Source organism: Stenotrophomonas sp. TWI273 (assembly GCF_039674765.1).
Classification (GTDB): domain Bacteria; phylum Pseudomonadota; class Gammaproteobacteria; order Xanthomonadales; family Xanthomonadaceae; genus Stenotrophomonas.
In genome coordinates, this window is record NZ_JBDJOA010000013.1 from 1 (window position 1) to 56780 (window position 56780).

Below are 56780 nucleotides of genomic sequence, written 5' to 3' on the forward strand. Positions count from 1 at the left end.
TTGGTCGGCTGCTCAGGTGGGCTCGGGCGGAGAGCAGCCGACCAACGGTCGGCTCTACCATCGGGCGGAGAGCAGCCGACCAACGGTCGGCTCTACCACCGGGGCGGAGAGCAGCCGACCAACGGTCGGCTCTACCATCGGGCGGAGAGCAGCCGACCAACGGTCGGCTCTACCACCGGGTCGCCCAAGGGGGGGCGCGGTGTTTTATCCGTGCGGGGATTGCAACTGGGCGTCCAGCTGCGCCAGACGCTCCGGCGTGCCTACGTCGGTCCATCGGCCGCGATGGTGCTGGCCGGTCACACGGCCCTGCGCCATCGCGTGGCGCAGGAGGGGGACGAGGCTGAACTGCGGCGGTGTCGCGCCGGCCCCGGTGGTGTCGCCGATCACCGCCCGCCAGCCGTCGAGGATCGCCGGGCGGTACACGCCGATACCGGCATAGGTGAGCCGCGCGCTGTCGCCGTCATCGCTGACGCGACCATCGGCGTGCAGGATGAAATCACCGCGCGGGTGCTGCGCGGGATTGTCGACCAGCACCAGATGCGCATCGCCGGCAGGCGTGCGCGGCAACGTGGCGACCTCCATATCCGTCCACACATCGCCGTTGATCACCAGGAACGGTGCCTCGCCGAGAATCGGCAGGGCATTGAGGATGCCGCCACCGGTTTCCAGCGGCACGGCGCCCTCATCGATGAAGTGCAGGCGCAGCCCCCAGCGCGCACCGTCGCCCAGCGCGGGTGCGAACTGGTCACCCAGCCAGGCGGTGTTGATCACCACCTCATCGATGCCGGCGGCAGCGAGCCGTTCCAAGTGCCACACGATCAGCGGCTTGCCACCGGCCACCAGCAGTGGCTTGGGCGTGTGCAGGGTCAGCGGGCGCATGCGCTCGCCCTTGCCGGCCGAGAAGATCATGGCCTTCATGGGCGCGCCTGCACCGGTTCGGCGATGCGGGCCAGGGCCGGTTTGATGCGCAGCTCGAACAGGTCGTGCAGTGGGGCCAGCTCGGGATGGCGCGGCAGCACTTCATCCAGATAGCGGATGAAACGGGGTGCATCCTCGAAGTAGTGACCCTTGCCGTCGCGGTCGCGCAGGCGCACGAACAGGCCGAGAATCTTGAGGTGGCGCTGCACGCCCATCCAGTCGGCGTCGCGCAGGAACTGCGGCCACGGCCGCACCGGCAGGCCGGCGGCCAGGGCGAGCGCGTGATAGCGCGCCAACCACGCGTCCACGCGTTCGATCGGCCAGCTCAGGAACGCATCCTTGAACAGGCTGACCGGGTCGTAGGCGATCGGCCCGCGCACCAGATCCTGGAAATCCAGCACGGCCGGCCCGCCGTCGATCGGCATCAGGTTGCGCGGCATGAAATCGCGGTGGGTCAGCACCTGCGGCTGCTGCAGGGCGTTGTCCATCAGCAGGCGGTGCATGCGCTGCAGGTGCTCGATCTCGCCGCAGTCCAGTGCCAGGCCGAGGTGACGTTGCAGGAACCATTCGTCGAACAGCCCGGCATCACGCTGCAGCAGCGCCTCGCCGAAGCTGCCCATGCCCTCGGGCACCGGGATGGACTGCAGCCGGATCAGTTGCGCGAAGGCGGCATCGAACCAGGCATCGGCGTTGTCGGTGTCGATATGGCGGGCCAGCGTCGGGCCGCCCAGGTCTTCCAGCAGCAGGAAGCCGTTGTCTTCATCGCGTGCCAGTACCTGCGGCACGCGCACGCCGTTGGGCTCGAGCAGGTCGTGCATGCGCAGCCACGGGCGCACATCCTCCAGCCCGGGCGGGGAATCCATCACGATGTGGCTGCCGCGCGCGCTGGTGGCGCGCCAGTAGCTGCGGAAACCGGCATCGACCGACGCACGGTCAAGCGCGGTGGCCGGGTCGCCGAGGGCGGCGCAGGTCCACTGCCGGCGGTGTTCGGCGCGCAGCGGATCGGAAGCGGGATCGTTCATGGACGGGTACGTCGAAGCGGCGCCGGAAGGCGCGCGGGAAGAAAGAAGAGGGCGATGCTCAGCGCTTGCTGCTGAACAGCCGGAGCACGGCCAGGACCGCGACCGCACCGAGGATCGCGCCGATGAAACCGGCAGGCTCGCCGCGGGCATACCAGCCCATGTACTGGCCGAACCAGCCGGCCAGCAGGGCGCCGACGATGCCGAGCACGATGGTCAGCAGGCAGCCCATGCGGTTGTTGCCGGGCATGAAGAAGCGCCCGAGCAGACCGACGACGAAGCCGACCAGGATGATGTAGAGCCAGCTGGTGCTGCCAAACAGTCCGTTCATGCCAAATGCGTCAGTAGAGGTGGACGCAGCCTAGCAAGGCCAGGCTGCGTCCGCCAACGTCAGCAGCAGCCGTGGCCACCGTGACGGGTGCCGCTGTCGGCGGCGACCGGCGAACCGCTGGTCTCGCCACGCAGGCTGGCCGCGTAATGCTCGCTGATCACCTTGGACACGCAGGAGGTCACGCGCTTGCCCATCGGGATGTGCAGGAACTCGTTCGGGCCGTGTGCGTTGGAGTGCGGGCCGAGCACGCCGGTGATCATGAACTGCGCACCCGGGAACTTCTCGCCGAGCATGCCCATGAACGGGATCGAGCCGCCTTCGCCCATGTACATCGCCGGCTTGCCGAAGAAGGTCTGGCTGGCGTCGTCGATCGCCTGGGTCAGCCACGGCGCCATCGCCGGCGCATTCCAGCCGCTGGAGGCCTTCTCCAGGTCCAGCTTCACTTCCGCACCGTTCGGCGGATCGCGCAGCAGGGCTTCTTTGAGCAGCTCGCCGCAGGCTTTGCCGTCAGCGGTCGGGGGCAGGCGCAGTGACAGCTTCACCGCGGTATGCGGGCGCAGCACGTTGCCGGCCGAGGCCAGCGGCGGCAGGCCGTCCACACCGGTGACCGACAGCGCCGGGCGCCAGGTGCGGTTGAGCACCAGTTCGGCCAGGTCGTCGTTCATCGGGCGCAGGCCATCGACCATCGGGAATTTCTCGAAGATCGCGGTGTCCACCACTTCAGCGGCACGCTTGGCCTGTTCCTGGCGCTCGGCCGGGATTTCGACATTCATGCCGTCGATCAGGATGCGGCCGGTGTTCTCGTCCTCGATGCGCGAGATCAGCTGGCGCAGCAGGCGGAAGCTGGACGGGATCACGCCGGAGGCATCGCCGGAATGCACGCCTTCGTTGAGCACCTTGACCGAGAAGTTGCCGCCGGTCAGGCCGCGCAGCGAGGTGGTGCACCACAGCTGGTCGTAGTTGGCGCAGCCCGAATCCAGGCACACCACCAGCGAGGGCTTGCCGATGCGGTCGGCCAGGTGGTCGACATAGGCGGGCAGGTCGTAGCTGCCGGATTCTTCGCAGGCTTCGATCAGGATCACGCAGCGCGCGTGCGGCAGGCCTTGTTCCTGCAGCGCCAGCACGGCGGCCAGCGAACCGAACATCGCATAGCCGTCATCGGCGCCGCCGCGGCCGTACAGCTTGTCGCCGCGCAGCACCGGGATCCACGGACCCAGGTCGTCGTCCCAGCCGGTCATTTCCGGCTGCTTGTCCAGATGGCCGTACAGCAGGATGGTGTCGTCGCCGGTCTCGGCGCCGGAGGCCGGGATTTCCAGCAGCAGCAGCGGGGTGCGGCCTTCCAGGCGCACGACCTCGACGGTCAGGCCCGGCAGGTTCTGGGCGCGGGCCCAGGTTTCCATCAGGGTGACGGCCTGTTCCATGTAGCCGTTGGCGACCCAATCGGCGTCGAACATCGGCGATTTGTTGGGGATACGGATGTAATCGACCAATTGCGGGACGATCTCGTTGTCCCACTTTTCACTGACGAATTGGCCGAGCTTGGCGCTGTCCATCTGAACTCCAGAGTGCTTTTGACAAGTCCCGCCATTCTACGCCTGCGCTGGGGTAGGTATTTCCCTACACCACGTCGGGTGTTAGGCCTGCTGTGTGAAGGTGCCGTGGACGATAGGCTGTGTGTATGTGGCGAGGGACGCTGGAACCTTCGACAGGATTGCCGGCAGGGGCCGGTTCCGAGCCACAAGGAGTTACACGGTGGGACCTTGGTTTTCGTGCAGGGCGCTGGTGCTGGGACTGCTGTTGAGCGGAATGGCCTTCGCGGCCGATCGGATCAACATCAATACGGCGGACGCGTCGACGCTGCGGCAGGGACTGGCGAACGTGGGGCCGATGAGGGCCGAAGCGATCGTCGCGTACCGGCGACAACACGGACCCTTTGAACACGTCGAGGATCTGGCGCGGGTGAAGGGGATAGGGACAGCTACCGTCGAACGGAATCGACAACGGATGACGACCGGGGCCAGGCAGGCGCCGGCCGAGGCACCGCCCAGGAGGGCAGCGCCGGCCTCCGTACCAAGGCGCTGAACAACAGGACAGGTCGGGACAGGCAGGACGCCGGTCACTGGTCGCCACGGCAGGATGCCGCGGCGGCACCGACAGCTGCAGGGAGGCAGCACGCAGGGAGGCGGCGCGGAAGGATTGGCGCGGACCCACCAGGACGGTGGCATCCAGACCCCGGGAAGGGTTGAGATGGCGGAAGCATATACGGCCGAGTGCAGGATGCATGGCCGGCACCCAGACTGGGCAGGATGCACAGGGGGAAGGCGGGATGCCGACAAGGATGTATCGATTGCCCGGTCTGCACAGGATGTGTGGCCGGGCAATTACTTTTTGGGGCGCACGAAAACCGGCAGCAGGGCTGCGCGTGTTTTCGCGAACGCATGCAGGCACTTCGTGTAGCGTGGCGGCATCTCTTCGAATGGATGCACGACATGGCAGTACGCAGCACGCTGTTGAGTCTGGCCCTCGGGACGCTGCTGGCGACCGGGATGCTTCCCGCCACGACCGCCAACAGTGCGCCGACGGCCAGCAAGACGACCGAGGCCCCGCGCGGTCCCACCGATCTCAAGCCCGGCGAGTTTCTCTGGCATCCGGAGATCTCCCCGTCCGGCCCGATCGTGCTGGTGGTCAGCCTCGATGAGCAGCGCGCCTACGTGTACCGCAACGGCATCGCGATCGGCATGAGCACGATCAGCTCGGGCAAGACCGGGCATGAAACCCCCACCGGCGTGTTCACGATCCTGCAGAAGGACAAGGACCACAAGTCCAACCTCTACAACAGCGCGCCGATGCCCTACATGCAGCGCCTGACCTGGGACGGTATCGCGCTGCACGGCGGCAGCCTGCCCGGTCACCCGGCCTCGCACGGCTGCGTGCGGCTGCCACAGGCGTTCGCGCAGAAGCTGTTCGGCGAAACCCACCGCGGCGATACCGTGGTGGTGGCCGATGCCAAGAGCGCGCCGATGACGCTGGCCTATCCGGCCGTGCTGGCGCCGGTCAGCAGCACCGGCAAACCGCTGGTCGAGAGCACCGACGCGCCGGCGCATTACTGGAACGATGCGGCGGCCCCGGCCGGCCAGGTCGGCATTCTGGTCAGCCTGCATGATCAACGCCTGTATGTGCTGCGCGATGGCGTGCTGATCGGCGAGTCGCGGTTGGAGGCCAAGGCCTTGCCGGCGTTCGAGGGCACCACGTTGTTCGTGATGGGCCAGGGCTACCAGGACAACCCCAGCCCGCTGGACCCGCACCGCCCGCTGCACCGCTGGACCGCCTACCCACTGCTGGGCCAGACCGCCGCCAATGCCACCCCGGACCTGCTCGCCACGCCGAGCCTGCCGATGGCGCTGCCGCCGGAATTCGCCGAACAGCTTTACAGCGTGCTGGTGCCCGGCACCACGCTGCTGGTGACCAGCCTGCCCGCGGTTCGCCCGGTGCCCGATGAACAGAACCTGCAGCCCGTCTTGGAATCCGACGCCGGCGGGTCCACGTTGTAAGCGTTGCCTCCGGTTGGTGTGCTGCCCATGCCCGTTGTGAAATTGCTGCCTGCCGCGTTCTGCGGCCTGATCGCGTCCGCCACGGCGGGCGCTGCCAGCCCTGCGCCGGCCCCGGAGGCGACTCCGGTGCAGATGGCCGAGATGCTCTCCAAGGCCGCACCGGCTGCGGACAAACACGTGTTGCAGCTGGCGGCCCGCGCGATGCGCTGTGCGTTGCGCCGGCCGGAGCTCGGCGTCGACCCGGGCAAGTTGAGCGTGATCGATTACTCGCGGCCGTCGACCGAACCGCGTATGTGGATTTTCGATCTGACCCGCCAGCGGCTGCTGTTCGAGGAGTGGGTTGCGCATGGGCGCAACAGCGGTGACAACCGTACCCAGCATTTCTCCAACAAGGACGGCAGTTTCATGTCCAGCCTGGGCGCGTTCACCGCCAAGGAGACCTACATGGGCGGCAACGGCTATTCGCTGCGCCTGGAAGGGCTGGAGCCGGGCTTCAACGACCATGCCCGCGACCGTGCGATCGTCATCCACGGCGCGCCGTACGTGAACCCCGCGATCGCGCGTCTGCAGGGCCGGCTGGGCCGCAGCCTGGGGTGCCCCGCCGTGCGGCTGTCCGTGGCGCGGCCGCTGATCGACAGTCTGCGCGGGGGCACGATGGTGTTTGCGTATTACCCCGACAAGGACTGGCTGGCGCGTTCGCGCCTGCTGGAACCCGATTGCGGCGGCGTGTCCTGAGGCAGCTCTGCTGCGTCGGCTCAGGCACACTGGCGCCATGTCGACCGATACCGTCCTGAGCGCGGCCAGCCGCGTCATCCCCTCCTTCGAATACCGCCGCGAACGCTGGCGCAACGGCCTGGGCTGGACCCGAGAGATCCTGCGCGTGCCCGACAACGACAATTGGCAGGTGCGCCTGTCGATCGCCGAGATCGAGCAGGACGCCGCGTTCTCGGCCTTTCCCGGGATCGACCGCGAACTGGTGCTGCTGCGTGGCGAAGGCCTGCACCTGCGGTTCGCCGATGGCGCACTGCATACCCTGATGCCGCCGCACGACCGCCTGCGGTTTGCGGGCGAAGCGCAGGTGACCGGCGAACTGATCGACGGGGTGACCCACGATTTCAATCTGATGTGGCGGCGCGATGCCGTGCAGGCCGAGCTGCTGCACCGGCCGCTGGTGGGCAGCATGTTCTTCTTCACCGAACCGGAGGCGGCGTGGGCGATTCATCTGCTTGCCGGCCAGGCCGAATTCGAAGGCGAGCCGTCGCTGGCACCGCTGGCCGCCGGTGATACCGCCTGGTTGGCCGCCGGTGAGCGCCGCCGGTTTGCCTTGCACGGCGGCGGCGAGTTGCTGGCGATCCGTGTCGCTGCGGGGGGCCGCAACGCCTGAGGGCCTGCCGACAATCCTCAGTACACGTCGCGCCGGTAGCGCCCGGCCACGATCAAGGCCTCTTTCCCGTCGCGGCCCAGCGCCTGCTCGATCACCGCATCCACCGCCGGGGCCATGCCCTGCAGGCTGCCGCAGACCAGGATCGTGGCACCGTCGTGCACCCACTGCTGCAGCGTGTGGATCTGCGCCTGCAGCCGGTCCTGCACGTAGTGATGCTCACCAGCGTCGCGACTGAACACCGTATCCAGACGCGCGATCCAGCCATCGCGCTGCCAGGCGCGCAGGTCGTCGCCGAAGAAGAAATCGTGCGCGGCCGTACGCTCGCCGAACAGCAGCCAGTTGCGGCGCGCGCCGGCACTGATGCGCTCGCGCAGGTGGGCGCGCAGGCCGGCGATGCCGGTGCCGTTGCCGATCAGGATCAGCGGCGTTGCCGCTGCCGCACCGTGGAAGTTCGGGTTGCTGCGGAAGCGCAGATCGATGCGCCCATCCAACGCAGCGTGATCGCACAACCAGCCGCTGCCCAGTCCCGGGGTGCCATCAGGACGCAGCTGACGGCGCAGCAGCAACTGCACCTGGCCTTCGGCAGGCAGGCTGGCGATGGAGTACTCCCGGTGCGGCAGCGGGCGTAGCGCGGCGATCAGCGCGTCTGTGTCGGCAAACGCGGCCGTCTCGTCGCTGCTGGGCAGATGCGCCCGCGCGAGATGCGCACGCAGCGGCTGTCCATCGATGTCCGCATCGCCCTCCCAGGGGGTATCGCGCAGCCAGGCCTCGACCTCGGCCGGCGAATGCTGCGGCCCGATCTCGACCACGTCGCCGGCCTGCCACGCCGGCAGCACGCCATCGGCAGGTACCAGGGTGATGCGGTAGGTCGGTGCGCCCGGGCTGCCCGGGTTTTCCAGATGGCGCGCCTGCAGTTGCCACGGCAGATAATCGGCCGGGGCCCAGTCCGGCAGTTCGGTCGCTTCACCACCGAGCTGGCCGAGCAGTTGCTGCCAGTGGCGCAGTGCGCCGGGATCGGCGTTGTCTACCTCCACGGTATCGAACAGCGGATGCGCGCCGTGCTGACGCAGCCACGCATCGAGCTGGTGGCCAAACGCGCAGAAATGCCCGTAGCTGCGATCACCCAGTGCCAGCACGCCGTACTGCAGCTGCGGCAATGCGAGCGCCTGTGGCATCACCTTGCGCAGGAAGGGCAGGGCATGATCCGGCGCATCGCCTTCGCCGGTGGTGCTGGCCACGAACAACGCCTGCCCGCTGCGCTGCAGAAGCTCGGCCGTCACCGCATGCAGCGCGCGGATGCGGACCGGCAGGCCGGCAGCGCGCAACGCCTGCGCACTGCGTTCGCACAGCTGCTGCGCGAAGCCGGTCTGGCTCGCCCAGACAAGCAGGATCGGTGCGGGTCCGTTGTCGGCCACGTGGTCTTCGCGCGCGCGCCCGCGCCACCAGATCAGCGTGCAGAACGCGGCATAGCCCACCAGGCTGCCCGCTGCCCAGCGCCACTGCGAGGCCAGGGGTGCGCTCTGCCACCACGCGTCACCCAGATGCAGGCGCAGCAGCGCCCAGGCGATGACCGCCAGCAACAACATGACCGCCAGGTTGCCCAGCCACGCACGGGAAGGACGCAGACTCATGCCGCGCCCACGCGGTCGTCGGCGAGCAGGTGCTCGAATGCGGGACTCATCTGTTCCTCGATCCCGTGCGCGCCCCGGCTGACAACGCGGGCGGCCAGTGCATGGGTGCGCGCAAATGTGATGCCCTCGTCGGGGCCCATCACCGTCAATGCGGTGGCCCAGGCATCGGCCTGCATGGCACTGTCGGCGACCACGGTGACCGCGGCCGCAGCGCGCGTGACCGGTGCACCGGTGCGCGGATCCAGCGTGTGGCTGAACTGCTCGCCGCCCTGTTCGAAGTGATGCCAGCGATCACCGGAGGTGGCCACCGCCCGATCTCCCAGCGCGAGCACGCGTGGCGGATGGTCTGCTTGTGCATCGTCTTCCGGGGCCGATTCCACCAGCACGCGCCACGGCTGGTCATCAGGCTTGCGGCCAAAGCCGTGCAGCTCGCCGCCGACCTCCACCAGTGCGGCGTGCACCCCGTTCCCGCGCAGCCACCTGCTGACCTGATCGACACCAAATCCCTTGGCAATCGCCGACAGATCCAGCGCCAGCCCACCGGGTTGCAGCAGGCGACCGGGCTGCCACTGCAGCCGTTCCCACCCACACCGCGCACGGGTGGCGGCGAGGGCGGCCGCATCGGGAATGCGCCGGGCCTGCGCCTGTGCGCCGAATCCCCACAAGGCCACCAACGGGCCGATGGTCGGATCGAAGGCGCCACCGCTGCGCTGTGCGATGTCCAGCGCGCACTGCATCACGGTGTCGAACAAGGGCGGCAGCGCCTGCCACTCACCCGCGGGCGCACGGTTGAAGCGCGCGATATCGCTGTCGGCTTCCCACGTGCTCATCTGCGCCACGATGGCGTCCAGCTGCGCCTGGATGCCGGCGTGCAGCGGGTGCAGGTCGCGGCTGCGCGCCACGGCCAGCTTTACCTGCCAGGTGGTGCCCATGGTGTGGCCGCCGAGGCTGGCGATGTCGAGATCCGGGTTGTTCATGGGGATGGGCACGTCGGGCCTAGTAAGCCCGATGGCCGGACTGCGTCGGGTGAAAAGCCCCCGTCGTGTCGACGGGGGCGGGGTGAGGTGGACGGCGCGTGCAGCGGCCGCGCCGAAGGCCGTTACTCGGGCAGCACTTCCAGCGTGGCCACGTAGCTCAGGCGACGCTTCTTGGCTTCCTTGATCGAGGTCTTGCTGTCCTCGGTGCCGGTTTCCAGCCAGTACATGCCTGCTTCCGGCCAGGTGACGGCGAACTCGCCCTTGGCATCGGTGCTGACCTTGATCTCGTCCTGGGCGTTGCGGTACCGGGTGCCGCCGCGGGTGATCTCGAACGCCAGGCCGGCGGTCGGCTTGCCGTCGACCAGCACGCGGAAGCGCGCGGCTTCACCGGCGACCAGATCGTTCGGGTGAGCCAGGGCGATCATCTCGATGCCCTGGTTGGTCGGCTTGAGCGCGGTGTCGTTCGGGGTGCCGTTGGTGACGAAGGTTTCCACGCGACCGACCGACTGCGAGACCTGCAGGTTCCTGGCGTTCTTCGGCACTTCGGTGGCGAAGGTGGCCGGCGTACCGCGCCAGCGCTTGGGCTTGCCGTCCTCTTCCCAGCTGGCCGACAGACCGTTGTTGATCGTGGCCAGGCGGTAGGTGCCCTGCTGGGTCAGCTCGACATCGAACACGCTGCGGAACTTGCCGGTCGCCGCGTTCTGCGGCTGCACGGTGCTGCCGTCCGGCGCGGTGATGACCAGGTTGTCCAGGCGCAGCGGCACGTGGTTGAAATAGAACAGGTCGTTGGAGACCGCCGCATCGACGGTGATCCACGGGTTGGTGCCCGCGATCACGGTCTGCGAGGGCTGCAGCCAGGCCTTGTGGGCCAGGGCGGAGAACGGAAGTGCGGCGGCCATGGCGGCGGCGAGGACGAGCGTGCGCTTCATCGAAAAACTCCAGGTGGATGGGGGATCAGGGCTTGGCGGTCAGGGTGACCAGACCGAGTTCGGTCGCGCCCTGGGCCTTGCCGGACTGGGCGGACGTGGCCGGCCAGGTGAAGGGGATCTTGAGCAGTTCGCGGCCGCCGACTTCGCGCACCGCTTCCACCACGAGGGTGTAGTTGCCCGGTGCCAGCGCCTTGAGCGCCGGCTGCTTGTCGCTGAAGGAGAGCGCGTGCTTGCCGACCGGGCGGGTCGGGCCGGTCACGCCGTCCACCGGCACCTCCAGCGTGCGACCGCTCTTGCGCCACCACTGGCGCAGGTCGGGCAGCCACTTGGTGCCATGGCCTTCGGCGTTGCCGGTCTGCTGGTACCAGACGGAGAGGTTGGCGGCGACCTTCTGGTCGGCCCCTTCCAGCCACACGGCCACATACGGGCGGTGGTACTCGGCCACGTTGAGCTTGGGCACCTCGACGTTGATGTCCAGGGTGGTGGCATAGGCCGGCGAGGTGGCCAGCAGGCCGCTCAGGGCGATGGTCAGGGTGACGCGCATGGTGCGACTCCGGAAGGGACGGTCAGTGGATGAGGATCAGGGCGATCAGCAGCGGGATCAGCAGGCCCAGGCCGACCAGCGGCCAGGTCATGCGGCGCTGGCGGGCATGCAGGTGCAGCAGGAACAGGCCGGTGATGCAGAACACCAGGCAGGCCACGGCGAAGATATCCAGGAACCAGCCCCAGGCGGGCCCGGCATTGCGCCCTTTGTGCAGATCGTTGAAATAGGACACCCAGCCGCGTGCGGTGGATTCGTATTCCACGTCGCCCGTTTCGCGGTCGATGCTCAGCCAGGCATCGGCCCCCGGGCTGGGCATGGAGAGATAGATTTCGCCATCGGACCATTCGGCCGGGCGGCGCCCGATCGAGATGCCGAGCTGCGCATCCAGCCAGCGGCTGGCCACCCGGGGAATGGGCGCGTGGCCATCGGCGCGGTCGCCCAACTTGCCGAGCAGGTCAGCAGGCAGCTCGAGCTGGCGGCTGACCACCTGCGGCGTGGCTTCGATCCTGGCCGCGTGGTTCAAGGTGATGCCGGTCGCGGCGAACAGCAGCATGCCGATCAGGCACACCGCCGAGCTGATCCAGTGCCACTGGTGCAGCGTGCGCAGCCAGAAGCCGCGGCGTTGTTGTTGCACGCTGGAAGAAGGAGCGCTGGTGGCCACGGTCGGGAGAGAGAGTACTGAGGGGCGAATTACACCATTGATGAGAATGATTCGCAATTTGTGAAAAAAGAAGGCAGCGTTCCGTCGCCGGCGCGCTGCCCGAGGTCAAGGCCAGCGGCGACGTCACTCAGGACGCCGCCGCGGTGTGCCTCAGAACTTGGCGTTTAATGAGATCCAGTAGCTGCGACGCTGATCCTTGGTGGCGTAATCGTCCACGCAGCTGAACTCGCTGTCGCTGATCAGCACGCAGGACTGCGAGACGAAGTCCTTGTCGAACAGGTTGTTGACCCGCGCGTTGACGGTCAGCCACTTGTTGATATCCCAGCTGCCGCCGAGGTGGAAGATCGTGTAGTCCTCGTAATAGCGGGTCTGCGAGCTGCTCACGCCGCCGACGTTGCTGACCAGCGTGTCGCGGTAGCGGTCGTAGCGGCCTTCGCCGATCAGCGACAGGCTCACCGCCTCGCTGATCTGCCAGTTCAGGCTCGCATTGGCCATGTGCTTGGCCGGGTTGCCGGTGATCGGCAGGCCCTTGCCGGTGCCGCTGGTCTGCTCGCTCTTGGTCCAGGTGTAGTTGCCGCGCAGCTGCAGGGTGTCCAGCAGATCGACCTGGGCGGCAGCTTCGACGCCGCGGGTTTCGGCCTTGTCGATGTTCACGCTCTGGCCGAAGGTGCTGTAGCCCAGCTCGGCCCAGCCCGGACCGATGTCCACGCAGTAGCTGCCATCGTTCGGGGCGACTTCGCAGTTGGCGAAGGTGCCGCCGCTGGCGATCTTGTCATCGAACTTGTTGAGGAAGCCGGTGAGGTTGAAGCCCCAGCGATCGCCTTCGTAGTAAGTGGCGATTTCGTAGTTGGTGCTGGTTTCCGGCTTCAGGTTGGGCGAGCCGACCAGCGGGGTCACGCCCTGGCCGCCGAAGCCGACGATGCCCGGGAACAGCTGATCCGGACGCGGGGTCTTGTAGCCGGTGCTGATGCCGCCCTTGACAGTCCAGGCATCGCTGGCGTTCCACACCAGGTAGGCGCGCGGGCTGACGTGGCTGCCGAAGATGTTGTGATCGTCATAGCGCACGCCGACCGTGGCGGTCAGGGTATCGGTCAGCGACCAGTTGTCCTCGGCGAACAGCGCCCACATGCGGTGCTGCTGCTTGACGTTGTTCTTGTAGCCGTTGCCGTCCATGCCGAACACGCCATCGACCATGTCGGTGTCGTTGTACTGGCCGCCCACGGTGAGCTTGTGCGCGCCGAAGGTCAGGTCGAGCATGGTGTCCAGCACGTTGCCCTTCAGCTCCATCGTGCGCAGCGGGCGCGGCAGGAAGGCCTGCAGGCGCGCCAGCTCGGCGGCGTTGAGCGCGCCCAGTCCGTTGCGTGCGCCGGCCGCGCAGTTGGCGGCGGCACCGGTGCGGCGGCAGACGTCGTTCCACAGGCCCTGCAGATCAGCGCGCTCGTCCAGGGTCAGCGGCAGCGAGCGGCCGAGGTTGTTGCTGGTGATGTGGGTCAGCGTGGTCTGCCAGGTGCCGAACTCATAGCGGCCCTGATGGGTCAGTGCCAGCTGGTCGCGCTCATAGCGCTGGTAGGCGGTGTAACCCACGCGCGGCTGCACCACGCGGCGGGTGATGTTGCCCGGACCGTTTGGGTTGCGGATCGTCGCATTGCCAACGCGCCACAGGCTGGCCAGGCTGTCCAGGGTGCCGGTCTGGCCTTCGCTGTTGTCGTACTTCTGGCGCGACACGTCGTAGTCCAGCCACAGCTCGTGGTCGTCATTGACGATGAAGTTCAGGCGCAGGCCGGTGTTCCAGTTGGTGTTGGCCACCGCCTTGCCGCCGCCACCGAAGCCGATGCTGCGCGACCACAGCGTGCCGTCCGGCAGCGGCAGGTCATCCCATTCCGGGTTGGAGGCTTTGGCGTCGTAATAGCTGCCGCGCACCGACAGGCCCAGGCGGTCCTTGACCAGCGGGCCACTCAGGTAGACATCGGTGCTGCGGGCATCACCGAACTGGTCGTCCTGCTGCAGGGTGAAGCCCTGGGTGACCGCGCCATGCCACTCGGTCTGGTTGCGGCGGGTGATGATGTTGATCACCCCGCCCATCGCATCGGAGCCGTACAGGGTCGACATCGGGCCGCGGACCACTTCGATGCGTTCGATCGCATCCAGCGGTGGCATGTACGAGAACTGGCCGCCACCGAAGTTGTTCGGGTACAGGTTGCCGGCGTTGCTCTGGCGGCGACCGTCGATCAGCACCAGGGTGTAGTCCGAGGGCATGCCACGCATGGAAATGGTGGCGCGGCCGTTCTTGTCGGTCGGCTCCATGCCCACGTCGATGCCTTCCACGTCGCGCAGCGCATCCACCAGGCTGGTGTACGGGCGCTTGCTTAGTTCTTCGCGGCTGATGACGCTGATGCTGGCCGGGGCATCGGCGATCTTCTGCTCGAAGCCGGCGGCGGTCACGACCACCTTGTCCAGCGTGGTCGGGGCGGCGGCCTCGCCGTTGGCGAAGGCCGGGGCGCTCAGCGCACCGAGCAGGGCGATGGACAGGGTGCAGCGGGACAGGGACGTGCGACGACGATGGCGCTGGGCCATGGGGGTAACCTCGGAAAGAAGAACGCGGACGCAACGCGGCAGGCCGCAGGGCGGCAACACGCGCAGGAATCAGGAAGGCCCGGAACGGGCAGAGCGTGCGTGACCGCGCGGGGCGCGATGGCGCCGCCGGCAGTCGGGATCAGCCCTGCGGAGGGGCCTGGCCGCGCTGGACGCGCAGGCCGGGTGCAGCAGGCAGCGGCGTGGCCGGTGCCGAATCAATGGCGGGTACGACCCGTGGCGGCTGTGCTACCAGCGTGGCCATCAGCGCATCCAGCGATTCCACGACCGGTGGCAGCGACGGCTGCGGCGGTGGCGTGGAAGCAGGGCGCGCGCTGGTGACCCGGCGCGGCTTGGCCGGGGTGTCTTCCTGCACCGCGGTCTCACCGCCGCCGACAGGACGCTCGTCCATTGGCATCTGCAGGACCATCACGGTGCTGCCCGGGGCAACACGCTCCAGCACCGGCAGGCCGGTAAACAGCATCGCCAGCACCGCCAACCACGCCAGCACCACAGGCAGCGCCGGGCGCTGCCCGCGCATGGCGGTGGCAAAGCTGCGATGGCGGTGGGGGTGGCGCAAGGGAAGATCCCGAAACGGCGGACCGGACCTCCGGTTCGCAACGCGCCGAGATTGTAGTGAGAAATGTTCCCAAGCGCAAATGGGAATGATTTGCGATTGCAGGGGCCTATGGCGCCAGGCTCAGATCTCGCTCCAGCGTCGCAGGAGATTGTGATACACGCCGGTCAACTGCAGCACGGCCGCGCTGTCGGCACCGGTGGTGCGCAGCGTTTCGATCGCACTGTCCATCTCCAGCAGCGTGCGCCGCGCGCTGTCATCGCGCACCATGCTCTGCACCCAGAAGAATGAGGCCAGCCGCGACCCACGGGTGACCGGATTGACGCGGTGCAGGCTGCTCGAGGGATACAGCACCAGATCGCCGGCGGGGAGCTTCACCTCGTGCTCGCCGTAGGTATCGCTGATCACCAGCTCGCCGCCGTCATAGTCGTCCGGCGCGGTGAGGAACAGCGTGCACGATACGTCCGAGCGCAGATGACTGCGCTGTCCGTCCAGCTGGGTAATCATCACCGCCCCATCCACGTGGAAGCCGTACTCGCCGCCGCCCTGGTAGCGGTTGAAACGGGGCGGCAGAATCCGCAGTGGCAATGCCGCCGCGAAGAACAGCGGATGCCGGTCCAGGGCGCCCAGCACGATCCGGCCCAGCTCGGCCTTCAGGGGCGAGGCGTCGGGCAATTGTTCATTGCGCTTGACCTGCGCGCCCTGCGCGCCGACGGTCTCGCGCCCATCGGCCCATGCCGCCTCGGCCAGCGCGCGCTGGAGGTGGGCCAGTTCATCCGCGCTCAGTACGTCGGGAACATGCAGCAACATGACAGGGTCCTTGTACGACGCAGGGGAGGGCTCCCCTGCGTCGGCCGGTGGTCAGAAGCGGAAGTCCGCACTGAACAGGACGGTGCGCGGGGCACCCGGGGTGTAACGGTAGCCGCTCTTGTTGATCGCAGCCACGTACTGCTTGTCGAACAGGTTGTAGGCGTTCAAGCGCAGCACCAGGTGCTCGTTGATGGCATACGAAGCCACCGCATCGTAAACCGTGTAGGACTTGGTGAAGGCCGGGGTACCGACCGCACCGTCGGTGCCGCGATGCATCTGGCCGGCGTAGCGCACGCCGCCGCCGATCGTCAGGCCGGACGGGAAGGCATAGCTGGTCCAACTGGTGAAGGTGTCGCCCGGGGTGTAGGTCAGGTTGCGGGTGCCGTCGGCGGCGACGTTGGCGCCTTCTTCCACCTCGGTATCCAGATGGCTGTAACCCGCCGAAACCGACCAGTTGTCGGTGATGCGGCCCACGGTGGAGACTTCGATGCCCTGCACCGACTTCTTGCCGGTCTGGGTCGGGTTGCCCGCATCGTCCAGGACCTGCGTGTTGATCTCGTTGCTGACCTCGGTCTTGAACAGCGCCACGTTGAAAGCGAGTGCGTCATCGAGGAAGGCCCACTTTGTCCCCACTTCGACGGTCCTGGCTTTCTGCGGCTCCAGGCTCGGATTGTCAGCGCTGCTGGTAGAGGCGCTCAGCTGGAAGTTGCTGCCGCCCGGCGGCTGCTGGGAGAGGGCGTAGTTGGCGTACAGGCTGACGATGTCATCGACCTTGTAGACCGCGCCGAGCTTCCAGTTGAGCAGGGTGTCCGAATGTTCAAGCGAGGGATTGGCGATCACGGTGCCAACCGGGTTGGCGCCACAGGCCGGACCACGGCCGCCGCACACCGACGCACTCTGGTACTCGGTCGAGTAGTGGTCCGCGCGCAGACCTGCGGTGACCAGCAGGCTTTCGCCGAGGTTGAGGGTGTCGAAGAGATAGATCGAGGAGGTGGTGGTCTTGCCGTGGCTGTCGGCGCCGTTGTGTGCCCAGGTCAGTCCGGTCGCGTTCCAGTCCGGGGCATACAGGTTGGCCGGCGACCAGGTGGTGCCACCGGTGGCGGCCTGGCCGAAGCTCTTGAGCTCCTCGCGGGTGAATTCCAGGCCGGCGCTCAGGTTGTGCACGATCGCCCCGGTGGTGATATCCGCCCGCAGGTTGAGCTGGTCGGTCAGGATCGTGTTCTGCTGGTCCTTGAAGGTCGGCAGGCTGCGCGCGATGGTGTAGGTGGCTGGATCGGCCGGGTTGGTGAAGCGGATGTTGCCGGTCGGTGCGCCATTGGCACCGCGCGTGCCGGTACCCATGAACGCGGTCAGCAGGTAATCCTGGTCGGTGCGGCCCCAGCGGGCGGTGTTGGTCACGCGCACCGCGTCGTTGATGTCGTGCTCGATGCGGAACGTCGCCATCTTCGCGGTGACATCGTCGTGGTCGGCGCGGGTGCCGTAGAAATTCTCCGGATCGACCGGCTGGCCGGCCAGCTGCTCCAGGCTGGGCTGCGGCGTCCAGCCCGGCAGGCCCAGGGTCGGCACGCCGCCGTCGGGCACGTTGTCCTGGTCCACGTAGAGCAGGTTGAGGAAATAACGCGTGCTGGTGCCCAGGCCGAACGCCAACGACGGTGCGATGCCCCAGCGGCGGTTGTTGACGTGGTCGCGGCCGGGTTGGTCGCTGTCCTGCCACATCGCATTCACGCGCAACGCACTGGTTGCGCCGAGCGCCTGGTTCCAATCGGCGGTGCCGCGCTGCTGGCTGTCGGTACCGGCCGAGACCGTGCCCGACACGGCGTTGTGCAGGTTGGCCTGTTTGCTGACCATGTTGATCGCACCCGTGGGTGCCGAGCGTCCGTTGTCGGTGCCGGCCGGGCCCTTGGCCACCTCCACCTGCTCGGTATTGAACACATCCCGCGAGATCGAGCCGAGGTCGCGCACGCCATCGACGAAGATGCTGCTGGAGGTGTCGAAGCCGCGCATGAAGATGCTGTCGCCGGTGTTGGTGTTGCCGTTCTCACCCACGTAGAACGTACCCACCCCCGGGCTGTTGCGCAGCGCATCGGTCAGCGTGGTCGCACCCTGCTGATTGAACAGGTCGCTGGTGATCACCTGGATCGTCTGTGGGGTGTCCTGCAGCGACTGGGTGAACTTCGGGGAAGCGACCTTGTCGGCCTTGAAGCCGCGCACGCCGCGCACATCGATCTGATCCAGGGTCTGCGGCGTGTTGCCACTGGACTGGGCGTGCGCGATGACCGGCAGGACAGCCAGGCTCAGCCCGGTGACCAGGCCGGCAGTGGCGCGACCGGCAACGGTGCGCGGAAAGGAAGAATGCTTGCGGCTCTTGATCATGGTGTGGACGATCCGGGAAGGGAAAGACGGGCGGCGCGGCACGCGCGGGGAACAGCGGCCGGCAATGGAGACGCGGGCACGCGAAGCCGTTCGCACTGCGCACAGGCGCAGGCACGGCACGCCCCACGCGGTGCGTGGGGCAGGGATCAGGCGTGGGGAGGCGCGTGGCCGGGATTGAGCCGCAGCGAAGGTTCCAGCCGCTGCCGCCGCAGCGCATCGGACGGCCACAGCGGGACCAGGGTCGTCCAGCCGGTGCGCCGCTGACGCAGGGGCACGCCGACATGGCCGAGTTCGGGATCGGGGCCGGACTCGGCGGCCGACGGGGGCTCTGCCGCCGGGAGCTCGGGCACGGGCATGGCCGGGGCGGTCGCCGTCGGCGAGATGTCCCAGGCCAGCGAGGCCCGTGCCGTCGCCTTGCCTGGCTCAGCGCCGCGCTGGGGTCCGCTCAGCCCGCGGCACGCCAGCAGCACCACGCAGAGCGTGGCCCACAGGGCAAGAGCGCCAAGAAGAGAGCGGTGGGCGGACACGGGCTACCGGACGGGCGCGACCGGCTGGCCGCAATGCCTATCGTAATAGGAATAATTCGCGTTTTCAAAAAGCCGCCGTTCAGCCCGGCTCAGTCGCGGTCGTCGCGGGCCCAGACCGCGTCGTGTTCCCGCTTGACCGGGAACTTCGCGACCGGCGAGTAGGCGGGGGCGCACAGCGCGGCGCCGTCGCGGATATCGAAGCGGGCCCCGTGCAGGACGCACTCGATGCTGGCCTCGCCGATATCAAAGGTGCCCGAGGACAGCTCGAACTCGTCGTGGGTGCACTGGTCTTCCAGCGCGTACAGCTCGCCGTCCAGGTTGAACACCACGATCGGCGTGCCGGTCACTTCATCAAAGGTGCTCTTCATCTCGCCCGGCAGCAGCTCGGCGCTGGCGCAGACGAAGGTCCAGGTGTCACTCACGCCGGCACCGCCAGCGGCTTTTCCAGGATCTCGAAGCGTAGATCGTCGCGCTTGGGGATGCCGAAGCGTTCATCGCCATACGGGAAGGGCTTCTTGATGCCGGTGCGCTGGTAGCCGCGGCGCTCGTAGAAGGCGATCAGTTCGTCGCGGATGTCGATCACCGTCATCTGCATGACCGATACCCCCCACTCGCGCGCGGCGTGGGCTTCGGCGGCCAGCATCACCTGCTTGCCGACGCCGCCGCCCTGCTGGGTCGGGTCCACCGAGAACATGCCGAAGTAGCCCTTGCCCTGGTCATCGGCGATATGTGCACAGGCCAGCAGCTGGCCCTCGCGCTCGGCGAGCAGGATGGTGCTGCGCGGGCGCTCGATGTCGGCCTGAAGACCCTGCGGGTCGATGCGGGCGCCATCGAGGAGGTCAGCCTCGGTGGTCCAGCCGGCGCGGCTGGCATCGCCCCGGTAGGCGGAGGTGACAAGGGTGACGAGGGCGGGGATGTCGGCCAGCGTGGCGGCGCGGTAGGTCAGGGTGCTCATGCCGCCATTTTAGGCTGGCCGGGGCCCGGACGGAAACGACCGGGGCGGGCAACGAAAAACGCCGTGGCAGGCCACGGCGTTCCAGGGGGGCACAGACGAGGCGGGCTCAGCCCAGCAGCTTGCGCACCTTGTTCAGCGCCACGATGAAGCGCTCGATCTCGTCATGCGTGTTGTAGAACGCCAGCGAGGCGCGGCAGGTCGCGGCGACGCCGTAATACTGCAGCAGCGGGTGCGCGCAGTGCTGGCCCGAGCGCACGGCAACACCTTCCAGGTCCAGCAGGGTGGCCAGGTCGTGCGAATGCGCGCCCTCCACCAGGAAGGAGACCACCGCCGCCTTGTCCGGCGTGGTGCCGAAGATGCGCAGGCCGTCGATCTTGCCCAGTTCTTCGTTGAAGTGCGCCAGCAGCTCGGTTTCGCGTGCTTCCACGTGGTCCAGGCCGAGCGATTCGAGGTAGTCCACCGCCACGCCCAGGCCGATGAAACCGGCGATGTTCGGGGTGCCGGCTTCGAACTTGTGCGGGGCATCGTTGAACACGGTGCCCTCGAAGCTCACTTCCTTGATCATCTCGCCGCCACCAATGAACGGCGGCATGGCGTCCAGGTGTTCGCGCCTGGCCCACAGCGCGCCGGTGCCGGTCGGGCCGCACATCTTGTGCCCGGTGATGGCATAGAAGTCGCAGCCGATCGCGGGGATGTCGACCTTGCGGTGCGGCACGGCCTGCGAGCCATCCACCACGGTGACGATGCCGCGCTTGCGGGCTTCGCGGCAGATCTCGCGGACCGGGTTGACCGTGCCCAGCACATTGGACACATGGGCAACGGCGAGCAGCTTGACCTCGGGGGTCATCGCCGCACGCAGTGCGTCCAGGTCCAGGGCACCCTCCGGGGTGATCTCGGCCACGCGGATCGTCGCGCCGGTGCGCTGGGCGACCAGCTGCCAGGGCACGATGTTGGCGTGGTGTTCCATGCGCGAGACCAGGATGACATCGCCGGCCTTCAGCCGCGGCAGTGCCCACGAATAGGCGACCAGGTTGATCGCGAAGGTGGTGCCGCTGCACAGCACCAGTTCGCTGGCGCGCACGTTGAGGAAGCGCGCCAGCTTGTTGCGCGCGCCTTCGTAGGCATCGGTCGCCTCGGTGCCGAGCGCATGCACTGCACGGCTGACGTTGGCGTTGTAGCGGCGGTAGAACTCGTCCAGCGCACCGATCACCTGCACCGGCTTCTGGCCGGTGTTGGCGTTGTCGAAGTACACCAGCGGCTTGCCGTGCACTTCGCGCATCAACAGCGGGAAGTCCAGGCGCACGCGGTCCCAATCGGGCGCGGCGCCGGTATCGGCGACCGGGCGCGGCGTGGACAGGTTCATGCCACGCCCGCCAGGGCCAGTGCACGGGTGAGCTGGGCGGTGAGCTGCTCGGTCAGGCGTGCGTCGAGCGCGTTCAACGGTTCATGGCAGAACGCCGCGCTCAGCAACTGCTGCGCGCGATCGGCCGGCAGGCCGCGCGAGCGCAGGTAGAACAGCGCATTCGCATCGAGCTGGCCGACCGTAGCACCATGGGCGGCCTTCACTTCGTCGGCGTCGATCACCAGCGTGGGCTGGGTATCGATCTCGGCATCGGCCGACAGCAGCAGGTTCTTGTTGGACAGGTTGGCGTCGGTGCCATCGGCGCCTTCGCGGATGTGGATGCCACCGTGGAAGACCACGCGGCTGCGGTTGGCCGCCACACCACGCCAGACCATTTCCGAGGCGGTATCGCGTGCGATGTGCTCGATGCCCAGGCGGGTATCGACATGGCGGCGGCCGTTGCCGAGCAGCACGCCGTTGGCGGTCAGCTGGGCGTTGTCGCCTTCCAGGCGGACGTTGAGCTCATGGCGGCTCAGCGCGGCGCCCAGTTCCAGATCGACACGACGGTACTGCGCGTTGCGGGCCAGCACGGCGTCGGTGCGCAGCAGCGAGGTGGCGCGGGTGGCGTCGGCCTGCACACGGGCGTGCGAGAGCACGGCATCCTGCGCCAGGTGGACGTGCACGAGGGTGTTGTCCAGGTGCGCGGCATCACCGACATGCAGGTGGTGCTCGACCACGCCCAGCGCAGCGCCAGCGCGAAGTTCGATCAGGTGGCGGTGGTGCCAGGACAGATCGGTCTCGCCAGCCACGCTGATGAAGACCAGCTGCAGCGGCGTCTCGACCTGCACGCCGGCTTCCACGCGCAGCAGCACGCCTTCATCGGCGAGCGCGGCGTTGAGGCGGGCGAACACTTCCTCGCTGCGCTCGAAGCGGCGGCCGAGGAAGCGAGCGGCTTCATCGCCCGCGGCCAGCGCCGACGACAGGGTCGCCAGCTGCACACCGGCCGGCACCGCGGCGACATCGCTCAGCGCGCCGGACGGGCGACCATTGACGAACACCAGCCGCGGCGACGGAATGTCGGCCAGCAGGGCGGCATCGACCACGGCCGGGGCGAGCGGGGCGGGCTGGAAGCTGCGACGCTCCAGCTGGCGCAGGGAGGTGTATTTCCAGGCTTCGGTGCGCGGGCCGGGCAGGCCGGCCTGCAGGGCGGCATCCAGCTCGGCGCGACGTGCATCGCTGCCGCAGAAGCCGCTGGCGAGGGAATCGAGCAGGGCGCTCATCAGACCGCTGCCTCCGGCACCACGCGGTCCTTCAGGAAGTGGTAGCCATGGGCTTCCAGTTCCAGGGCCAGTTCCGGGCCGCCGCTCTGCACGATCTTGCCTTCGGCCAGCACGTGCACCACGTCCGGCTTGATGTAATCGAGCAGGCGCTGGTAATGGGTGATCACGATGAAGGAGCGGTCCGGCGAACGCAGCGCGTTGACGCCGTCGGCCACGCTCTTGAGCGCGTCGATATCCAGGCCGGAGTCGGTTTCATCCAGGATCGCCAGCTTCGGCTCGAGCACGGCCAGCTGGAAGATCTCGTTGCGCTTCTTCTCGCCACCGGAGAAGCCTTCATTGACGCCGCGGTGCAGCAGCTCGTCCTTCAGGTGCAGCACGGCCAGCTTCTGGCGGACCAGCTTGAGGAACTGCATCGAATCCAGCTCTTCCTCGCCGCGCGCCTTGCGCTGGGCGTTGAGCGCCGCGCGCAGGAAGTAGGTGTTGTTCACGCCGGGGATTTCCACCGGATACTGGAAGGCCAGGAACAGGCCGGCGGCGGCGCGTTCTTCCGGCGCCAGCTCGAGCAGGTCACGGCCTTCGAACTGCACGCTGCCTTCGCTCACGTCATAGCCGTCGCGGCCGGCCAGGACGTTGCCCAGGGTGGACTTGCCGGCGCCGTTGGGGCCCATGATGGCGTGCACCTGGCCGGGCTTCACGTCGAGCGAGAGGCCCTTGAGAATCTCTTTTTCGCCAATGCGTGCGTGGAGGTTGTCGATCTTCAACATGTCGATAATCGTCTTGTCAGATAGGGGAACTGGAGGCAGCGCGACTCAGAGGTCGTATTCGCTGCGCTCGAGGAATTCGTTGCGCAGGTAAGTGACCCGCGTGGTGGTCAAGGCCGCCTTGGCGCCGGAATACAGCATCGGATACATCGAGCCGTACAGCAGGCGCGGGTTCTCGTCATCGCCCACCGGGTAGCGCGCGTCCAGATCGGCGTCGCGCAGCTGGACCCACAGGCGCTGCGCTGCTTTCATCTTTGCCAGTGCGACCGGCTCGCCGGCCAGCTTGGCCACGATCTGACGGTACACCGCGTTCAGCTCGGCATCGGCCTGCTTGAACGCGTTGTCGGCGCAGGCATTGAGCTCGAGCTGGTTGCCACCCGGATCGCATTGCACGTCCTGCGTGGCCACAGGCGCCACCGCGCCCAGCAGCAGACCCAGGCTGATCAGGGCACGGATCATCCGACCGAGCCTTCCAGGCTGACTTCCAGCAGCTTCTTGGCTTCCACGGCGAACTCCATCGGCAGCTCGCGGAAGACCTGCTTGCAGAAGCCGTCGACGATCATCGAGACCGCGTTTTCCTGGTCGATGCCACGGGCGCGGCAATAGAACAGCTGGTCGTCGGAGATCTTGGAGGTGGTCGCTTCGTGTTCGACCGTCGCGCTGGGGTTCTTCACCTCGATGTAGGGGAAGGTATGCGCGCCGGACTTCTTGCCGATCAGCAGCGAATCGCACTGGGTGTAATTGCGCGCGCCTTCGGCGCCGCGATCGATCTTCACCAGGCCACGGTAGGTGTTCTGGCCATGGCCGGCGCTGATGCCCTTGCTGACGATCTTGCTCTTGGTGCGCTTGCCGATGTGGATCATCTTGGTACCGGTGTCGGCCTGCTGACGATGGTGGGTCAGCGCGACCGAGTGGAACTCGCCGACCGAATCATCGCCAAGCAGCACGCACGACGGATACTTCCAGGTGATCGCCGAGCCGGTCTCGACCTGGGTCCAGGTGACCTTGCTGCGCGCACCACGGCACTCGGCACGCTTGGTGACGAAGTTGTAGATGCCGCCCACGCCGTTCTCATCGCCCGGGTACCAGTTCTGCACCGTGGAGTACTTGATCTCGGCGTCTTCCAGCGCGACCAGCTCGACCACCGCGGCATGCAGCTGGTTCTCATCGCGCATCGGCGCGGTGCAGCCTTCCAGGTAGGACACGTACGCCTTGTCTTCGCAGATGATCAGCGTGCGCTCGAACTGGCCGGTGTGGCCGGCGTTGATGCGGAAGTAGGTGCTCAGTTCCATCGGGCAACGCACGCCCTTGGGGATGAACACGAAGCTGCCGTCGGAGAACACCGCCGAGTTGAGCGCGGCGAAGTAGTTGTCGCCGACCGGCACCACGGTCCCCAGGTACTGCTTGACCAGTTCCGGGTGTTCCTTGATCGCTTCGGACATCGAGCAGAAGATCACGCCCTTCTCGGCCAGTTCCTTGCGGAACGTGGTGCCGACCGAAACCGAATCGAACACCGCATCCACGGCCACGCCGGCCAGCTTGGCGCGCTCATGCAGCGGCACGCCGAGCTTGTCGTAGGTGTCCAGCAGTTCCTTGGGCACATCGTCCAGCGAGGCGTACTTCGGGCCCTTCGGCGCGGAGTAATAGCTCAGCGCCTGCAGGTCGATCTGCGCGATCTGCAGCTTGGCCCAGTCCGGCATCGGCATGGTCAGGAAGTGGCGGTAGGCGTCCAGCCGCCACTGCGTCATCCACTCCGGCTCGTCCTTCTTGGCCGACAGGGCACGGATGGTGTCCTCGTCCAGGCCGGGCGGCAACGAGTCCGATTCGATGTCCGTGATGAAGCCCGCCGAATACTTGCGGCCGAGCTGCTCATGGATCTCGCGGTTGGGGGTATCGCCGGTGGCGACGGTATCGAGGGTATCGGTGGCCATGGGGGCTGCCTGATCAGGAGACGACATCCGCCGCGATCGCGCGGCGGTGGGCGTCAACAAGGGGAAGAGGGGGCAGGATCTGCGCCAGGGTGACCGCGCGCAGCGCTTCGGACACCACGTCGTTGATCATCCGCCAGCTGCTGCGCGCGCCACACTGCAGCTCGCGGCCGCACTGGCTGTGGTCGTGGGCGCACTCGGTCAGGCCCAGCGGCCCTTCCATGGCTTCCACGATCTCGAACAGCGTGATCTGGTCTGCCGCGCGGGTCAGCCGGTAGCCGCCACGGACGCCGCGCAGGCCTTCGACCAAGCCGGCCTGGGCCAGCGGCTTGAGCAGCTTGCTGACGGTGGGCGGTTCCAGACGGGCGAACTCGGCCAGTTCAGTGGCACTGAGCACCTCGCCCGGGCGGGCAGCGAGCACGGTCAGCACGACGGTGGCGTAATCGGTGAGCTTGGTGACGCGGAGCATGTGGGGTGCAGAACCATAAAGCGGACTGAAATTGTACGCTTTTCTCCGGCGGCATCCAACCCGCCCGTTCAGGCGCCCGCAGGGCGGCCTGGGACGCGTATTGAACCGCATCGCTTTGGCAATCACAAAGATTAAGCGAGAATCGGGGCTTCCCACCGCAACGGTCAGCCAGATGCCCAAGAAGATCCAGGCCCGCAAGTCCACCATCCATGGCAATGGCGTGTTCGCGCTGGCGCCGATCAAGAAGGGCGAGCGGGTCATCCAGTACAAGGGTCTGCTGCGCAGCCACGCCGACGTGGATGCCGACGACACCGGGGATGTGGAGAGCGGTCATACCTTCCTGTTCACCCTGAACGACGACTACGTCATCGATGCGAACTACAAGGGCAACGACGCGCGCTGGCTCAACCACAGCTGCGATCCGAACTGCGAAGCGGTGATCGAGGAAGCCGAGGGTGACAACCGCCGCGAGGACAAGGTGTTCATCGAGGCGATCAAGGACATCAAGCCGGGCGATGAATTGACCTACAACTACGGCATCACCCTGGCCGAGCGTCACACCGCGCGCCTGAAGAAGATCTGGGAATGCCGCTGCGGGTCGAAGAAGTGCACCGGCACGATGCTGCAGCCCAAGCGCTGATCCCTCCGGTCGCCACCGGCCGTGGGCCGGTGGCTGTCCCGACACGATGTGCACATCGTGGTCACCGCCGCCCAATGCGGCCGTGGCCACACTGAGCGCTCCTACTTACTGGAGCCGCTCCATGGCACACGTACTCAACGGCAAGCACATCGCGATCCTCGCCACCGATGGCTTCGAACAGTCCGAGCTGCAGGAACCCAAGCGCCTGCTGGAATCCTGGGGCGCTTCGGTCAAGGTGATCGCCCCGGGTGACGCCCGCACGATCCGCGGCTGGAAAGACAAGGACTGGGGCGAGGAGGTCACGGTCGATGCACCGCTGAAAGGCGCCAAGGCCGACGATTACGACGCGCTGGTTCTGCCCGGCGGCGTGATCAATCCCGACAAACTGCGCATCGACACCGATGCGGTCGCGCTGATCAAGGCCTTCGGTGGGGCGGGCAAGCCGGTGGCCGCGATCTGCCACGGCCCGTGGCTGCTGGTCGAGTCTGGCCTGGCCAAGGGCCGCAAGGTGACCTCGTGGCCGTCGCTGAAAACCGATCTGGGCAATGCCGGTGCGGAGTGGACCGATGCCGAAGTGGTGGTGGATGGTAGCCTGATCACCAGCCGCAAGCCGGGTGATATTCCCGCCTTCGCCGATGCGGTGGCCAAGGCGTTGGCCGGTTGATCGTGTGGGCACCGACCCAGGTCGGTGCCCACCATCGCGTTAGTTGCTGAGCAGCCCGGCCGGCACCAGCGCGCCGAGATCCTGGTTGAAGGTGACCACCAGCTTGCCGTTCTCCACCTGCGCCGACTGCACCTGCAGCGTGCCGAGCACCGCGGCCACGCTCGGGTCGATCTTGTAGATCGGCTCGCGCTGGGCGTAATCGGTGAGCCAGGCATTGAGCAGGCCGCGCGTACGCGAATCCAGCTTGCCGCCGTTGTTGGCCGGGGTGAAATCGTCGACCGTCGGCTCCTGCAGGTGGAAGCCCTGGGTCTGCGCGTCATAGCGCAGGCCGCTGCTCAGCTTCACTTTGCCCAGCGGCGCCGGGTTGCCGCCGGCGGTCGCCATGGCGACATCGAAGCCCAGGTCCAGCCGGCTGCCCTGCGGAAGGGTCAGCTGCGGATGGCTCATCGTCATTGCGATCAGGCCCCCCAGCGCATTCTGCGTGCGCGGGAAGCTGCCATCGAGGTACTGCTGCACATCGGCGGCGCCGACCGACAACTGGCGGCCGGAGACGCTGGGCGCGGCCTGCGCGCCGATGGCGGCGGCCAGCAGCACGGTGCAGGCGGCGAGGCGGGACAACAGCGGGCGAACGTTCATGGCGGCAGGCCGTGGGGAATGAGATGCCAACAATAGCGCGCGCGGCTGAATCCAGCTTTGACGTACGCGGTCAGGATGCGCCGGTGCGCCCTGCCGATGCAGTCAGTTCAGTACCGGCTGGATCGAGGCGCCATGGATCTCCCACCCGCTCCCATCCGCGCGGGGTTGCAGCCGATACCAGCCCTCGAAACGCAGCGTGCTGGTCCCGGTGCTGACCCGGATCTGGACCGGCACTTCGCGCAGCCGGGAGGGCTCGGCGGTGTCCCGTGCGATCGGGGCGCTGGTCTTGATGCGCAGCCCGCGGAAGTCGGGCAATGCGCGAAGGGCGGCATCGTCCGGGTGGCCGCCCGGTCCGCCGCCGGTCCACTGTGCGTCGGCGGTGGCGACGTCGCCCTGCGCCAATGCACTCAGATAGCGATGCACCAGCGAGGGCTCATCCAGTGCGTCCGCGGCCACTGCACTGAGTGCGGTCGGTGCCGCGGCGGTGGGTGGGGGCGTCGGTGCACTGTGCTGAGGTGGCACGTCATCGGCGTGCGCTGCGCCTTCGCGCGCCGCAGCTGACTCGGTCAGGGGCGGCTGCTGCTGGCAGGAGCAGCCCTGCAGGAACAGCAACGGAAGCAACAGGACGGCGCGGCGCATGCAGGACTCTCCCCGGAGAGCGCCGAGTGTAGCGCCACGCCCGGCGCTTGGCTCAGGGCGCGCCCTGGATCGACTCCAGCGCGGCGAGCACCTCATCCAGCTGCGGTTGCAGCACGGTGAGCGGGTGGCTGGGTTCCTCGGCGTGGCGTTGGGCAAGATCGCGCAGCAGCTGGGTGGCCACGATGGCCGCGGCACGTTCGTCACCGCTGAGCCCGGTGTTGCGCCGCGCGATTTCCAGCAGGCGCATCCAATCCTGCTGCGCACGATGCTCCAGCTCGATGGTGCAGCGCCCGCTGCACTGCAGGCCGTCCTTTTCGATCGGGGTGACGGTGATGCGGTAACGCTGGGAAGAAGAGCTGGCCATGGCTGCCTGCGCGGTGGGGGACAAGGCCACCATAGGCTGCGATGTGTGTCGCGGCGACAGGCGCGGTCGCACGCAGTGTTCCACCCTGTGCGTTCCGCTCGGTTCCGCGATGCCGTGGATCGCGGCAGGACAGGCATCTTCGCGCCACGTGGGCGCCGCACACGTCTCTGGCAACGCTGTGTTTCGCTGCGCGCGCGTCACCAAAAAAAACGGGACGGCATATGCCGTCCCGTCCGGGTGCTGCAGGAAGCGCGCAGATTAGAGCGCGGCATCCTTGAGCTTCTTGAGCGGACGCACCTTCAGCTTGGTGGACGCCGGCTTGGCGGCGAACCACTGCTCTTCCTTGGTGAACGGGTTGATGCCCTTGCGCTTCGGCTTGGCCGGCACGCTGACGGTGGAGATCTTCAGCAGGCCCGGCAGGGTGAAGCTGCCCGCGCCCTTCTTGTGCACCGAAGCGGCGACGGCGCCTTCCAGCGAGGCGAGCACGGCGCGCACGTCCTTGGCGACAACGCCGGACGCTTCAACGATGTGTGCAACCAGACCAGACTTGCTCAGCACTTCCTTGATCGGCTTGGGAGCGGCCGGCTTCGCGGCTGCCTTCGTAGCGACTTTCTTTACTGCCTTCTTCGGGGCAGCCTTCTTAGCGGTCTTTGCCATGGTTTCCTGTTCCGTGAACGGTTGGTTGTTTGGTCGCGCCGAACCCCGTCGGCAAGCGAAATGTAGGGCAACTATGGGGCGCCGCCAATAGGCAAACGCATAAAAATTGGTGATTTCCACGCCCTTCGTTACCGCAGTGCATCAGGTCATAGCCAAAAAACAGGGTCCGCCCTCGCGGCGGAGGCCATCGGTCATGGACCGTCGCACCCCGACTGTCGCACGAAAACTACTTGAAAACAGCATCGATCTTGATGGCCGATTCAGCTGGGAGCGCCGCCTGCCGTGGCGCTGACGGCGGCCAGACACGGTGCTAACGCGGGGCGGTCTAGGCTGGCTTGGCCATTCATCCCGCAGGAGATCAACGATGGGTATTTCGCGTCATGCCACCGCGCATTGGGAAGGTGACCTCAAGACAGGCAAGGGACAATTGAGCACGCCCCAGAGCGGCTTGATGGACAAAACCCGCTATGCCTTCAGCAGCCGCTTCGGTGATGAGAAGGGCACCAACCCGGAAGAACTGATCGCCGCCGCACACGCCGGCTGCTTCACGATGGCGCTGTCGGCCAAGCTCACCGAGGCCGGTTTCGTGCCGACCTCGCTGGATACCGAAGCCAAGGTGGACCTCTCGATGGAGGGGGGCCCCCAGCTGTCGCAGATCACGTTGAAGGTGAAGGCCGTAGTGCCGAACATCGAGGCCACCCAGTTCCGTGCCATCGCCGATGACGCCAAGCAGAACTGTCCGGTGTCCAAGGCGCTGAGTGCGGTACCGATCAGCCTTGAGGCCGAGTTGGCCGGCTGATCCGCGCCCGCCATTGGTGCACAGCAGATTGTGATGGGAAAGCGGCGGCCGCATAGTCGCCGCTTTCCTGTTGTGGGGTATCTGCATGCGTCCGACCGCTTTTGCCGCCCTGATGGCCTGCCTGCTGGCCGGCACCGCGCAGGCCGATGTGCGCCTGCTGACCGCCGCGACCATCCATACCGGGGATCCCGACACGCCCGCCGCCACCGCGCTGGCGTGGGATACCGGCACCGGGCGCGTGCTCGCCGTCGGTGATCGCCAGGCACTGTTGACGCTGTATCCGCTGGCAGCGCTGACCGACGTCGGCCAAGCCACCGTGATCCCGGGGCTGATCGATGCGCATGCACACCTGATGTTCCTGGGTGGCACCCTGATGCAGGCCGACCTGACCGGCGCGACCGGCACCCAGGACATCGTGGCGCGCCTGCAGCGCTTTGCGGCCGACAATCCCGAGGGCTGGCTGCTGGGCAGCGGCTGGGACCAGAACCGGTGGCCGGACAAACGGTTCCCGACGGTGGCCGATCTCGACGCGGCGTTCCCGGACCGGCCGGTCTGGCTGGGTCGCATCGATGGTCACGCGGGCTGGGGCAACAGTGCGGCACTGCGCGCGGTCGCACGGCAGCCGGGCCAACGCGCGTTGAAGGGCAACTGGCAGCCGGCCGGTGGGCGCATCGTGCGCGATGCCAAGGGGCAGCCGAGCGGGGTGTTCATCGATGAAGCGATGAGCCTGGTGCAGGCGGCGATCCCAACGCCCAGCGACGCCGCCCGCGAGCAGATGCTGACCCGCGCACTGGATAAAGCGGTCAGCCAAGGCCTGACCGGTGTGCACGACATGGGCGTATCGCGCGCCGATCTGGCCCTGATGCGCCGCTTCGCCGATGCCGGCGCGCTGCCGCTGCGCATCGATGCGTATGCCGATGGCAATGGCGATGCCCTCGCGGATCTGTGTGCGCAGGGCGCGTACCAGCATGCCGGTGGCCGCCTGGAAATGCGCGGGGTCAAGCTCTTCATGGACGGCGCGCTGGGCAGCCGCGGTGCCGCGCTGCTGGCCGATTACAGCGACGATCCGCACAACCGTGGGCTGCTGGTGACCTCGCCGGCCGATTTCGAAACGGCGGTGCGCAAAGCCGATAGCTGTCATGTCCAGGTCGCCACCCATGCGATCGGGGATCGTGGCAACCGGATCGCACTGGATACCTATGCCAGGGTGCTGGGCGAGCGCCGTGGCAGCGACCATCGCTGGCGGATCGAGCATGCGCAGGTGGTGGCGCTGGAGGACATTCCGCGCTTTGCCCACCTCGGCGTGATCGCCTCGATGCAACCTGCCCACGCCACCTCGGACATGGGCTGGGCGCAGGATCGGGTCGGTCCCGAGCGCATCCTCGGGGCCTATGCGTGGCGGCGGATGCTGGGCTCCGGTGCCCGTCTTGCGCTTGGTTCGGATTTCCCGGTGGAACAGGTGGATCCCCGCCTGGGCCTGTATGCCGCGGTCACCCGCCAGGACCGTGCCGGCCAACCGCCGGCGGGCTGGCAGCCCGATCAGCGCCTGACCGCGGCCGAAGCGCTGCGGGGGTTCACTGCCGACGCCGCGTGGGCAGGCCATGACGAGGCCCAGGTCGGCCGGTTGCAGCCCGGCCTGCGCGCGGATTTCGTCGTGCTCGATCGCGATCCGCTCAGCATCGCGCCTACCGAACTGGCGGACCTGCAGGTGCGCTCGACCTGGGTCGATGGCGCACCGGTGTACGACGCGGCGCGTTGACGCGCCGCCGCCGGGATCACCAGTCCAGCGTGCCGCGGATGACGGTCTGCACCTGGCCACCGGACCAGACATCGCCATGGTCATCGATGCGCAGGGTCAGGCGCGCATCGTGGCCCACTTCGCGACCCTGGCTGACCACATAGCCGTGCGCGGTGCCAGGCAGCGCGTCGCGGCTGTCCAGCCAGGCAGCCAGCACCGCATTGGCCGCACCGGAGGCGGCATCTTCAAAGCGGCGACCGTTGCCGACGAACGCACGCACCGCAAGATCCCACGCCTGGCCCTGGCTGCGTGCATAGGCGAAGACCCCCATGCTGTCGGTGGCCTCGGCCAAGGTCGCCACGGCATGCCAATCCGGGGTGAGCGCGCGCAGGGCGGCCTCGTCAGCGAGTTCGACCACCCACCAGCTGCGGCCACCGGCCATGCGCGCCGGCGGCAGATGGCCCAGCGGCCAGCCCGCCAGCGCGGCCTGCAGGCGCGGGTCGGCGGCCGTGGTCACTTCGGCCACCGCGGCGCGCGGGGTACGGATCGCGATGGTGCGGGCCTCACCGCTGCCGTCCACGCGTAGCGGCAGGGCCCCGGCGATGCCGTCCTGGACCAGCATGCCCTCGACCGGTGCGGCCACGCCCAGCTCCAGCACGGCATGCGCGGTGCCCACGCTGGGGTGGCCGGCGAACGGGACTTCCTTCTGCGGGCTGAACATGCGGATGCCGTAGCTCGCGCCCGGGGCTGCAGGCGGGAACACGAAGGTGGTCTCCGGCAGCCGGGTCCAGCGGGCGATGGCCTGCATCGCCGTCTCGTCCAGGCCCTGTGCATCGAGCACGACGGCCAGCGGGTTGCCGGCGCCGGGGTAGGGCGAGAACACATCCAGCTGCAGGAAACGACGGGAGGTCATGGCGGGGCGCTCAACGAAAAACGGGCGGGCAGCTTACCAACCGGGGCCTTGTTCCGGGCCCTGTGTGGCGGCCTGCGCACCGGTCCGGGGACAAATCCACCCGACCTGGGCCGCCCTGGCCCTGCAACGGGCAGGCTTGGCATAGAATCGGGGGTTCGGCCCGGCGTGCCGGGCGATCCCCCTCACTACCCAAACCTCCACCTCCATGTCAGCTTCCCCCCTTGTCGATCGCTGGATCGTACTGAAGTTCGGCGGCACCTCCGTGTCGCGTCGTCACCGCTGGGACACCATCGGCAAACTGGCGAAAAAACGGGCGGAAGAAACGGGCTCGCGCGTGCTGGTGGTGGTATCGGCGCTGTCCGGGGTGACCAATGAACTCACCGCGATCGCCGATGGCGCCGCCGACAGCCGCGACCGTATCGCCGCGCTGGTCGCGCGCCACCGCGAATTCCTGACCGAGCTGGAGCTGGACGCCACCGCGCTGGACGTGCGTCTGGACGCGCTGGCCGGGCTGCTGGACGATCCGCGTGCCGCCGGTCGGCCGCTGGAGTGGCAGGCCGAGGTGCTGGGCCAGGGCGAACTGCTGTCCTCCACCGTCGGTGCGGCCTACCTGCGCGCCAGTGGCCTGGATTTCGGCTGGATGGACGCGCGCGAGTGGCTCGATGCGCTGCCGCCGCAGCCCAGCCAGAGCGAGTGGTCGCAGCGCCTGTCGGTGAACTGTCAGTGGCGTGCCGAGGCCGATTGGGCCACGCGTTTCCGCGCCCAGCCGACCCGCATGCTGATCACCCAGGGCTTCATCTCCCGCCACGCCGATGGCGGCACCGCCATCCTCGGTCGCGGCGGTTCGGATACCTCGGCGGCGTACTTCGGTGCGCTGCTCGGTGCCAGCCGCGTGGAGATCTGGACGGATGTGCCGGGCATGTTCAGCGCCAACCCGAAGGACGTGCCTGACGCGCGCCTGCTGACCCGATTGGACTATTACGAAGCACAGGAAATCGCGACGACCGGCGCCAAGGTGCTGCACCCGCGTTCGATCAAGCCGTGCCGCGATGCCGGCGTGCCGATGGCGATCCTGGATACCGAGCGCCCCGAGCTGCCGGGCACCAGCATCGACGGCAATGCCGCGGCGGTGCCGGGCGTAAAGGCGATCAGCCGCCGCAACGGCATCGTGCTGGTCTCGATGGAAGGCATCGGCATGTGGCAGCAGGTCGGCTTCCTGGCCGACGTGTTCGGGCTGTTCAAGAAGCATGGCCTCTCCGTGGACCTGATCGGTTCGGCCGAAACCAACGTGACCGTCTCGCTGGACCCGTCCGAAAACCTGGTCAGCACCGATGTGCTGGCCGCGCTGTCGGCCGATCTGTCGCAGATCTGCAAGGTCAAGATCATCGTGCCGTGCGCGGCGATCACCCTGGTCGGCCGCGGCATGCGCTCGATGCTGCACAAGCTCTCGGACGTGTGGGCCACCTTCGGCCGCGAACGTGTGCACATGATTTCGCAGTCTTCCAACGACTTGAACCTGACCTTCGTCATCGACGAAGCGGACGCGGACGGCCTGCTGCCGATCCTGCACGCCGAGCTGATCGACAGCGGCGCGATGCCGGTGGAAGAGGGCGAAGTGTTCGGCCCGCGCTGGCGCGAAATCGCCGGCACCATCCGCCCGCGCGAAACCGCCTGGTGGCGGGGCCAGCGCGAGCACCTGCTGACGCTTGCCCAGGCCGGTACGCCGCGCTACGTCTACAACCTGCCGACGGTACGGGCGCGTGCGCGCGCGCTGAACGCGATCAAGGCGATCGACCAGCGCTACTACGCGATCAAGGCCAACTCGCACCCGGCCATCCTGGAGGTGCTGGAGCAGGAAGGCTTCGGCCTGGAGTGCGTGTCGCACGGCGAGCTCAAGCACGTGTTCAACACGCTGCCGACGCTGTCGCCCAAGCGCGTGCTGTTCACCCCCAGCTTCGCGCCGCATGCCGAGTACGATGCCGCGTTCGCGCTGGGCGTGACCGTTACCCTGGACAACGTGGAAGCCCTGCAGCGCTGGCCGGAACTGTTCAGCAACCGCGAGCTGTGGCTGCGCGTGGACCTGGGCCGTGGCGAAGGCCACCATGCCAAGGTCCGCACCGGCGGCAAGGACTCCAAGTTCGGCCTGCCGATCGCCCGCGTGGATGAGTTTGTGCGCATTGCCGGCGAGCTGGGCACCCGCGTGGTCGGCCTGCATGCGCACCTGGGCAGCGGCGTGGAAACCGCGCAGCACTGGCGCCTGATGTGCGATGAACTGGCTGGGTTCGCCCGCCGCATCGGCAGCATCGAGACCATCGATATCGGCGGTGGCCTGCCGATCCCGTACAGCGCCGACGACGAGCCGTTCGATCTGGAGGCCTGGGCGATCGGCCTGGCCGAAGTGAAGGCCGTGCACCCGGCGTTCCGCCTGGCGATCGAACCGGGTCGCTACCTGGTGGCCGAGTCCGGCGTGCTGCTGGCGCGGGCCACCCAGGTGGTGGAGAAGGATGGCATCCGCCGCGTCGGCCTGGATGCAGGCATGAACACGCTGATGCGTCCGGCGCTGTACGACGCCTGGCATGACATCGAGAACCTCAGCCGCCTGAGCGGCTACTCCGAAGCGATGTTCGATGTGGTCGGCCCGATCTGCGAATCCAGCGATGTGTTCGGCAAGCGCCGCCGCCTGCCGGCCTCGACCGCGCCGGACGATGTGATGCTGATCGCCGACGCCGGCGCGTATGGCTACGTCATGGCCAACACTTACAACCAGCGCGAGATGCCGCGCGAGGACGTCATCGATGATGGTCCTTGACCGCTGCCTGCCGCCTTCCAAACCGGATACACCATGACTGCTTTTGATAAACACCAGGTTGCCGTTTTCCGCTTCGTCCGCTGCGACTTCGCCGCGGACACCGGCGTGGCGCAGCTGGTCTACGCCTTCGATGACGGCCCGGAATTGATCGAGACGGTGACCATTCCGGGCGCGCCGTTCGCGCTCGAGGGTGACCGCGCCGAGGCAGTGCAGCGCGCCCTGCGCCTGCTGCACCTGATGGCCGGCGTGAGCTACTACAAGGCCGGCGTGCCCGAACAGGTGCGTATCGACAGCTACACGATCGATGCGGCCACCGCTGCGCTGGTCGAGACGGTGTACCTCAACGGTCTGGGCGAATTCGCCTACCGCAATGGCCTGAACCTGCGTGGCCGCTTCCGCCTGCCGGTGGAGGGCGAGGCCTTCACCGCACCGGTGCTGGGCCTGCGCGAACACGCGCTGGTCGCCATCGGCGGCGGCAAGGATTCGCTGGTCAGCATCGAAGCGCTGCGCAGCCTGGGCATCGCCGAAACGGTCACGTGGATCGGCGGCTCGCAGCTGATCCGTGCCTGCGCCGAGCGCACCGGCCTGCCGATCCTCAACATCGGCCGCACGCTGGCCCCGGAGCTGTTCGAGCTCAACCGCCAGGGTGCCTGGAACGGCCATATCCCGGTCACCGCGGTGAACTCGGCGATCCTGGTGCTGGCCGCGCTGCTGCAGGGCGTGGACCAGGTGGTGTTCTCCAACGAGCGCTCGGCCAGCTATGGCAGCCAGATTCCGGGCACCGGCGAGGTCAATCACCAGTGGTCGAAGGGCTGGGCGTTCGAGCAGGCCTTCGGTGAGCACCTGGAGCAGCATGTCGCCGCAGACCTGCATTACTACTCGCTGCTGCGCCCGCTCTCGGAGCTGGCGGTGGCGCGTCAGTTCGCCAAGCGCGATGGCTACGACGCGCATTTCTCCAGCTGCAACCGCAATTTCCACATCCTGGGCGAGCGCCCGGTGAACCGCTGGTGCGGCGTCTGCCCGAAGTGCCACTTCGTGTTCCTGGCGCTGGCCCCGTTCATGCCCAAGATGCGCCTGGTCGGCATCTTCGGCCGCAACCTGCTCGACGATATCGAGCAGGCCCCGGGCTTCGATGCGCTGCTGGAATTCCAGGACCACAAGCCGTTCGAGTGCGTGGGCGAAGGCCGCGAATCGCGCGCCGCGATGGCGACCCTGGCCGCGCGCCCGGAGTGGAATGAAGACGCATTGGTGAAGCGCTTCGTCCACGAGATCCGCCCGCAGCTGGACGCTACTGAACTGCAGATCGAACCGCTGCTGGCACTGGAAGGCGAGCACCGCATTCCGCCGGCGATCTGGGAGCGTCTGCGTGCGAATTTCGCAGCTTGATGGCAAACGCGTTGCATTGTGGGGATGGGGACGTGAGGGACGCGCCGCGTTTCGCGTCCTGCAGCAGCGGCTGCCGTCGCTGCCGCTGACCCTGTTCTGCCCGGAGGCCGAGGCCACCGGTGCGCGCGAGGAAACCCACGGCGCGCTGACGGTCCGTTCGGATGTCACCGGCGAGGCGCTGGCCGCGTTCGAGGTGGTGATCAAGTCGCCGGGCATCAGCCCGTATGGCGACGCTGCGTTGCACGCCACGGCGCAGGGCACGCAGTTCATCGGCGGTACCTCGCTGTGGTTCGCCGAACAGGCCGCCGCCGACGGCATCGTGCACGATACCGTGTGCGTGACCGGCACCAAGGGCAAGAGCACCACCACCGCGCTGCTGGCGCATCTGCTGCGCGCCTCGGGCGCGCGCACCGGGCTGATCGGCAACATCGGCCTGCCGCTGCTGGAAGTGCTCGACCCGCAGCCGGTGCCGCAGTACTGGGCGGTGGAGCTCTCCAGCTACCAGACCGGCGAGGTTGCGCGCAGTGGCGCGCACCCGCAGGTCGCCATCGTGCTGAACCTGTTCCCCGAGCACCTGGATTGGCACGGCAGCGAAGCACGCTACATCGACGACAAGCTGCAGCTGGTCACCGGGGCCGCGCCGCGGATCGCGGTGCTCAATTCGGCCGACCCGCACCTGGCAGCGTTGTCGCTGCCGGAGAGCGAGGTCATCTGGTTCAACCAGCCGCTGGGCTGGCATATGCGCGGCGATGTCGTGCATCGCGGCGAGCAGGCCGTGTTCGACACCTCACACACGCCGCTGCCCGGCCGACACAACCGCGGCAACCTGTGCGCGGTGCTGGCGGCGATCGAGGCGCTGGGCCTGGACGCGGTGGCCCTGGCCCCGGCGGTGCAGGCCTTCCGCCCGCTCCCCAACCGCCTGCAGACCATCGGTGCGCGCGAGGGGATCACCTTCGTCAACGATTCGATCAGCACCACGCCGCACGCAAGCCTGGCGGCGCTGGAATGCTTCGCCGGTCGCCGCATCGCGCTGCTGGTGGGCGGCCATGATCGTGGCGTGGACTGGCACGACTTCGTCGCGCACATGGCCCACGACGTGCCGCCGGTGGAGATCGTCACCATGGGCGCCAACGGCCCGCGTATCCACGCGCTGCTGCAGCCGCTGGCCGATGCCGGCCGTTTCGGTCTGCATGCCGCTACCGATCTGCCCGACGCCATGCGGCTGGCGCAGGCCGCGCTCGGCGGGCAGGGCGGGGTGGTGCTGCTGTCGCCGGGTGCGCCGAGCTACGGCGTGTACCGCGACTACGTCGCGCGTGGCCGGCACTTCGCCGAACTGGCGGGGTTTGATCCCGATGCGATCACGGCGATCCCGGGCATCGGGATCGCATAACGTGCCACGGTAGAGCCGACCGTTGGTCGGCTGCGTGGGATCCTGCAATCAGGCTTCTTCCTCATCGATGAACGCGTAATCCCCGTCGATGAGCTGCTGCAGGTACGCATCGAAACCCGGTGCGATCACGGCATAGCTGTCCGGGTCGTGCAGGTAGCGCACCACCTGGCCGACCGTGCCGCCCGGCGCGGGGTCGAAATCCAGGTACAGCATCGACGTGCCGCCGTTGTTCATGCAGTGCGAGAAGCACAGGCGCTTGCCCATCGGCAGATCCGCATCGATGCCCTCGCCGAGGATCTCGGGGTCTTCCTCCAGCCATTCCTCGTAGATCGAGCGGATGCTGTCATCCCACTGCGCGCTGTCCTCGAATATCTGGTCCACCGAACGCAGGTAGTAGGGGTAATGCCCCTCCTCGACATCCGAGCCCAGCATCAGCACCACCGCCTCGCCACCCGGGTAGGGGCGGAAATGCGTGCCATCGACCCGCCCCAGCAGCGCCACCAGGCTCTCGGGCACCTGCGGCCAGCGCTCGCGCAGGCGCTGCAGATCGGCCGTGCTGGCGCCCTCGACCCAGGCCCACATCCGCGCATCGTCGTGGGGCAGGCGCGGCACCAGGCCGGAAAGGAAACGATCGACAAGGCTCATGCGGGGTTCCATGCAAAGGGGGCGGCCAGCCTGCCATAACAGGGACGGAGGTAGTTCATTCACGGGGTTGCACGTCGCGCCGGCGCTTCTACACGGTCTCGTCAACCGGCCGTCATACACTCGGGGCTCTTTCTGTCGGGAGCAGACGCATGAACAGGCAATGGCGGTGGGGTGCGGCGGTGCTGTTGGGCATGACGGCGCTGCCCGCGCTGGCGGCGATGCAGGCCAAGCCGGTGGAGTGGACCCAGGACGGCACCACCTTCAGCGGGGTGCTGGTCTACGACGACAGCGACAACGACAAACGCCCGGGCCTGGTGATGGTGCCCAACTGGAAGGGGGTCAACGATTCGGCCATCGCCAAGGCCAAGCAGCTGGCCGGCGATGACTATGTGGTGCTGGTGGCCGATGTGTACGGCAAGGGTGTGCGTCCGAAGACCGATGCCGAGGCCGGTCCGGTGGCGACCAAGCTGCGCAATGACCGTCCGGTGCTGCGGGCGCGTGCGCTCAAGGCGATCGAGGTGTTGAAGGCGCAGGCCGGCAAGGCACCGCTGGATGCCAGCCGGATCGGCGCGGTCGGGTTCTGCTTCGGCGGCACCACGGTGCTGGAGATGGCGCGCGCCGGCGCACCGCTGGCCGGTGTGGTCAGCCTGCACGGTGGGCTGGGCTCGCCGCTGCCGGCCAAGGCCGGTGGCACCCATCCCTCCGTGCTGGTGCTCAATGGCGCCGACGACAAGAGCGTGAGCAAGGACGACATCGCCAGCTTCGAGCAGGAAATGAACGCCGCCCAGGTCGATTGGGCGTTCACCAACTACAGCGGGGCGGTGCACTGCTTTGCCGAGTCGGATGCGAACAGTCCGCCGGGGTGCCAGTACAACGAGCGCGCGGCCAAGCGCGCGTGGAAGGCGCTGGATGAGTTCTTCGAGGAGCGGTTCGAGACGACACGCCGGTAGGTGCCAACCGTTGGTCGGCACGCTTTCCGATCAATGCGAGCGCTGCACCGCGTAACGGGCCAGCCCGCGAAGCGCGGCCACGGCATCGTTGTCGGCCAGGCCGTCGAGCGCACGCTCGGCGGCATCGGCGTATTCCTCGGCACGGGCGCGGCTGTACTCCAGCCCGCCGGTGGCGTGGATGGCCGCCAGCACCTCCGGCATCGCCTCGGCGTCACCGTTCTGCACGATCTCGCGCAGGCGGTCACGGGTGGTCGCATCGGAATGCGCCATCGCGTGGATCAGCGGCAGGGTGGCCTTGCCCTCGGCAAGATCGTCGCCCAGGTTCTTGCCCAGCTCATCGGCATTGGCCGAGTAGTCCAGCACGTCATCGGCGATCTGGAAGGCGTAGCCCAGGTTCATGCCGTAGTCGTACAGCGCCTGCTGGGTGGCTTCGTCCACGCCGCTGGCCAGCGCGCCCAGACGGGTGCCGGCAGCGAACAGCACCGCGGTCTTGCGCTCGATCACGCGCAGGTAAGCGGCTTCGTCCGTATCCGGGTTGTGGACATGCAGCAGCTGCAGTACCTCACCCTCGGCGATCCGGTTGGTGGTGTCGGCCAGGATGCGCATGACCGGCATGCGGTCCAGTTCGACCATCAGCTGGAAGCTGCGCGAGTACAGGAAATCGCCTACCAGCACGCTCGGGGCATTGCCCCACAGCGCATTGGCGGTGCTGCGGCCACGCCGCAGGCTGGATTCGTCCACCACGTCGTCATGCAGCAGGGTCGAGGTGTGGATGAACTCGATGATGGCCGCCAGCTGGTGGTGTTCCGGGCCGGCCTGGCCGACCGCGTGGCCAGCCAGCATCACCAGCATCGGGCGCAGGCGCTTGCCGCCGGCCGAGATGATGTGGTCGGCGATCTGGTTGATCAGCACGACATCCGAGGACAGTCGGCGACGAATCAGCGCATCGACGGCGTCCATGTCGGGCGCGGCGAGCGTCTGGATCTGGGGCAGGCCCAGCGCGGGGCGGGTGTCTTCGGTGATGGTCATGCGGTCTGACTTTCAGGCTTGGGCGGAATTATAGGCGGTGCGCTCGTATTCCGCCTGCGAAGACGCGCCGGCGGCCCGATCAAGGCGCGGGGCAGGGCGCCGGATCGTGCCGACCTTGGCCGCCGGCCCCCGGCCATATGCCGGGCGAGCCGCCGCCTGACCGGAGGCCCGGAACGCCCCGCGCACCGCGATCCGGCGTGAATACGTATGCATGCGACCCCACCGCTGGAGGCACCCCGCTAAGCTTGTCGGGTTCGTTTCTGGCCCCCTCGCGGGTGCCGTGGAAGCCCGAAGGGGGGCCCCAATGTCGCAGTCTCCATGGTGGCGCGGTGCCGTCATCTATCAGATCTACCCGCGCAGTTTCCTGGACGCCAACGGCGATGGCGTGGGCGACCTGCCCGGCATCATCGAGCGCCTGGACTATGTCGCCGCGCTCGGCGTCGACGCGATCTGGGTGTCGCCGTTCTTCAAATCGCCGATGGCCGACTTCGGCTATGACATCGCCGACCACCGCGACGTCGATCCGTTGTTCGGCACGCTCGCCGATTTTGACCAGTTGCTCGCCAAGGCGCACGCGCTGGGTTTGAAGGTGATGATCGACCAGGTGTTCAGCCATACCTCGATCGACCATGCCTGGTTCCAGGAGAGCCGGCAGGACCGCACCAATCCCAAGGCGGACTGGTACGTGTGGGCCGATCCACGCGAGGACGGCACCCCGCCCAACAACTGGATGTCGATCTTCGGCGGCGTGGCCTGGCAGTGGGAGCCGCGCCGCGAGCAGTATTTCCTGCACAACTTCCTGGCCGACCAGCCCGACCTGAACTTCCACAATCCGGCGGTGCAGCAGGCCACGTTGGATTACGTGCGGTTCTGGCTCGACCGTGGCGTGGATGGCTTCCGCCTGGATTCGATCAACTTCTGTTTCCACGACGCACAACTGCGTGACAACCCGGCCAAGCCGCTGGAAAAGCGCCTCGGCCGTGGCTTCAGCGCGGACAATCCGTACGCCTATCAGTACCACTACTACAACAACACCCAGCCGGAGAACATCGGCTTCATCGAGCGGCTGCGCGTGCTGCTGGACGCGTACCCGGGCTCGGTCAGCCTGGGCGAGATCTCCGCGGAAGATTCGCTGGCGACCACGGCCGAGTACACCGCCCCGGGCCGCCTGCACATGGGCTACAGCTTCGAGCTGCTGGTGAAGGATTTCAGCGCCGGTTACATCCGCGACACCGTGTCACGGCTGGAAGCCACCATGACCGAAGGCTGGCCGTGCTGGGCGATCTCCAACCACGATGTGGAGCGTGCGGTGACGCGCTGGGGTGGCCATCCGGCCCAACCGCGCCTGGCGCGGATGCTGGTGGCCATGCTGTGCTCGCTGCGCGGTTCGATCTGCCTGTACCAGGGCGAGGAACTGGGGTTGGGCGAGGCGGACGTGCCGTTCGAGGCGCTGCAGGACCCGTACGGCATTACGTTCTGGCCGAACTTCAAGGGCCGCGACGGTTGCCGTACGCCGATGCCGTGGCTGGATGCGCCGAAGGCGGGCTTCACGACGGGCGAGCCGTGGCTGCCGATTCCGGCGGAGCATCAGGCCGCGTCGGTGGCGACGCAGGAACAGGATCCGCATTCGGTGTTGAACGCGTTCCGTCAGTTCCTGGCATGGCGGCGGACGATGCCGACGCTGTTGGTGGGGGATATTCGTTTCCTCGAGTGCGCCGAGCCGGTGTTGATGTTCGAGCGGGTGCACGGGGAGGAGACGTTGCTGTTGGCGTTCAATCTGTCGGCCGGGACGGCTCGGGTTGCGCTGCCGGTGGGTGATTGGCAGGCGATGCATGTGCCGGGTCCGGATGTCGGCGAGGTGGTCGGTGGTGAGTTGGTGTTGCCGGCGCAGTCGATGTTTTGCGCGCGACGCGGCTGAGTGGGTTTCCGGTGGTATTGAGAGGGCGGGGCCGGGTGCCTCGCCCTTTTTTTGTCTTGCGTTCGTGCGTTGGGCCACAGCAACGGCAACGGCGCGTTGGGCTGCGCTTGTGCTGGTTTGGGCGGGCCCGGGTGGGGTGGGGGGCCCCCGCGCCACCGCAAGTACGTCCGTGTAGGCTCATGTCGCGCCATCCATGGCGCTCATGGTCCCGCCAACCCACCCGTGCCCGCCCTTTGACAATGGGCTGGTGCGCAAGGGAAAAGCGACGCTAGCAGCTGAAGCATGCGCAATGGTCGGATCGGCCAGCGCGGTCGAGATGATCGGGTTGATCGGTCTGGTCGGTGGGAGCGGAACAGTCCGGGCGGTCAGGGCAATCGGGGCGTTCGACGTGGTCGGCACGGTCAAAAGTGTCGAGGCGGCGGAACTGCTCGAGCTGGCCCTAACCGCAGATACCGCGTTCGATCCTCCGCCGCGTCGCGTCGCGTTGCGTTGCTTCGCTTCGCACTGCACTGCCATGGCAACCAACCACCTGTCGAAGGGCGGGGGTGTGTGGCTTGGCGGGACCGTTGTGCCGCATGGATGCGGCTCACGAGCCCCCATGGATGGGTTTACGGCGCGTCCCGCGAACCCACACAGCCCCGACCAGGCCAATGACAGCCGGCGCTGACGCTCTTCAGGGGCAGAGAAAAGCCAACAAAAAAACCCGCTGCACAAGCAGCGGGTTCTTCGATGTTGCCATTACGTCGCTGAAGCAAGCTCAATCAGAACTTGTAGTTCACACCCAGCATGTACGTGCGGCCCCACTCCACGTACTCCAGCGGTCGATCCTTCGTGCCAGCGTAGGTGCGATACGGCTCGTTGGTCAGATTGCTTCCCTGCAGCAACAGCGTCAGCCCATGCAGACTGCTGCTGTCCGCGAAGGTGTAGCTGACCTGCGCATCCGTCACGTTCTCACCGACCACATACCGCAGCGTCCGGTTGCCGTTGAAGTTGCCGATCTCACCGATGAAATCCGAACGGCGGCGTTGGCTCACGCGGGCCTCGAACCCACTGCGCTCGTAGTACGCCGTGAAGTTGTACACGCGCTCGGACAGGCCGGGCAGGCTGATCGGATCGCTGCCCACGCTGGACGCGCTTTCCGGATCCAGGATCTTGATGTCGCTGTCGTTGAACGTCGCACTGGCCTGCACGCCGAAGCCACGCAAGGTCTCGGTCAGCATCTCCAGCGGGAACGAGGCGGTCAGCTCCAGGCCCTTGAGCTTGCCACCCTGGCCGTTCTGAGGGGCCGAGAAGGTGCCGGTCGGCAGCACCGGCACGATCATGCCCGGCGGCGGTACGTAGCTGGCCAGCAGATCGCTGAAGTCGTAGTCATCGCGCGACTGCGTGTAGACGTAGGACTTGAGATCCTTGAAGAACACCGCAGCCGCCACATACGCCTTTTCACCGAAGTACTTTTCGTAGGACAGATCGATCGCATTGGCGCGCCACGGATCCAGCAGCGGGTTGCCGCCGCTGCCGCCGGGCTTGCCGGTGGCGGTGTCCACGCCGAACTCCAGGCCGGCGCGCATCTGGTCCACGCGCGGGCGTGCCACCTGCTTGGCCACGGCGAAACGCAGCGTCTGCTGGTGCGGGAACATGAAGGCCAGGTTCAAGCTCGGCAGCCAATCGGTGTAGGTCTTGCCGTCATCGATCGGCAGGATGTTCTGGCCGTCCGGACGCGAGCGGTCGAAGTAGTTGGACTGCGAGCTCTGGTCGGTGCGCACCATCTGCACGCCGATGTTGCCGCGCAGGCCCACCTCGCCCAGGTCGGTGTTGATGTTGGCGCGGATCCAGGCGGTGCTGGTCTTTTCCTGCACCGTCCAGGCCTTGGGAATCAGGTAGTCCAGGTTGGTGACCGGGTTGAAGACCATGTAGCGGTCCACCGCGGCCGGGACGTTCCAGGCGGGGATGTAGCCGATGCCGGCGAAGCCCAGGTTGACCGGTGCGTACTGCAGGTCACCGGCGATGTGGGCATCGCCCTGGTCGCCGAGCAGGATGTTGCCCTCGGCCTGGGTCTTGTCCTTGCGGCGGTCGGCGTAGTTCACGCCCACGTCCACATCGGAGAACCACGGCAGCGAATCGGGCATCGCAAAGGTGGCCTGCAGGCGGGCGCCCTTCAGGCGGTCTTCGACCATCGGCACCTTGCCGTAGCCGGAGCCGTAGATGGTGTTGGTCAGGAACAGCGCGTCCGGGTTGGAATAGTCCAGCCCCGGGCTGATCTGCGAGAACCCCTCCGGCTTGACCACCACCCCGACCGAATCCAGCTGCGGCATCGGCGTGAGCTGCAGGTTGTTCTCCAGGTTCAGTTCGTTGCGCGTGGCCTTGGAGTAGTTCACATCGGCGACAACCTTGACCCGCTCGAAGTTGAACTCGTTGTTCCAGCCGAACGCGTCGATCTTGTCCTTGCGCTTGTTGTACATGCCGCGCACCAGCGGATACACGCCGGTCGCCACGCCGCCGGCGAAGGTGCCATCGGCGTTGATCTGCGGGTTGGTGATCAGCAGGCCCGGGGTATAGCCGCCGTTGTAGTTGCTGAGGTTGACCTCGAACTGGTTGGCGGTATCGATCTGCTCGGCTTCGGTGTGGAACGCATCCAGGGTGCTGGTCCACACGTTCGACGGGCGGAACTGGACGGTGGCCATCACGCCGTCGCGCTCGTTGTTACCGGTGCGGCGCAGCGCCTTGATGCCGTCGGAGAACACCGTGCCCGGGGCCAGGCCGGGGCGGTTGCCCTGGTCGGTCTGCTCGGTGGTCCACGGTTCGTACAGCCCGACCTGGTTCTCCTGGATGGACATGTCGCTGTGCGCGTAGCCGATCGAGATGCCCAAGGTGTTGTCGAGGAACTGGTCGATGTAGCTGGCGCTGAAGCGGTTGCCGTACGGATCGACATTGGCGGCCTTGCCCAGCGAGCTCTTCTGGTAGCGGCCGCTGATCGCGATCACGCGCTCGGCGAAGCTCAGCGGGCGCACGGTCTGCATGTCGATGGTGCCCGACAGGCCCTGGCCGACCAGGGCGGCGTCCGGGGTCTTGTACACGGTCACGCCGTTGACCAGCTCCGAAGGGTACTGATCGAACTCGACGCTGCGGTTGTCACCGGTGCTGACCACTTCGCGTCCATTGAGCAGCGTGGTGGCAAAGTCGGGCGACAGGCCGCGCACGCTGATCACCTGGGCACGCCCGGCCACCCGCTGGGCGGCCAGACCGGGCAGGCGGCCCAGCGATTCGGCGATGCTCACGTCGGGCAGCTTGCCGATGTCCTCGGCCGAAATCGCTTCGACCACCGAGGTCGCGTCCTGCTTGATCGCGATCGCGTTCTCGATGCCGCGGCGGATGCCGGTGACCTGGACGGTGTCCAGATTGGTCGCCGCGGTGCCGGTCCGTGCAGTGGTGGTACTGGGTTCGGCGGTCTGCGCCGACGCCATCAACGGCGTCAGGGCGACGGCCAGCGCGAGACTCAGCGCGCTGCGCTTGCGGTTCAACATTTTCCCCTCCCAGGCAATGTTGCCAATCGTTTTTTTGGTTGCCCGGAGGACCCGGGAGCGTCATGGCGCGGTGGCCGTTGACTGCGTGGCTATGGTAGGCAGCGCATCGGCTGTGGGAATCACCCTGCATACGTATTCAATGACGTTTGCAGCGTTGGAAGCGATTACAGGTGCGTTATTACAGCCGCACCGGCGTACACGCGCCCGGTAGGTGCCGACCGTTGGTCGGCACGCCGCATCCACGCACGCGGCGCTGGCTGAGCGACTTACAACGGGGTAAAGCGGATCGCCTGGCCGCCGCCCGGTGCAAGCACCAGCGTCAGCGCATCGGCGCTGGTGACCTCGCGCGTTTCGCGCACGAAGGCGAAGGGATTGCGGCGGAAATCCGCGCCGTCGCCATCGCGGTAGATCTCCGCGCGGTAGCGCACACCCGGCGCCAGGAAGCCCAGCGAGACCGGGAGCACGCGGCCGTGTTCATCGGTGATGCTGCCCAGGAACCAGTCGCGGCTGTGGCGGTCCTTGCGCACGATGGTGACGTAGTCGCCCACCTCGCCGTTGAGCACGCGGGTATCGTCCCAGTCCACCGCGACGTCCTCGATGAAGCGGAAGGCTTCGCGGTGCTGCTCGTAGTGCTCGGGCAGGTCGGCCGCCATCTGGATTGGGCTGTAGATCGTCACGTACAGCGCGAGCTGCCGGGCCAGCGTGCGGGGATCGCCTGACCGCCGCGGCCCTTCAGACTCAGGATGCCGGGGGTGTAATCCATCGGTCCGGACAGCATCCGGGTGAACACCAGGTTGACCTCGTGCTCGGGCGGGTTCGGCGGTTGGCCCCAGGCGTTGTACTCCATGCCACGCGCGCCTTCGCGGGTGATCCAGTTCGGGTAGGTGCGGCGCAGGCCGGTGTCCTTGATCGGCTCGTGCGGATTCACCGCGATATGCCGCTTGGCTGCTTCCTGCACCACCTTGAGGTGATGGCGGGCCATGAACTGGCCGTCGTGCCACTCGCGCCACAGCGGCCCACCGGCCGGGTTGCGACGGTCGACCTGGCCGTCATCGCAGACATAGCCGCTCTTGAATGCATCCACGCCCAGCCGCGCATACAGATCCAACGCCGCGCCCAGCTGATCTTCGTAGTGTTCGATCGCGCAGCCGGTTTCATGGTGGCCGATCAGGTGTACGCCCTTCTTCGCGCCGTAAGCCGACAGTGCCTCGATATCGAAGTCCGCGGTGGGCCGGGTGAAATCGAAGGCATAACCATTGCCGACCCAGTCACCGTTCCAGCCGGGATTCCAGCCTTCCACCAGTACGCCACGGAAGCCATGCCGGGCGGCGAAGTCGATCACGCGTCGGGTCTTGGCGGTGGTCGCGGCGTGCCGCGGGCCGGTGGCCCAGCTCTCCTCATCCAGATGCATCGACCACCACACGCCCAGGTACTTGGAAGGCTTTACCCAGCTGACGTCGCCCAGCACATTGGGTTCGTTGAGGTTGAGGATCAGGCTGGATTCGACCAGCCCGCCGGCGGTGTCGCTGATCTGCAGCGTGCGCCAGGGGGTGTCGAAGGGCAGGTTTCGCCGCACTTTCCAGCCCTCGGCCGAGGGCGACAGCTGCGCGCGCAGGCGTTGGCCGTCGGTGCGGCGCAGCCACATGCCGGCGTAGTCCACCAGCGCGGCTTCGTGGATGGCGACATGCAGGCCATCGCGGCTGCGCAGCGTCATCGGCGTATGTGCCAGCGGCACCTGATCCAGCGGCGTGCGCTGGTAGAGATATTCGTAGTGAATCGGCTCACCGGCCGGAATCCACCAGGCGGTGGAGGTCGGCGCGATCGCGAACTCGGTCAGCTCATCGTCGATGATCGCCTCGCGCATGCCCGGCTGCTCGGGGAAGTGGTATCGAAAGCCGAGGCCGTCGTCATAGACCCGGAACACCACATCGAGGCGGCGCTGGGCGCCGCTGCGTTCGACCAGCTGCACGACGACTTCGTTGAAGTGATTGCGGGTCAGCCGGCGCTCGCCCCAGGGCTGTTCCCAGGTTTCATCGACGCTGCGCGACTGCTGGCCCACCACGGCGAGATCCCGGTCCAGGCGGCCATCGCGCAGCTGGAAGCCGAGCTTGGAGCTGTCCACCACGGTCTCGCCGAAACGTTCAACCCGGTAGCTGGGGTTGCCGCCGTCCAGTTGCAGCGACACGCGCAGTACCTTGCCGGGCGACTCGACGTTGGCGACAGTGACCGGTTCCGCCGAGACGGTGGCGCTGAATGCGCAGAGGATCCAGCCGAGCAGGGGCAGGCGACAACGTGCGAAAGGCCCGTTTGTTGGATGCGACAGTGACGGCATTTCCCCTCCCAAGGCGGCCGAAAACACCCCCGGACTATAGCGATGCGGTCACGATTGCCGACCGCCCTGGCCATGAATACGTATGCAGCTCGATGCAGGCTGCGGCGTGCCGTCTACCATGGGCCCAAGGCACCCTGGGAGGGGGCCGCGAGCGCATTGCCGCGAGGCGGTGCGGACCTACAACGCGAGCAAAGGGGAGGGAGGCAACAGGCGCGAGCCGGTTCGCCACTTCGATGCTGAAAATGATCTGCCTGACCGTTGCCCTCGGGGCAGCGATGGGGTCCACCGCACGTGCGGCCGACCTGGACTTCGATGGCCGCCATGCGCGTGCCGAGACCGCCGCTGAAGGTGGCTACCGTCTGCACGCACCGCAGGGCGAGGTGCGCGTCAACGCGCAGCCGATGCGCAGCGAGACCGGCAGTGTGCTGTTCGATGCGCTGTTCGGGCTGGCCCAGCAGGAGATGGATGCCGACCGCGTGGATGCGATCCGCGACTCCGCCTTCAATCACGGTAAGCCCGTGGACTGCGAGTGCTTCCAGACCGGCGCGCGCTGGCCCTATGTGTGGACCCGCGATGTGAGCTTCGCCGCCGATCTGGCGCTGTCGCGTCTGGATCCCGTACGCACGCGCCAGTCGCTGCAGTTCAAGCTGTCCACCGCACGCGATGGGCATACGGCCGGTCTGTTCGTGGCACAGGACACCGGCTCCGGTGGCAGTTGGCCGATCAGCAGCGACCGCGTGGTGTGGTTCCTGGCCGCACGTGGGCTGCTGGATGACGCGGCCTTTGCCGAGCAGGTCTGGCAGGCACTGCAGGCCACCCTGGCACAGGATCGCGAGGCGGTGTTCGAGGCGCGGATCGGCCTGTATCGCGGCGAGACTTCGTTCCTGGATTGGCGCGAGCAGACCTATCCGGACTGGACCCGCGAGGATGTCCGCTTCATCGGCGAGTCCTTCGCGCTCTCCACCAACGTGCTGCATTACCAGGCGCTGCGACTGGCCGAGCAGCTGGCACGCCAGCGCGGCGACGCGCGCGCCACCACGTACGGCGAATGGGCCGATGCGCTGGCCCGCCAGATCGACGCACGCTTCTGGCGCGAGGAGGCTGGCCAGTACATGAGCTACATCGGCGAGGCGGCCCACCCGGTGCCGTACGCCAAGTACGACCTGCTCGCGCTCTCGCTGGGCGTGCTGGCCGATGTGTTTCCGGCCGATCGCGCACGCCGCGCGCTGGCGAATTACCCGGCCGTGGCCGGTGGCAGCCCGGTGGTCTGGCCGCAGGAAGCGCAGCAGCCGATCTACCACAACCGCGGCATCTGGCCCTTCGTCAGCGCGTACTCGCTGCGGGCAGCGCGCCGGTTGGACGATGCCCCGCGCATTGCCATGGAGATCGAATCGCTGATGCGCGGCACCGCGCTGGCCGGTTCCAACATGGAGAACTACGAGATGCGCACGCTGGCCGTGCATGTCGAAGAAGGCGCCCTCAGCGGCCCGGTAGTCAATTCGCCGCGGCAGCTGTGGTCGGTGGCTGGGTACCTCTCGATGGTGCTGGAAGGGGTGTTCGGCGTGGAAGACGATGGCCGCATCGCGCCGAAGCTGCCGGTGTCGCTGGTGCCGACGCTGTTCGGTGCGCATGACCGCATCCGCCTGGACGATGGCAAACAGCGGTATGTACTGGTGCGACCGAAGCAGCTTGCCGGCGAGCTGCTGGTGGCGGGTGATATCCAGCGCGATGCCAGCACCACCACAGTGCAGCTGGTGCCGTTGCATGCGACGGGCGCGACGCCATCACCGGCCATCCTGCGTCCCTCGGCGGTGTTCGCCCCGGCCACCCCGGCCGCCCCGGTGCCGCGTGAAACGACGGCAGGCTGGCAGATCACGGTGCCTGCCGGGCACGTGCTGTGGCGCGACGGCCAGACGCTGGCGCCCACACGGGGTGTCGCCACGATTGCCAGGGACGGTGCCAGTCACTGCCTGAGCCTGACCCGCCGGGAGGGCGCGCTGGAATCGCTGCACAGCCCGATGACCTGCATCGGCCCGCAGCAGGTGCTGGCCGGCGACACGCACTGGCAGTGGACCGCACCGACCGCCGGCCGCTGGCGTGCACGCCTGCGCTACGACAACCCCAACGGCCCGATCAACACCGGCGTGACTGCAGCGGTGAAGACGCTGGTGCTGCAATGCGAGGGTCAACCGGAGCAGCGCCGCCCCATCGTGATGCCGCACAGCGTGGGCGAACAGGACTCCACGGCGGTTGAATTCGAGCTGCCGGCACGCGCCTGCCGCGTCACGTTGGACGAGGGCTTCAACATGAGTGCGTTGACCCACTTCGCGCAGTACAACGGCGGCAAGGGCGGCAGTGAGGGCGTGCTCAATCAGGCCCGCGTGTCCGCGCTGACCCTGATGCCGGTCGCAGCCTCGCCGGAGCCGCGCCCATGAGCCGTTCGCCCAAACCGACGCTGTCGTTCTGGCAGATCTGGAACATGTGTTTCGGCTTCCTCGGCATCCAGTTCGGCTTTGCCCTGCAGAACGCCAATGCCAGCCGCATCTTCGAGACCCTTGGCGCCCCGATGGATGCGGTGCCTGGGCTGTGGATCGCCGCGCCGCTGACCGGCCTGCTGGTGCAGCCGGTGATCGGCTACCTGTCCGACCGCACCTGGACGCGCTGGGGCCGCCGCCGCCCGTTCTTCATGATCGGTGCGGTACTGACCACGCTGGCTCTGCTGGTGATGCCGAATTCGCCGACGCTGTGGATTGCGGCCGGCACGCTCTGGGTGCTGGATGCCTCGATCAACGTATCGATGGAGCCGTTCCGCGCGTTCGTCGGGGATCAGCTGGCCCCCCGGCAACGGCCGACCGGCTTTGCGATGCAGAGCTTCTTCATCGGCATCGGTGCGATCGTCGCCAGCTTCCTGCCTTTCATCCTGACCCACCTCGGCGTGGCCAACACGGCGGGCGCAGGGCAGGTGCCCGATACCGTGCGCTACGCGTTCTACTTCGGGGCGGCGGTGCTGCTCGCGGCGATCACCTGGACCGTGGTCAGCACCCGGGAATACTCGCCGGCCGAGCTGGCCAGCTTCGATGACGCCGAGCCGTCCGCGGTGCACCAGAGTGCGCGCGTGGCAGGACCGCCGCCGTGGGCGCAGATCGGCGGCTGGGTGGCGGTGGGCATCGTGCTGGCCGCCGCCATCGCGGCGCGGCAGGGTGACCGCATGCTGTATGTGTTGGCTGGCCTGTGCATCGCCTACGGCGTGCTGCTGGGTGTGGCGCGCTGTGTGCCGGGGGCGAACATGCTGGCCACCATCGTCGACGACCTGCGTGCGATGCCGCGCACCATGCGTCGCCTGGCCTGGGTGCAGTTCTTCTCGTGGTTCGCGCTGTTCGCGATGTGGATCTACACCACCGCCGCCGTCGCCGGCACCCATTTTGGTTCCACCGATACCGGCTCTGCCGCCTACAACGAGGGCGCCAACTGGGTCGGCGTACTGTTCGGTGCCTACAACGGCTTCGCGGCATTGGCCGCGCTGCTGATCCCGCTGATGGTGCGCTCACTGGGGCTGCGCTGGAGCCACCTGGTCAACCTGTGGCTGGGCGGGCTGGGGTTGATCTCGATGCTGTTCATCCGTGATCCGCACTGGCTGCTGCTGTCGATGGTCGGCGTCGGTTTCGCCTGGGCGTCGATCCTCTCGTTGCCGTATGCACTGCTGTCCGACAGCGTGCCGGCGGCCAAGATGGGCATCTACATGGGCCTGTTCAATTTCTTCATCGTGATCCCGCAGCTGGTCGCGGCCAGTGCGCTTGGCTTCCTGCTGCGCACCTGGCTGGGCGGCGATCCGATGCACGTGCTCGCACTCGGGGGTGGCAGCCTGCTGCTGGCCGGCCTGTGCGTGCTGTATGTGCCATCCCAACAGGAGGTTGTCTGATGCCCCGGTATTCGTCGTTGTCGCTGGCCCTGTCATTCGCGCTGTCCGCCAGCCCCGCCCTGGCCATCGAACGCCCGGACTATGTCGGCACGCGCGAGCCGTTCGCCAGCCAGGCGGTCTACTTCGTGGTCACCGACCGCTTCGTCAATGGCGATCCGTCCAACGACCACCGCGACCAGGGCGGGGCGCATCCCACCTTCGATATCCCGGTGCCCTGCCCGGACAAGGTCGATGGCAACATCGGCTACCTCGGCGGCGACTTCAAGGGCGTGCTCGACAATGCCGCGTACATCCGCAACCTGGGCTTCGGCGCGGTGTGGATCACCCCGATCATCGACAACCCGGACCAGGCCTTCACCGGCAGCAAGCCGATCAGCTGCACCAGCACGCTGACCGACCGCGGCAAGACCGGCTACCACGGCTACTGGGGCGTCAACTTCTACACGCTCGACGAGCATCTGCCGAGCAAGGGACTGGACTTCGCCGCCTTCACACGTGGCCTGCATGCCGCCGACCTGAAGGTGGTGCTGGATATCGTCGGCAACCATGGCTCGCCCGCGTGGACGATGCCGGTGGCGCAGCCGCAGTTCGGCCAGATCTTCGACAAGGACGGCCGCTTGATCGCCGACCATCAGAACCTCCCGCCGCAGCAGCTGGACCCGCTCCATAACCCGCTGCATGCGTTCTACAACAACATTGGCCCGGTCGACGGCAAGGACGGCTCGATCTTCGACGGCAACCTGGCCGAGCTGTCCGACTTCAACGAGCACAACCCGGCGGTGATGGACTATCTGGTCGGCGCTTACCTGCAGTGGACCGCGCAGGGCGTGGATGCGCTGCGCATCGACACCATCGGCTGGCTGCCACACCCGTGGTGGCATGCCTTCGTCAACCGCATCCGGGCCGAGCATCCCGGCATGTTCATGTTCGGCGAAGCGTTCGACTACGACGCCAGCAAGATCGCCGAGCACACCTGGCCGGCCAACGCGAACGTCAGCGTGCTCGACTTCCCGCTGCGCGGCGCCCTGTCGTCCGTGTTCGGCAGGGAGCAGAAAGGCTTTGAGACCCTGGCCGAGCCGCTTCACCTGCTGGATGGGCCGTACGCCAATCCGTATGAGCTGATGAGTTTCTACGACAACCACGACATGGCCCGGCTGGATGCCAGCGATGCAGGGTTCATCGACGCCCACAACTGGTTGTTCACCGCGCGCGGCATTCCGGTGATCTATTACGGCTCGGAAACCGGCTTCATGCGCAGCCGTGCCGAGCATGCCGGCAACCGCGCCTACTTCGGGCAGGCGCGCGTGAATGATGCGCCGAACAGCCCGATCTATGCGCCGCTGCAGCGCATCGCCAAGCTGCGTGAGGCCACACCCGCACTGCAGCGTGGTCTGCAGGTCAACGAGCGGCTGCAGGGCGATGAAGCGGTGTTCTTCCGCGTGCTGCAGCAGGGCGATACCGCACAGACCGCCCTGGTCCTGCTCAACAAGGGCGACACCGCCCGCACCGTCGATGTGCGCCGCTATCTGCAGGCCGGGACCTGGCGCGACGCGCTGGGTGGCGCCAGCCAGACGGTCACCGGCGCACTGAAGGCCGAGGTGCCTGCGCATGGCGTGCGCGTGTTCGTGCTGGATGCGCAGGTCGACCAGGCCGCGCTGCAGGCCCGGTTGAAGGCGGCGCTCGACGATCAGCAGGCCCGCACCAAGCGCCTGGCGAAGTAGCCGGGTGGTGCCCGGTCTGCCGTTCGCGGTGGGCCGGGCACTACAATCGGGCTCGCGATCGCGCACTGCGGTCCTTCCGAGTACGCTTTCCATGTCACGCCTGTCCCTGCGCCCCGCAACGCCCGACGACGCCGAACGCCTGTTCCATCTGATGCAGTTCTACTACTTCGAGGCGTCGGCCTGGAGCGGAGAAGAAGTACGCTCCGACGGCCTGTTCGACTGTGATCGGAGCGATGTCGAGGCCTCCCTGCGCAACGCCCCGCAGTGGGCGCGGTTGTTGTTCGTCGACGAGGCGCTCGCCGGCTTCGTGCTGGTGGACCGGGTGGAACGGGACGGCCACCACTATCCTGAACTGGCCGACCTCTTCGTGCTGCCCAAGTACCGGCGGCAAGGGTTGGCCGCGTATGTGGTCAACGCACTGGTGCGTCCCGGCGAGGGGCAATGGCTGCTCGCAGTGTTCCGCGGCGACGTGGCTGCGCATGCCCACTGGCTGCGGACCCTGCCGCGTCTTGGTCTGCCCCACGTCGCGCTGGCCGACGATGACCCGCGGTTCCATCTCTACCTGATCGGCGGTCCACCCAGCCTGTAGTGCCGGCCGCTGGCCGGCTCCCGACACGCCCGGCGGTACACTAGCGGCCCCCACCCACGCCCCCGCATTCCATGAACGACGCCGCCCCCCAGACCCCGATCGAAACGCTGCTCAAGACCGCGATGGACGGTCAGCTGCCGATCGGCCTGTTCATGAAGGCCTTCGTCGCCTCCGAGGTGGTGTTGCTCACCGGCAGCCTGGTGACGCCGGATGGCAGCGGTTTCGATCCGCTGCTGTTCGACAAGCAGGGCGTGCTGCACGTGTCCGTGTTCACCGATATGAGCCGCGTCGGTTTCCACAGTCAGCAGGCCCCGCATACCATCCGCATGCTGATGCTGGAGGTGCTCAGGCGCGTCCCCGGCGGCTACGGCGTGGTGATCAATCCGGGCACCTCGCTGGGCTTTGAAATCTCGCCGTCCGGCGTCAGCGAAATCCTCAAGGACTTCGCTGACGCCCCGCGCTGACGCTGAGTTTTACTGCAGCGTCACCTTCCGCCGGTTATCCGACGACACCCGATCGATCAGTTTGTTGTACGGATCAAAGCCCGCCTCATCCGGCTTGCCCTCCACCGTCACCGTGATGGAGGGATTGGCCTCGGTGACGTGGTGGCGCTGCAGGTACAGCACCTTCTGATCGCGCTCCTTGCCCGACGGCGCATTGGCGAACACGCCCACCTCGATCCAGTCGTCCATCGTACCGGCGGTCTCCTTGCCGCCACCGTCGGCATAGCGCTTCTCGGCGTGCAGCTTCAAGGTGACGTCGTACTTTCCATCGGCACGCTTCTGCACGCTCGCGGTGAGGACACGGTTGTCGTAGAAGCTGATCTTCTCGAACAGGTCCGTCACCAGCTGCTGACGGTCGGCCGGGGTCTCGGCGCGGATGTAGGCGAGCAGTTCGGTGGAGGTGGTGTAGGGCGGCGGCTGGAAGCCCTTGTCCTGCAGATAGCGCTTGAGGGCGCGATTGAGGGCGGCTTCGCCGATCTCCTCACGCAGCCGGTAGAACGCCAGCGAGCCCTTGCGGTAGTGGATGTACTGCTGGTTCTCCACCCGTGCCAGCGGCAGTTCTTCCACGCCTTCGCCACCACGCCCGGACAGGTACCCGTCCAGCTCGTTCTTGAGGAACTGGCGCATGTGCTGTCGGCCGTACTCCTTCTCCATCACCATCAGCGCCGAGTACTGCGACAGCGACTCGGACAGCATCGTGGCGCCCTGTACGTTGGCACCGATCACCTGGTGCGCCCACCACTGGTGTGCAATCTCATGTGCGGTGACATAGAACACGTAGTCCACCTTGTCCGGATCGCGCAGGTCGGCGATGAAACCGATCGATTCGGAGTAGGGGATCGTGTTGGCGAAGGACTGCGCGAAGCTCTGGTAGCCCGGGAATTCGATGATGCGCACCTGACGGTGCTGGTAGGGCGTGAAGTTGGCTTCGTAATACGCCAGCGACTTCTGCACCGCATCGATCATGCGGTCCACGTTGTAGCCGTGCTGGGGGTCGTAGTAGATCTCGACCGGAATGCCCTTGTAGGCCGCGCGTTTCACTTCCCAGCGGGCAGACAGGTAGGCGTAGAAGTTCAGCATCGGCCGGTCCATGGCATAGCTGAAGCAGCGGCGGCCGTTCACGGTCGTCTCCCGCACCAGGTATCCCGGTGCCAGCGCAACCTGGTCCGGCGCGGTGCAGATGGTGCTGCGGAAGTCCAGCCAGTCGGCATCGTCGCTGACGTAGTTGTTGGCGCGTGCGGCCTGGTCCTCCAACTTGGGCATGCGGGTCGGCTCGCCAAGGCCGCGCTTGCGACGCTCGTTGCGGTCGGTGATCTGTACGCGCTGGTTGTAGCCGAACGACGGCAGATCGCTGCTGTTGAAGAAGCTGCCGTTGTCGACCAGGTTGGTCGGTGCCTGATGCGCGGTGATGCCGTCCGGATGCTGGTTGATGCGGAAGTGGATACGGCGTTCCTCACCGGGCTGCAGCGGCTTGGCCAGC

At 67.3% G+C, this 56780-nt stretch carries 50 protein-coding genes and 1 pseudogene (1 of these 51 running past the window's edge); 19 read left to right on the plus strand and 32 right to left on the minus strand.

The annotated features are described in order from the left end of the window. Window positions 1–204 precede the first annotated feature (204 nt). Genes murU through ABE571_RS14790 form a run of 4 tightly spaced genes read right to left on the minus strand, consistent with a single transcriptional unit; the run spans window position 205 to window position 3821 of the window. Complete coding sequence (gene murU, locus ABE571_RS14775; protein ID WP_070426783.1) at window positions 205–918, minus strand: N-acetylmuramate alpha-1-phosphate uridylyltransferase MurU; 714 nt, start codon at window positions 916–918, stop codon at window positions 205–207. Beyond that, window positions 915–1940: a phosphotransferase gene (locus ABE571_RS14780; protein ID WP_346493936.1), complete on the minus strand. Its 1026-nt coding sequence runs from the start codon at window positions 1938–1940 to the stop codon at window positions 915–917. The genes murU and ABE571_RS14780 overlap by 4 nt, the downstream gene beginning before the upstream one ends. Before the next feature lie 58 nt (window positions 1941–1998). Beyond that, on the minus strand, window positions 1999–2268 hold the full coding sequence (locus tag ABE571_RS14785) for a GlsB/YeaQ/YmgE family stress response membrane protein (RefSeq protein WP_019185648.1): 270 nt from the start codon (window positions 2266–2268) through the stop codon (window positions 1999–2001). A gap of 59 nt (window positions 2269–2327) precedes the next feature. Then, window positions 2328–3821: a M20 family metallopeptidase gene (locus ABE571_RS14790; RefSeq protein ID WP_313212597.1), complete on the minus strand. Its 1494-nt coding sequence runs from the start codon at window positions 3819–3821 to the stop codon at window positions 2328–2330. Window positions 3822–4074: 253 nt separating this feature from the next. Here ABE571_RS14790 and ABE571_RS14795 point away from each other — a divergent pair, with 253 nt between their 5' ends. The 4 genes from ABE571_RS14795 to ABE571_RS14810 all read left to right on the plus strand — a co-directional run bounded on the left by ABE571_RS14795 (window position 4075) and on the right by ABE571_RS14810 (window position 7203). Continuing rightward, window positions 4075–4350, plus strand: a complete 276-nt coding sequence (locus tag ABE571_RS14795) for a ComEA family DNA-binding protein (RefSeq protein WP_313212612.1) — start codon at window positions 4075–4077, stop codon at window positions 4348–4350. Window positions 4351–4814: 464 nt separating this feature from the next. Then, window positions 4815–5819, plus strand: coding sequence for a L,D-transpeptidase (locus tag ABE571_RS14800; protein ID WP_346494016.1), 1005 nt, complete (start codon window positions 4815–4817; stop codon window positions 5817–5819). A gap of 27 nt (window positions 5820–5846) precedes the next feature. Then, window positions 5847–6554 carry a murein L,D-transpeptidase catalytic domain family protein gene (locus ABE571_RS14805; RefSeq protein ID WP_346493938.1) on the plus strand — a complete coding sequence of 236 codons (708 nt, stop codon included), beginning with the start codon at window positions 5847–5849 and terminating at the stop codon, window positions 6552–6554. Window positions 6555–6591: 37 nt separating this feature from the next. Beyond that, window positions 6592–7203, plus strand: a complete 612-nt coding sequence (locus tag ABE571_RS14810; RefSeq protein WP_346493940.1) for a HutD family protein — start codon at window positions 6592–6594, stop codon at window positions 7201–7203. A 17-nt stretch (window positions 7204–7220) separates the two neighbouring features. Here ABE571_RS14810 and ABE571_RS14815 read toward each other — a convergent pair whose 3' ends face one another. The 18 genes from ABE571_RS14815 to ABE571_RS14900 all read right to left on the minus strand — a co-directional run bounded on the left by ABE571_RS14815 (window position 7221) and on the right by ABE571_RS14900 (window position 25538). Further along, complete coding sequence (locus tag ABE571_RS14815; protein ID WP_346493942.1) at window positions 7221–8834, minus strand: flavodoxin domain-containing protein; 1614 nt, start codon at window positions 8832–8834, stop codon at window positions 7221–7223. Continuing rightward, window positions 8831–9811 (minus strand): FAD:protein FMN transferase, encoded by a 981-nt coding sequence (locus tag ABE571_RS14820; protein WP_313219147.1) that lies wholly within the window; start codon window positions 9809–9811, stop codon window positions 8831–8833. The genes ABE571_RS14815 and ABE571_RS14820 overlap by 4 nt, the downstream gene beginning before the upstream one ends. Window positions 9812–9933: 122 nt before the next feature. Further along, window positions 9934–10740 carry a DUF4198 domain-containing protein gene (locus tag ABE571_RS14825; RefSeq protein ID WP_346493944.1) on the minus strand — a complete coding sequence of 269 codons (807 nt, stop codon included), beginning with the start codon at window positions 10738–10740 and terminating at the stop codon, window positions 9934–9936. Between the two features lie 25 nt (window positions 10741–10765). Further along, entirely contained in the window at window positions 10766–11284 is a 519-nt protein-coding gene (locus tag ABE571_RS14830) for a DUF2271 domain-containing protein (protein ID WP_313217466.1), read from the minus strand. Window positions 11285–11306: 22 nt separating this feature from the next. Beyond that, window positions 11307–11945, minus strand: a complete 639-nt coding sequence (locus tag ABE571_RS14835; protein ID WP_345784554.1) for a PepSY-associated TM helix domain-containing protein — start codon at window positions 11943–11945, stop codon at window positions 11307–11309. 150 nt (window positions 11946–12095) lie between these two features. Beyond that, window positions 12096–14519 (minus strand): TonB-dependent receptor, encoded by a 2424-nt coding sequence (locus tag ABE571_RS14840; protein WP_346493946.1) that lies wholly within the window; start codon window positions 14517–14519, stop codon window positions 12096–12098. Between the two features lie 139 nt (window positions 14520–14658). Further along, window positions 14659–15096: a hypothetical protein gene (locus ABE571_RS14845; RefSeq protein ID WP_346493948.1), complete on the minus strand. Its 438-nt coding sequence runs from the start codon at window positions 15094–15096 to the stop codon at window positions 14659–14661. A 120-nt stretch (window positions 15097–15216) separates the two neighbouring features. Next, window positions 15217–15903, minus strand: coding sequence for a Fe2+-dependent dioxygenase (locus ABE571_RS14850; protein WP_313217472.1), 687 nt, complete (start codon window positions 15901–15903; stop codon window positions 15217–15219). 51 nt (window positions 15904–15954) lie between these two features. Continuing rightward, window positions 15955–18276, minus strand: coding sequence for a catecholate siderophore receptor Fiu (locus tag ABE571_RS14855; RefSeq protein ID WP_346482065.1), 2322 nt, complete (start codon window positions 18274–18276; stop codon window positions 15955–15957). Window positions 18277–18422: 146 nt separating this feature from the next. After that, entirely contained in the window at window positions 18423–18803 is a 381-nt protein-coding gene (locus ABE571_RS14860; protein ID WP_346493950.1) for a hypothetical protein, read from the minus strand. Between the two features lie 89 nt (window positions 18804–18892). After that, window positions 18893–19225, minus strand: a complete 333-nt coding sequence (locus ABE571_RS14865) for a non-heme iron oxygenase ferredoxin subunit (protein WP_346466299.1) — start codon at window positions 19223–19225, stop codon at window positions 18893–18895. Further along, window positions 19222–19758 (minus strand): GNAT family N-acetyltransferase, encoded by a 537-nt coding sequence (locus ABE571_RS14870; protein WP_346493952.1) that lies wholly within the window; start codon window positions 19756–19758, stop codon window positions 19222–19224. Before ABE571_RS14870 ends, ABE571_RS14865 begins: the two co-directional genes overlap by 4 nt. Before the next feature lie 106 nt (window positions 19759–19864). Next, complete coding sequence (locus ABE571_RS14875; protein WP_346493954.1) at window positions 19865–21121, minus strand: cysteine desulfurase; 1257 nt, start codon at window positions 21119–21121, stop codon at window positions 19865–19867. Then, window positions 21118–22380, minus strand: coding sequence for a Fe-S cluster assembly protein SufD (sufD, locus tag ABE571_RS14880; RefSeq protein ID WP_313217484.1), 1263 nt, complete (start codon window positions 22378–22380; stop codon window positions 21118–21120). The genes ABE571_RS14875 and sufD overlap by 4 nt, the downstream gene beginning before the upstream one ends. Next, window positions 22380–23144 (minus strand): Fe-S cluster assembly ATPase SufC, encoded by a 765-nt coding sequence (gene sufC / locus ABE571_RS14885; protein WP_346493956.1) that lies wholly within the window; start codon window positions 23142–23144, stop codon window positions 22380–22382. The genes sufD and sufC overlap by 1 nt, the downstream gene beginning before the upstream one ends. 45 nt (window positions 23145–23189) lie before the next feature. After that, the gene (locus tag ABE571_RS14890; protein ID WP_346493958.1) at window positions 23190–23600 is read right to left on the minus strand and encodes a lysozyme inhibitor LprI family protein; all 411 of its coding nucleotides are present in this window, start codon (window positions 23598–23600) and stop codon (window positions 23190–23192) included. Beyond that, entirely contained in the window at window positions 23597–25072 is a 1476-nt protein-coding gene (sufB, locus tag ABE571_RS14895; RefSeq protein WP_259261287.1) for a Fe-S cluster assembly protein SufB, read from the minus strand. Before sufB ends, ABE571_RS14890 begins: the two co-directional genes overlap by 4 nt. 13 nt (window positions 25073–25085) lie before the next feature. After that, entirely contained in the window at window positions 25086–25538 is a 453-nt protein-coding gene (locus tag ABE571_RS14900; protein ID WP_026070170.1) for an SUF system Fe-S cluster assembly regulator, read from the minus strand. Window positions 25539–25710: 172 nt separating this feature from the next. On the opposite strand from ABE571_RS14900, the gene ABE571_RS14905 reads away from it, so the two are divergent. Together ABE571_RS14905 and ABE571_RS14910 are read left to right on the plus strand one after the other, a co-directional pair. Further along, the gene (locus ABE571_RS14905; RefSeq protein WP_176990804.1) at window positions 25711–26178 is read left to right on the plus strand and encodes an SET domain-containing protein-lysine N-methyltransferase; all 468 of its coding nucleotides are present in this window, start codon (window positions 25711–25713) and stop codon (window positions 26176–26178) included. 121 nt (window positions 26179–26299) lie between these two features. Continuing rightward, window positions 26300–26842, plus strand: a complete 543-nt coding sequence (locus ABE571_RS14910; RefSeq protein ID WP_346463871.1) for a type 1 glutamine amidotransferase domain-containing protein — start codon at window positions 26300–26302, stop codon at window positions 26840–26842. Between the two features lie 39 nt (window positions 26843–26881). Here the strand turns inward: ABE571_RS14910 and ABE571_RS14915 are convergent, their stop codons facing one another. The 4 genes from ABE571_RS14915 to ABE571_RS14930 all read right to left on the minus strand — a co-directional run bounded on the left by ABE571_RS14915 (window position 26882) and on the right by ABE571_RS14930 (window position 29138). Next, window positions 26882–27478: a DUF1439 domain-containing protein gene (locus ABE571_RS14915; RefSeq protein ID WP_313212432.1), complete on the minus strand. Its 597-nt coding sequence runs from the start codon at window positions 27476–27478 to the stop codon at window positions 26882–26884. Between the two features lie 102 nt (window positions 27479–27580). Continuing rightward, window positions 27581–28117: a hypothetical protein gene (locus ABE571_RS14920; protein ID WP_346493960.1), complete on the minus strand. Its 537-nt coding sequence runs from the start codon at window positions 28115–28117 to the stop codon at window positions 27581–27583. A 52-nt stretch (window positions 28118–28169) separates the two neighbouring features. Continuing rightward, a complete protein-coding gene (locus ABE571_RS14925) occupies window positions 28170–28514 on the minus strand; it encodes a DUF3861 family protein (protein WP_313217492.1) in 345 nt (114 codons plus the stop codon). Between the two features lie 225 nt (window positions 28515–28739). Further along, window positions 28740–29138, minus strand: a complete 399-nt coding sequence (locus tag ABE571_RS14930) for an HU family DNA-binding protein (RefSeq protein WP_019185677.1) — start codon at window positions 29136–29138, stop codon at window positions 28740–28742. Window positions 29139–29502: 364 nt separating this feature from the next. On the opposite strand from ABE571_RS14930, the gene ABE571_RS14935 reads away from it, so the two are divergent. Together ABE571_RS14935 and ABE571_RS14940 are read left to right on the plus strand one after the other, a co-directional pair. Continuing rightward, window positions 29503–29937 carry an OsmC family protein gene (locus ABE571_RS14935; RefSeq protein ID WP_123728599.1) on the plus strand — a complete coding sequence of 145 codons (435 nt, stop codon included), beginning with the start codon at window positions 29503–29505 and terminating at the stop codon, window positions 29935–29937. An 85-nt stretch (window positions 29938–30022) separates the two neighbouring features. Continuing rightward, a complete protein-coding gene (locus ABE571_RS14940) occupies window positions 30023–31696 on the plus strand; it encodes an amidohydrolase (RefSeq protein WP_346493962.1) in 1674 nt (557 codons plus the stop codon). A 16-nt stretch (window positions 31697–31712) separates the two neighbouring features. Here the strand turns inward: ABE571_RS14940 and ABE571_RS14945 are convergent, their stop codons facing one another. Beyond that, window positions 31713–32588 (minus strand): PhzF family phenazine biosynthesis protein, encoded by an 876-nt coding sequence (locus ABE571_RS14945; protein ID WP_346463878.1) that lies wholly within the window; start codon window positions 32586–32588, stop codon window positions 31713–31715. A 205-nt stretch (window positions 32589–32793) separates the two neighbouring features. Here ABE571_RS14945 and ABE571_RS14950 point away from each other — a divergent pair, with 205 nt between their 5' ends. From ABE571_RS14950 to murD, 3 genes are read left to right on the plus strand one after another with little or no spacing between them, the layout of a single operon-like run. Beyond that, window positions 32794–35397, plus strand: coding sequence for a bifunctional aspartate kinase/diaminopimelate decarboxylase (locus ABE571_RS14950; RefSeq protein WP_346493964.1), 2604 nt, complete (start codon window positions 32794–32796; stop codon window positions 35395–35397). Between the two features lie 33 nt (window positions 35398–35430). Then, complete coding sequence (gene murL / locus ABE571_RS14955; protein WP_346493966.1) at window positions 35431–36783, plus strand: UDP-N-acetyl-alpha-D-muramoyl-L-alanyl-L-glutamate epimerase; 1353 nt, start codon at window positions 35431–35433, stop codon at window positions 36781–36783. Further along, window positions 36764–38173 (plus strand): UDP-N-acetylmuramoyl-L-alanine--D-glutamate ligase, encoded by a 1410-nt coding sequence (gene murD / locus ABE571_RS14960; RefSeq protein ID WP_346493968.1) that lies wholly within the window; start codon window positions 36764–36766, stop codon window positions 38171–38173. Before murL ends, murD begins: the two co-directional genes overlap by 20 nt. A 48-nt stretch (window positions 38174–38221) precedes the next feature. Here murD and ABE571_RS14965 read toward each other — a convergent pair whose 3' ends face one another. Continuing rightward, window positions 38222–38818 (minus strand): SMI1/KNR4 family protein, encoded by a 597-nt coding sequence (locus tag ABE571_RS14965; protein ID WP_346493970.1) that lies wholly within the window; start codon window positions 38816–38818, stop codon window positions 38222–38224. A gap of 149 nt (window positions 38819–38967) precedes the next feature. Here ABE571_RS14965 and ABE571_RS14970 point away from each other — a divergent pair, with 149 nt between their 5' ends. Next, window positions 38968–39768 carry a dienelactone hydrolase family protein gene (locus ABE571_RS14970; RefSeq protein ID WP_346463885.1) on the plus strand — a complete coding sequence of 267 codons (801 nt, stop codon included), beginning with the start codon at window positions 38968–38970 and terminating at the stop codon, window positions 39766–39768. Window positions 39769–39798: 30 nt separating this feature from the next. Here the strand turns inward: ABE571_RS14970 and ABE571_RS14975 are convergent, their stop codons facing one another. Further along, on the minus strand, window positions 39799–40797 hold the full coding sequence (locus ABE571_RS14975; protein WP_346493972.1) for a polyprenyl synthetase family protein: 999 nt from the start codon (window positions 40795–40797) through the stop codon (window positions 39799–39801). Between the two features lie 304 nt (window positions 40798–41101). Between ABE571_RS14975 and ABE571_RS14980 the strand changes: the two genes are divergently transcribed. Both ABE571_RS14980 and ABE571_RS14985 read left to right on the plus strand, forming a co-directional pair. Beyond that, on the plus strand, window positions 41102–42715 hold the full coding sequence (locus ABE571_RS14980; RefSeq protein WP_346493974.1) for an alpha-glucosidase: 1614 nt from the start codon (window positions 41102–41104) through the stop codon (window positions 42713–42715). Window positions 42716–43004: 289 nt separating this feature from the next. Continuing rightward, a complete protein-coding gene (locus ABE571_RS14985; RefSeq protein WP_346493976.1) occupies window positions 43005–43382 on the plus strand; it encodes a hypothetical protein in 378 nt (125 codons plus the stop codon). A gap of 94 nt (window positions 43383–43476) precedes the next feature. Here the strand turns inward: ABE571_RS14985 and ABE571_RS14990 are convergent, their stop codons facing one another. Both ABE571_RS14990 and ABE571_RS14995 read right to left on the minus strand, forming a co-directional pair. Continuing rightward, on the minus strand, window positions 43477–46236 hold the full coding sequence (locus tag ABE571_RS14990) for a TonB-dependent receptor (RefSeq protein WP_346493978.1): 2760 nt from the start codon (window positions 46234–46236) through the stop codon (window positions 43477–43479). Window positions 46237–46502: 266 nt separating this feature from the next. Beyond that, window positions 46503–48568: pseudogene (locus ABE571_RS14995) on the minus strand (glycoside hydrolase family 97 protein). Between the two features lie 233 nt (window positions 48569–48801). On the opposite strand from ABE571_RS14995, the gene ABE571_RS15000 reads away from it, so the two are divergent. The 5 genes from ABE571_RS15000 to ABE571_RS15020 all read left to right on the plus strand — a co-directional run bounded on the left by ABE571_RS15000 (window position 48802) and on the right by ABE571_RS15020 (window position 55261). Next, window positions 48802–51003 carry a Six-hairpin glycosidase-like protein gene (locus ABE571_RS15000; protein WP_346493980.1) on the plus strand — a complete coding sequence of 734 codons (2202 nt, stop codon included), beginning with the start codon at window positions 48802–48804 and terminating at the stop codon, window positions 51001–51003. Next, window positions 51000–52487 (plus strand): MFS transporter, encoded by a 1488-nt coding sequence (locus ABE571_RS15005; protein WP_346493982.1) that lies wholly within the window; start codon window positions 51000–51002, stop codon window positions 52485–52487. The genes ABE571_RS15000 and ABE571_RS15005 overlap by 4 nt, the downstream gene beginning before the upstream one ends. Next, window positions 52487–54208 (plus strand): alpha-amylase family glycosyl hydrolase, encoded by a 1722-nt coding sequence (locus tag ABE571_RS15010; protein WP_346493984.1) that lies wholly within the window; start codon window positions 52487–52489, stop codon window positions 54206–54208. Before ABE571_RS15005 ends, ABE571_RS15010 begins: the two co-directional genes overlap by 1 nt. A 91-nt stretch (window positions 54209–54299) precedes the next feature. Further along, window positions 54300–54797, plus strand: coding sequence for a GNAT family N-acetyltransferase (locus tag ABE571_RS15015; RefSeq protein ID WP_313212077.1), 498 nt, complete (start codon window positions 54300–54302; stop codon window positions 54795–54797). Window positions 54798–54868: 71 nt separating this feature from the next. Then, window positions 54869–55261, plus strand: coding sequence for an SseB family protein (locus ABE571_RS15020; RefSeq protein ID WP_346493986.1), 393 nt, complete (start codon window positions 54869–54871; stop codon window positions 55259–55261). Between the two features lie 9 nt (window positions 55262–55270). Here ABE571_RS15020 and ABE571_RS15025 read toward each other — a convergent pair whose 3' ends face one another. Then, window positions 55271–56780 carry the 3' end of a M1 family aminopeptidase gene (locus ABE571_RS15025; RefSeq protein ID WP_346493988.1) on the minus strand. It continues 2075 nt past the right edge of the window, so the window shows 1510 of its 3585 coding nt (coding positions 2076–3585); the start codon falls outside the window, past its right edge; it ends in the stop codon at window positions 55271–55273.

Excerpts from the sequence above, each read along its gene's own strand:
- ABE571_RS14790 (WP_313212597.1), bottom strand. The coding sequence starts at position 3,821 with ATGGACAGCGCCAAGCTCGGCCAATTCGTCAGTGAAAAGTGGGACAAC.
- ABE571_RS14785 (WP_019185648.1), bottom strand. The coding sequence starts at position 2,268 with ATGAACGGACTGTTTGGCAGCACCAGCTGGCTCTACATCATCCTGGTC.
- murU (WP_070426783.1), bottom strand. The coding sequence starts at position 918 with ATGAAGGCCATGATCTTCTCGGCCGGCAAGGGCGAGCGCATGCGCCCG.
- ABE571_RS14875 (WP_346493954.1), bottom strand. The coding sequence starts at position 21,121 with ATGAACCTGTCCACGCCGCGCCCGGTCGCCGATACCGGCGCCGCGCCC.
- ABE571_RS14980 (WP_346493974.1), top strand. The coding sequence starts at position 41,102 with ATGTCGCAGTCTCCATGGTGGCGCGGTGCCGTCATCTATCAGATCTAC.
- ABE571_RS15010 (WP_346493984.1), top strand. The coding sequence starts at position 52,487 with ATGCCCCGGTATTCGTCGTTGTCGCTGGCCCTGTCATTCGCGCTGTCC.
- ABE571_RS14985 (WP_346493976.1), top strand. The coding sequence starts at position 43,005 with ATGGTCGGATCGGCCAGCGCGGTCGAGATGATCGGGTTGATCGGTCTG.
- ABE571_RS14935 (WP_123728599.1), top strand. The coding sequence starts at position 29,503 with ATGGGTATTTCGCGTCATGCCACCGCGCATTGGGAAGGTGACCTCAAG.
- murL (WP_346493966.1), top strand. The coding sequence starts at position 35,431 with ATGACTGCTTTTGATAAACACCAGGTTGCCGTTTTCCGCTTCGTCCGC.
- ABE571_RS14805 (WP_346493938.1), top strand. The coding sequence starts at position 5,847 with ATGCCCGTTGTGAAATTGCTGCCTGCCGCGTTCTGCGGCCTGATCGCG.
- sufB (WP_259261287.1), bottom strand. The coding sequence starts at position 25,072 with ATGGCCACCGATACCCTCGATACCGTCGCCACCGGCGATACCCCCAAC.
- ABE571_RS14915 (WP_313212432.1), bottom strand. The coding sequence starts at position 27,478 with ATGAACGTTCGCCCGCTGTTGTCCCGCCTCGCCGCCTGCACCGTGCTG.
- ABE571_RS14850 (WP_313217472.1), bottom strand. The coding sequence starts at position 15,903 with ATGTTGCTGCATGTTCCCGACGTACTGAGCGCGGATGAACTGGCCCAC.
- ABE571_RS14800 (WP_346494016.1), top strand. The coding sequence starts at position 4,815 with ATGCTTCCCGCCACGACCGCCAACAGTGCGCCGACGGCCAGCAAGACG.
- ABE571_RS14975 (WP_346493972.1), bottom strand. The coding sequence starts at position 40,797 with ATGACCATCACCGAAGACACCCGCCCCGCGCTGGGCCTGCCCCAGATC.
- ABE571_RS14815 (WP_346493942.1), bottom strand. The coding sequence starts at position 8,834 with ATGAGTCTGCGTCCTTCCCGTGCGTGGCTGGGCAACCTGGCGGTCATG.
- ABE571_RS14940 (WP_346493962.1), top strand. The coding sequence starts at position 30,023 with ATGCGTCCGACCGCTTTTGCCGCCCTGATGGCCTGCCTGCTGGCCGGC.
- ABE571_RS14920 (WP_346493960.1), bottom strand. The coding sequence starts at position 28,117 with ATGCGCCGCGCCGTCCTGTTGCTTCCGTTGCTGTTCCTGCAGGGCTGC.
- ABE571_RS14780 (WP_346493936.1), bottom strand. The coding sequence starts at position 1,940 with ATGAACGATCCCGCTTCCGATCCGCTGCGCGCCGAACACCGCCGGCAG.
- ABE571_RS14890 (WP_346493958.1), bottom strand. The coding sequence starts at position 23,600 with ATGATCCGTGCCCTGATCAGCCTGGGTCTGCTGCTGGGCGCGGTGGCG.
- ABE571_RS14950 (WP_346493964.1), top strand. The coding sequence starts at position 32,794 with ATGTCAGCTTCCCCCCTTGTCGATCGCTGGATCGTACTGAAGTTCGGC.
- ABE571_RS14870 (WP_346493952.1), bottom strand. The coding sequence starts at position 19,758 with ATGAGCACCCTGACCTACCGCGCCGCCACGCTGGCCGACATCCCCGCC.
- sufD (WP_313217484.1), bottom strand. The coding sequence starts at position 22,380 with ATGAGCGCCCTGCTCGATTCCCTCGCCAGCGGCTTCTGCGGCAGCGAT.
- ABE571_RS14990 (WP_346493978.1), bottom strand. The coding sequence starts at position 46,236 with ATGTTGAACCGCAAGCGCAGCGCGCTGAGTCTCGCGCTGGCCGTCGCC.
- ABE571_RS14930 (WP_019185677.1), bottom strand. The coding sequence starts at position 29,138 with ATGGCAAAGACCGCTAAGAAGGCTGCCCCGAAGAAGGCAGTAAAGAAA.
- ABE571_RS14855 (WP_346482065.1), bottom strand. The coding sequence starts at position 18,276 with ATGATCAAGAGCCGCAAGCATTCTTCCTTTCCGCGCACCGTTGCCGGT.
- ABE571_RS14965 (WP_346493970.1), bottom strand. The coding sequence starts at position 38,818 with ATGAGCCTTGTCGATCGTTTCCTTTCCGGCCTGGTGCCGCGCCTGCCC.
- ABE571_RS14910 (WP_346463871.1), top strand. The coding sequence starts at position 26,300 with ATGGCACACGTACTCAACGGCAAGCACATCGCGATCCTCGCCACCGAT.
- ABE571_RS14945 (WP_346463878.1), bottom strand. The coding sequence starts at position 32,588 with ATGACCTCCCGTCGTTTCCTGCAGCTGGATGTGTTCTCGCCCTACCCC.
- ABE571_RS14820 (WP_313219147.1), bottom strand. The coding sequence starts at position 9,811 with ATGAACAACCCGGATCTCGACATCGCCAGCCTCGGCGGCCACACCATG.
- ABE571_RS15005 (WP_346493982.1), top strand. The coding sequence starts at position 51,000 with ATGAGCCGTTCGCCCAAACCGACGCTGTCGTTCTGGCAGATCTGGAAC.
- ABE571_RS14840 (WP_346493946.1), bottom strand. The coding sequence starts at position 14,519 with ATGGCCCAGCGCCATCGTCGTCGCACGTCCCTGTCCCGCTGCACCCTG.
- ABE571_RS15000 (WP_346493980.1), top strand. The coding sequence starts at position 48,802 with ATGCTGAAAATGATCTGCCTGACCGTTGCCCTCGGGGCAGCGATGGGG.
- ABE571_RS14905 (WP_176990804.1), top strand. The coding sequence starts at position 25,711 with ATGCCCAAGAAGATCCAGGCCCGCAAGTCCACCATCCATGGCAATGGC.
- ABE571_RS14810 (WP_346493940.1), top strand. The coding sequence starts at position 6,592 with ATGTCGACCGATACCGTCCTGAGCGCGGCCAGCCGCGTCATCCCCTCC.
- ABE571_RS14830 (WP_313217466.1), bottom strand. The coding sequence starts at position 11,284 with ATGCGCGTCACCCTGACCATCGCCCTGAGCGGCCTGCTGGCCACCTCG.
- ABE571_RS14925 (WP_313217492.1), bottom strand. The coding sequence starts at position 28,514 with ATGGTGGCCTTGTCCCCCACCGCGCAGGCAGCCATGGCCAGCTCTTCT.
- ABE571_RS14825 (WP_346493944.1), bottom strand. The coding sequence starts at position 10,740 with ATGAAGCGCACGCTCGTCCTCGCCGCCGCCATGGCCGCCGCACTTCCG.
- ABE571_RS14900 (WP_026070170.1), bottom strand. The coding sequence starts at position 25,538 with ATGCTCCGCGTCACCAAGCTCACCGATTACGCCACCGTCGTGCTGACC.
- ABE571_RS14970 (WP_346463885.1), top strand. The coding sequence starts at position 38,968 with ATGAACAGGCAATGGCGGTGGGGTGCGGCGGTGCTGTTGGGCATGACG.
- sufC (WP_346493956.1), bottom strand. The coding sequence starts at position 23,144 with ATGTTGAAGATCGACAACCTCCACGCACGCATTGGCGAAAAAGAGATT.
- ABE571_RS15020 (WP_346493986.1), top strand. The coding sequence starts at position 54,869 with ATGAACGACGCCGCCCCCCAGACCCCGATCGAAACGCTGCTCAAGACC.
- ABE571_RS15015 (WP_313212077.1), top strand. The coding sequence starts at position 54,300 with ATGTCACGCCTGTCCCTGCGCCCCGCAACGCCCGACGACGCCGAACGC.
- ABE571_RS14795 (WP_313212612.1), top strand. The coding sequence starts at position 4,075 with ATGGCCTTCGCGGCCGATCGGATCAACATCAATACGGCGGACGCGTCG.